37 protein-coding genes, 6 pseudogenes and 1 riboswitch are annotated in these 47,204 nt (G+C 59.7%); of the genes and pseudogenes, 12 read left to right on the top strand and 31 right to left on the bottom strand.

Features of this window, described 5'->3' with window-relative positions:
* Positions 1-239: 239 nt before the first annotated feature.
* The 8 genes from NKJ77_RS30525 to NKJ77_RS30490 form a co-directional block, all read right to left on the bottom strand.
* Positions 240-1,118 carry a DUF4231 domain-containing protein gene (locus NKJ77_RS30525; RefSeq protein ID WP_023747663.1) on the bottom strand — a complete coding sequence of 293 codons (879 nt, stop codon included), beginning with the start codon at positions 1,116-1,118 and terminating at the stop codon, positions 240-242.
* Entirely contained in the window at positions 1,115-1,525 is a 411-nt protein-coding gene (locus NKJ77_RS30520) for a TIR domain-containing protein (protein WP_023747662.1), read from the bottom strand. Before NKJ77_RS30520 ends, NKJ77_RS30525 begins: the two co-directional genes overlap by 4 nt.
* Before the next feature lie 450 nt (positions 1,526-1,975).
* Positions 1,976-2,830 (bottom strand): pentapeptide repeat-containing protein, encoded by an 855-nt coding sequence (locus NKJ77_RS30515; RefSeq protein WP_352536260.1) that lies wholly within the window; start codon positions 2,828-2,830, stop codon positions 1,976-1,978.
* Positions 2,831-3,783: 953 nt separating this feature from the next.
* A complete protein-coding gene (locus tag NKJ77_RS30510; protein WP_023747659.1) occupies positions 3,784-4,776 on the bottom strand; it encodes an adenosine kinase in 993 nt (330 codons plus the stop codon).
* Positions 4,777-4,882: 106 nt separating this feature from the next.
* Positions 4,883-6,058, bottom strand: a complete 1,176-nt coding sequence (metK, locus tag NKJ77_RS30505; RefSeq protein WP_023747658.1) for a methionine adenosyltransferase — start codon at positions 6,056-6,058, stop codon at positions 4,883-4,885.
* Between the two features lie 53 nt (positions 6,059-6,111).
* Entirely contained in the window at positions 6,112-7,449 is a 1,338-nt protein-coding gene (gene glyA, locus NKJ77_RS30500) for a serine hydroxymethyltransferase (RefSeq protein ID WP_023747657.1), read from the bottom strand.
* A gap of 27 nt (positions 7,450-7,476) precedes the next feature.
* Positions 7,477-7,806 (bottom strand): ArsR/SmtB family transcription factor, encoded by a 330-nt coding sequence (locus NKJ77_RS30495; RefSeq protein WP_352536263.1) that lies wholly within the window; start codon positions 7,804-7,806, stop codon positions 7,477-7,479.
* A 263-nt stretch (positions 7,807-8,069) separates the two neighbouring features.
* Positions 8,070-8,414 (bottom strand): recombinase family protein, encoded by a 345-nt coding sequence (locus NKJ77_RS30490; protein ID WP_023747655.1) that lies wholly within the window; start codon positions 8,412-8,414, stop codon positions 8,070-8,072.
* 397 nt (positions 8,415-8,811) lie between these two features.
* Between NKJ77_RS30490 and NKJ77_RS30485 the strand changes: the two genes are divergently transcribed.
* Positions 8,812-9,114, top strand: a complete 303-nt coding sequence (locus tag NKJ77_RS30485; RefSeq protein ID WP_023747653.1) for a hypothetical protein — start codon at positions 8,812-8,814, stop codon at positions 9,112-9,114.
* Positions 9,111-9,587: a type II toxin-antitoxin system VapC family toxin gene (locus tag NKJ77_RS30480; protein WP_023747652.1), complete on the top strand. Its 477-nt coding sequence runs from the start codon at positions 9,111-9,113 to the stop codon at positions 9,585-9,587. The genes NKJ77_RS30485 and NKJ77_RS30480 overlap by 4 nt, the downstream gene beginning before the upstream one ends.
* A gap of 795 nt (positions 9,588-10,382) precedes the next feature.
* Here NKJ77_RS30480 and NKJ77_RS30475 read toward each other — a convergent pair.
* The 5 genes and pseudogenes from NKJ77_RS30475 to NKJ77_RS30455 form a co-directional block, all read right to left on the bottom strand.
* Positions 10,383-10,877 carry a MaoC family dehydratase gene (locus tag NKJ77_RS30475; RefSeq protein ID WP_031194149.1) on the bottom strand — a complete coding sequence of 165 codons (495 nt, stop codon included), beginning with the start codon at positions 10,875-10,877 and terminating at the stop codon, positions 10,383-10,385.
* A gap of 508 nt (positions 10,878-11,385) precedes the next feature.
* Positions 11,386-11,694: a bifunctional hydroxymethylpyrimidine kinase/phosphomethylpyrimidine kinase gene (locus NKJ77_RS30470; protein ID WP_435053460.1), complete on the bottom strand. Its 309-nt coding sequence runs from the start codon at positions 11,692-11,694 to the stop codon at positions 11,386-11,388.
* 48 nt (positions 11,695-11,742) lie between these two features.
* Positions 11,743-12,339 (bottom strand): annotated as a pseudogene (locus NKJ77_RS30465) (thiamine phosphate synthase); the annotation flags it as partial.
* A pseudogene (locus NKJ77_RS30460) lies at positions 12,336-12,599 on the bottom strand (thiazole synthase); the annotation flags it as partial. The pseudogenes NKJ77_RS30460 and NKJ77_RS30465, both read right to left, overlap by 4 nt.
* 18 nt (positions 12,600-12,617) lie before the next feature.
* Positions 12,618-13,775, bottom strand: coding sequence for a porin (locus NKJ77_RS30455; RefSeq protein WP_023747649.1), 1,158 nt, complete (start codon positions 13,773-13,775; stop codon positions 12,618-12,620).
* Between the two features lie 1,007 nt (positions 13,776-14,782).
* On the opposite strand from NKJ77_RS30455, the gene hemN reads away from it, so the two are divergent.
* Positions 14,783-16,144 (top strand): oxygen-independent coproporphyrinogen III oxidase, encoded by a 1,362-nt coding sequence (hemN, locus tag NKJ77_RS30450; protein WP_352536259.1) that lies wholly within the window; start codon positions 14,783-14,785, stop codon positions 16,142-16,144.
* Positions 16,145-16,319: 175 nt separating this feature from the next.
* Here the strand turns inward: hemN and NKJ77_RS30445 are convergent, their stop codons facing one another.
* From NKJ77_RS30445 to NKJ77_RS30430, 4 genes and pseudogenes are all read right to left on the bottom strand, one after another.
* On the bottom strand, positions 16,320-16,511 hold the full coding sequence (locus NKJ77_RS30445) for a hypothetical protein (protein ID WP_023727257.1): 192 nt from the start codon (positions 16,509-16,511) through the stop codon (positions 16,320-16,322).
* 499 nt (positions 16,512-17,010) lie between these two features.
* Positions 17,011-17,793, bottom strand: a complete 783-nt coding sequence (locus NKJ77_RS30440; RefSeq protein WP_031242936.1) for an NAD(P)/FAD-dependent oxidoreductase — start codon at positions 17,791-17,793, stop codon at positions 17,011-17,013.
* Positions 17,794-18,049: 256 nt separating this feature from the next.
* Positions 18,050-19,704: pseudogene (locus NKJ77_RS30435) on the bottom strand (MFS transporter).
* 212 nt (positions 19,705-19,916) lie between these two features.
* A complete protein-coding gene (locus tag NKJ77_RS30430; protein ID WP_352536258.1) occupies positions 19,917-20,132 on the bottom strand; it encodes a hypothetical protein in 216 nt (71 codons plus the stop codon).
* Positions 20,133-20,912: 780 nt separating this feature from the next.
* Here NKJ77_RS30430 and NKJ77_RS30425 point away from each other — a divergent pair.
* Together NKJ77_RS30425 and NKJ77_RS30420 are read left to right on the top strand one after the other, a co-directional pair.
* The gene (locus tag NKJ77_RS30425) at positions 20,913-21,200 is read left to right on the top strand and encodes a hypothetical protein (RefSeq protein ID WP_081726247.1); all 288 of its coding nucleotides are present in this window, start codon (positions 20,913-20,915) and stop codon (positions 21,198-21,200) included.
* A 243-nt stretch (positions 21,201-21,443) separates the two neighbouring features.
* On the top strand, positions 21,444-22,136 hold the full coding sequence (locus NKJ77_RS30420; protein WP_023747646.1) for a hypothetical protein: 693 nt from the start codon (positions 21,444-21,446) through the stop codon (positions 22,134-22,136).
* A 627-nt stretch (positions 22,137-22,763) separates the two neighbouring features.
* Here NKJ77_RS30420 and NKJ77_RS30415 read toward each other — a convergent pair.
* The 7 genes from NKJ77_RS30415 to pmtA all read right to left on the bottom strand — a co-directional run bounded on the left by NKJ77_RS30415 (position 22,764) and on the right by pmtA (position 28,891).
* Positions 22,764-23,525, bottom strand: a complete 762-nt coding sequence (locus NKJ77_RS30415; protein ID WP_352536262.1) for a hydroxymethylpyrimidine/phosphomethylpyrimidine kinase — start codon at positions 23,523-23,525, stop codon at positions 22,764-22,766.
* Positions 23,516-24,121 (bottom strand): thiamine phosphate synthase, encoded by a 606-nt coding sequence (locus NKJ77_RS30410; protein ID WP_352536257.1) that lies wholly within the window; start codon positions 24,119-24,121, stop codon positions 23,516-23,518. The genes NKJ77_RS30415 and NKJ77_RS30410 overlap by 10 nt, the downstream gene beginning before the upstream one ends.
* Positions 24,118-24,891, bottom strand: coding sequence for a thiazole synthase (locus NKJ77_RS30405; protein ID WP_352536256.1), 774 nt, complete (start codon positions 24,889-24,891; stop codon positions 24,118-24,120). The genes NKJ77_RS30410 and NKJ77_RS30405 overlap by 4 nt, the downstream gene beginning before the upstream one ends.
* A gap of 1 nt (position 24,892) precedes the next feature.
* Complete coding sequence (thiS, locus tag NKJ77_RS30400; RefSeq protein ID WP_023760328.1) at positions 24,893-25,090, bottom strand: sulfur carrier protein ThiS; 198 nt, start codon at positions 25,088-25,090, stop codon at positions 24,893-24,895.
* On the bottom strand, positions 25,059-26,060 hold the full coding sequence (thiO, locus tag NKJ77_RS30395) for a glycine oxidase ThiO (RefSeq protein ID WP_352536255.1): 1,002 nt from the start codon (positions 26,058-26,060) through the stop codon (positions 25,059-25,061). The genes thiS and thiO overlap by 32 nt, the downstream gene beginning before the upstream one ends.
* Positions 26,057-27,892: a phosphomethylpyrimidine synthase ThiC gene (gene thiC, locus NKJ77_RS30390; RefSeq protein ID WP_352536254.1), complete on the bottom strand. Its 1,836-nt coding sequence runs from the start codon at positions 27,890-27,892 to the stop codon at positions 26,057-26,059. Before thiC ends, thiO begins: the two co-directional genes overlap by 4 nt.
* Before the next feature lie 103 nt (positions 27,893-27,995).
* A riboswitch (TPP riboswitch) is annotated at positions 27,996-28,112 on the bottom strand.
* Positions 28,113-28,294: 182 nt separating this feature from the next.
* Entirely contained in the window at positions 28,295-28,891 is a 597-nt protein-coding gene (pmtA, locus tag NKJ77_RS30385; RefSeq protein ID WP_352536261.1) for a phospholipid N-methyltransferase PmtA, read from the bottom strand.
* Between the two features lie 159 nt (positions 28,892-29,050).
* On the opposite strand from pmtA, the gene NKJ77_RS30380 reads away from it, so the two are divergent.
* From NKJ77_RS30380 to NKJ77_RS30370, 3 genes and pseudogenes are all read left to right on the top strand, one after another.
* Positions 29,051-29,590, top strand: coding sequence for a DUF309 domain-containing protein (locus NKJ77_RS30380; protein WP_352536253.1), 540 nt, complete (start codon positions 29,051-29,053; stop codon positions 29,588-29,590).
* 429 nt (positions 29,591-30,019) lie between these two features.
* Positions 30,020-31,071: pseudogene (locus NKJ77_RS30375) on the top strand (IS256 family transposase).
* Positions 31,072-31,414: 343 nt separating this feature from the next.
* Positions 31,415-31,600 (top strand): hypothetical protein, encoded by a 186-nt coding sequence (locus NKJ77_RS30370; protein WP_352536252.1) that lies wholly within the window; start codon positions 31,415-31,417, stop codon positions 31,598-31,600.
* Here NKJ77_RS30370 and NKJ77_RS30365 read toward each other — a convergent pair.
* The 5 genes and pseudogenes from NKJ77_RS30365 to NKJ77_RS30345 form a co-directional block, all read right to left on the bottom strand.
* Positions 31,591-31,791 carry a hypothetical protein gene (locus tag NKJ77_RS30365; RefSeq protein WP_023693535.1) on the bottom strand — a complete coding sequence of 67 codons (201 nt, stop codon included), beginning with the start codon at positions 31,789-31,791 and terminating at the stop codon, positions 31,591-31,593. The two genes, NKJ77_RS30370 and NKJ77_RS30365, sit on opposite strands and share 10 nt — an antisense overlap.
* Positions 31,792-31,839: 48 nt before the next feature.
* Positions 31,840-32,721: a carboxylating nicotinate-nucleotide diphosphorylase gene (gene nadC, locus NKJ77_RS30360; RefSeq protein WP_352536251.1), complete on the bottom strand. Its 882-nt coding sequence runs from the start codon at positions 32,719-32,721 to the stop codon at positions 31,840-31,842.
* Positions 32,721-34,262, bottom strand: a complete 1,542-nt coding sequence (locus NKJ77_RS30355; RefSeq protein ID WP_352536250.1) for an L-aspartate oxidase — start codon at positions 34,260-34,262, stop codon at positions 32,721-32,723. The genes nadC and NKJ77_RS30355 overlap by 1 nt, the downstream gene beginning before the upstream one ends.
* A pseudogene (gene nadA / locus NKJ77_RS30350) lies at positions 34,259-35,232 on the bottom strand (quinolinate synthase NadA). Before nadA ends, NKJ77_RS30355 begins: the two are co-directional and overlap by 4 nt.
* A gap of 65 nt (positions 35,233-35,297) precedes the next feature.
* A complete protein-coding gene (locus NKJ77_RS30345; protein WP_023693539.1) occupies positions 35,298-36,263 on the bottom strand; it encodes an NUDIX hydrolase in 966 nt (321 codons plus the stop codon).
* A 443-nt stretch (positions 36,264-36,706) separates the two neighbouring features.
* Between NKJ77_RS30345 and NKJ77_RS30340 the strand changes: the two genes are divergently transcribed.
* The 3 genes from NKJ77_RS30340 (at position 36,707) to NKJ77_RS30330 (ending at position 39,526) form a co-directional block, all read left to right on the top strand.
* Entirely contained in the window at positions 36,707-37,735 is a 1,029-nt protein-coding gene (locus NKJ77_RS30340; RefSeq protein WP_352536249.1) for an IS110 family RNA-guided transposase, read from the top strand.
* A 496-nt stretch (positions 37,736-38,231) separates the two neighbouring features.
* Complete coding sequence (locus tag NKJ77_RS30335) at positions 38,232-39,293, top strand: type IV toxin-antitoxin system AbiEi family antitoxin (RefSeq protein WP_245263163.1); 1,062 nt, start codon at positions 38,232-38,234, stop codon at positions 39,291-39,293.
* Positions 39,281-39,526 carry a hypothetical protein gene (locus NKJ77_RS30330; protein WP_352536248.1) on the top strand — a complete coding sequence of 82 codons (246 nt, stop codon included), beginning with the start codon at positions 39,281-39,283 and terminating at the stop codon, positions 39,524-39,526. Before NKJ77_RS30335 ends, NKJ77_RS30330 begins: the two co-directional genes overlap by 13 nt.
* A gap of 316 nt (positions 39,527-39,842) precedes the next feature.
* Here NKJ77_RS30330 and NKJ77_RS30325 read toward each other — a convergent pair whose 3' ends face one another.
* On the bottom strand, positions 39,843-42,377 hold the full coding sequence (locus NKJ77_RS30325) for a two-component system VirA-like sensor kinase (protein WP_352536247.1): 2,535 nt from the start codon (positions 42,375-42,377) through the stop codon (positions 39,843-39,845).
* A 641-nt stretch (positions 42,378-43,018) separates the two neighbouring features.
* Positions 43,019-43,395: pseudogene (locus NKJ77_RS30320) on the bottom strand (type IV secretory system conjugative DNA transfer family protein); the annotation flags it as partial.
* Positions 43,396-44,465: 1,070 nt separating this feature from the next.
* Here NKJ77_RS30320 and NKJ77_RS30315 point away from each other — a divergent pair.
* A partial coding sequence (locus NKJ77_RS30315; RefSeq protein ID WP_352536246.1) for a Ulp1 family isopeptidase occupies positions 44,466-47,204 on the top strand: 2,739 nt, incomplete at its 3' end.

The following is a 47,204-nucleotide window of genomic DNA, read 5'->3' as shown; positions in this document are numbered from 1 at the left end:
GCGGGAATCAGGTGACGTGAACAATCACCAGCCTGCCATGACCGCCCCCTCTCAGCGAATTTGCAGAACTCTCAGCACACTACCGAGCCAACACCGAGGCTGCGGAAGGTGTGCGGGATGAGCCCAACCGATTTCGCGGTGCGGTAGGCGTCACGAGTCATTGGCGTCTCTTGCCTAAGCCGGTTCGTTGGATTCTGCCCTCTCGACGAATCCACAATTCGAAGGCAGCAGGCAAGGAATCACTGTGTCTGTTGACGGGCTACCCAATGCGTATGTTCTCTCGAAAAGGCTTGTTCGGCTTCGTTCACAAAGTCCGAGAAAGCAGCCTCTGATGCGACTTCCATAACGCGTCCCTGTATGATCCCAATCTCGTGGGCCGTTAAAGTGTATGAAGACGAAAGCTCGTTGAATTTTTTTACTTGGGTCCAACCCACCATACTCGAAGCTAAGACGATTAACGGCTCTATAGGCCAAATCGCCAGGACAGGGTTGGCTATCCGTAGCAAAACAAGTCCGATGGCAATGACGTATGCAGTTATACCAGCGAACATCCAAGCTCGACTCGCTTTTTTGTTTTTGCTCGCCTTAACTGCATACCAAGAGCGTTGCTCACGAATCCGATGGGTATCGTAGTACGATTTTCGATCATCCAGCGACAGAGCACGCGTCGCCTCCATCGAGACCGTAATCTGGTCGTTGGCGGCTTCGTCTGGCGGGATTCGACTTCCAATATGGTGGTTGGCATCAAGGATCGCGAGCAAATAATTTCGGAACTCCGCCCTTCGAACCGCAACTTTGTCGGCATCGCCGAACGGTTCCGCCCGCATGCAGTAGCGCCAGCATGAGGTCTTAATGGACTCTGCAAGTGCTCGGCCTTTGTACCAGTCTTGCTCAGGCTTCTTTAAACTGCGAGTGATTAAAACTCCCAGCGAAATCAAGAAAACAAAGGCGTATCCAGCAAAGTAAAGGGGCGTTTGACTCAAGTCGAGAGAAAGGATTGCCGCGACCAGGAGCAACATGTACTCAGCTCGAATGAGCCATAGGAACTCACTTTGCGAGCCAGCGGAGAGCTGGCTCGCAGCACGATATAGCGCAGGGTAATCGAACTTTATTGTCAAGGTACAAGACGACGAATTGCTGCGACAATGGAGGCCGAATTCCAAGCGACCATCTCATCAGCATAGTCAATTACGGACTGCGGCGTTCTCTGCTCCCCCCACCGTTTGATTCCTAAAATCGGCTTGCCGAGGGACCTTGCAAACTCCATCTCGAACTGAATCCAGTCACTGTGGTTAACATACATCCCGGAGACAATCACCACGCACTGCACGGGTCGGATTTGGCGCCTCATCGCTTCGGCGAGTTCGGCTTTGCTCATACGTGGGAACGCGTCGTCCACGGGAACGGAGTAATTTGTCCACTCGAAGTTCGACGCATCGTTCAAAAACCTTACCGCACGTTCGTACCGCTCACTGTAGCTCCACGCGTGGCTGATAAAGAGCCGATGGTTGTGTAGATATGGCACGACAGCATCCTTTGAAAAGCGCAAGAAATATTAGGTATCGGTCAAATAGCCGCATAAGTCCCGTTTAGCACGTGCCGCGCAGCGGTCAATGCTCCTGGCCTTTTCTTGCCCCCTGAAGTATCTTTTGCGGTGGAAATCGATCCCTAGCAGCCGCACCTGACGCCGAGGCGGTTTTGAAAATGGTTCGAGCGCTCCTAAAGACGTTCTACGAAAAAACCGGAACCATGAAGGACGTGGTCAACACTGGGGACTTTTTGTTGACAGCCTACGGTGCCGCATCTCTGTTATTACGGCGCGGGAATTGCCGGGCTGTTGACGTATGCCGGAATCACTCGATAGCGATCAGGGGTATCATTGCGCGTGCGGAGTGACGGTGTCGCCCTTAACTGCGGTTTACAAAATCAACTTAGTTCCCGCCACTCGACCCTCTGCAGCGACTTGAAGAACGGGTTAGCCCTTGGATTCTTTCGGGACGGCCGTAACAACTACCGGCGGGGTACTATCAACCACGACATGCACTAGCGTGTTCAGTTTCTCACGCACACCTTCATCGAAAAAACAGGTCTCAAGCCCTTTGGTCCCGCTAAAATTCACAAATTCGAGACCCTTGGCATATCTGAAATCGGCATTTAGTAAATTGGCGTTGCGGAAGCTTGCACCTGCTAGCTCGGCATCTTCGAATGGCGGAGCGTACACCTGGGCCCGGTTCTGCGGATCGTCATCTATCACCTCAAACCAATCATCCTCATTCGGCTTGAAGTCCGTCCATTCAAGCGTAGCGCCGTCGAAAGTCGCGTTAACGAGATTTGTTTGAAGAAATCGCAAGTTGGTACCCTTTATCCCGAATAAGGTGCCACCCAGCATGCCTTTTGAGAAAACCACTCCAACGCAATCAGTTGCAGAGAAGTCTACATTGTCGAGTACGGTTCCGAAGTTTGCTAGTCCGCTGATCGAATTCGTATTGAACACCGTGCCGCGCAACTTCGTGATTCTGTTCTGGAAAAACGAGAAGTCACGAAGGGTTATCCCGCGCAGATCAAAGGCGGTCACTCCCAGCTTGGAGAGCCGCCGCAGATTTCCAGCAATTCGCACACGTGCCTCTTCAGTGTCCCAGCGTTTGTAGTCGTCTATCTCCTCGCTGTAGCGCTCTATGTGCTGCTTTCGTTCGCGCCGAAGCTCAAACCAGCCGATCAGCAGGACGACAAAGATGATGTCGAATAGCGTTCCCCAAGCTTCGACGTAGACCCCTTGTTCGATGTCACCGACGGAGCCCCCGATAGGACGCAGGTACAGAAGCAGTGCCACCGATGCGACCGCGATACCGATAGGAGGCGCATATGGCCCAATTGCATTTCGGAACGAAATCCATCTGCGCCTCCACTTGTTGCGGCGCAGTCGCCAACGGAACTTCTGTCGGTCCCACCAACTCACAGCTTAACCCCGTCGTCGTGCCCCAGACACCATATCGATCAACAATACGCCAGGATAGTCACAGGGTCGGTATCTTGGCACCCATATAATCGGGGGACACTAAAAGGAACCTTGACGGGCCGCACTCCACCGGGTCTCCGCCATCGGCGACAACCATCTGGTCGAGTTATAATCCGCAGATGATGCCGTTGCTTCATTTCGTACCTTTTGGTACCTTCGACAACAAGACCGGCGCAATAACATCAATAGCTTAGAACACGGCGGTGCGTTTCCGAGAGGGCGGGGTAGTCCCTTTCCGCCCGTCAGGGATCGTTTTTGTCGCAATCCCTTCCTCGTTGCCCTCGACGATCCCAAAATCGTGGAAGCCAGACCGCGATGCGGATGTGTGAAATACCAGCTAGGCGAGCACTTCCTAATATCCGCGGAATGCCGGGCTTCACATCCGGCGCCTCGTCGAGATTGACGAAGATGAAGCCTTGCTGCCAATTCCGCTGGTCCCATACCAATGGCTAACCAGTCTGCCCGCATTCGACATCGTGGGACGTGATCGCAAGTCAAGTGCTCCGACGGACGCCGCGAGTTCTCCGTTACCTCAGGAACCTTACTGGCCTTCCCCAAGCTGAGCTTCTGGAAAATGCCGGTGGCAATCTCGAAGACGGTGAATGCCGTCAAGGCAAGCCCGCCTTGCACCGCCTTCCAGCGAGCTTCACGGCAGCAGCATCGGTCAGTTCTCCGAAGCGAATGGCTGTCGCTATCAGCGAGCTTTGACACAGTTCCGCCACTGCGATGATCGCGTCGGTAGGGCAGCTGGTTAGTTGCCCGCGCATCTACAGCAACCCAGCCCGTTCCGCCTCGCGGCGCAAATTCTGCCGCGGCCTGGGGCCGATCTGCTGGATCACCAATCCGGCCGCTAGTGAGCCAAGGTCGCCGCAGGTCTGCAGGTCGCGGCCTTGCGTGTAGCCATGCAGGAAGCCTGCGGCATAGAGATCGCCGGCGCCCGTCGTGTCGACCAGTTCCTTGATCGCGGTCGCCTTGATGACCACGGTCTCGTCGCCGCGCACGATCACTGAGCCCTTTTCCGAACGCGTCACAGCGGCGATCCGGCAATCCTTGCGGATCTGTGCCAGCGCCTCGTCGAACGACGATGTCTGGTAGAGCGACTTGATCTCGTGGCTGTTGGCAAAGACGATGTCGACCGTGCCAGAGCGCATCAGGTCGAGGAACTCGTCGCGATAGCGGTCGACGCAGAACGAATCCGACAGTGTCATCGACACTTCGCGGCCCGCCGCATGCGCCAGCTTGGCCGTCTGCCGGATTGCTTCCTTGGCCCGCGGCGGGTCCCACAGATAGCCTTCGAAATAGGTGACCTTGGCGCCAGACGCCTTGTCGGCCTCGACATCCTCAGGGCCAAGCTCGACGCAGGCGCCGAGATAGGTGTTCATCGAGCGTTCGCCGTCGGGGGTGACGAAGATCATCGAGCGCGCCGTCGGCGGCTCGCCCATGAGCGGCCTGGTGTCGAAGGCGACGCCCTGCGCATGGATGTCGTGAGCGTAGATTTCGCCCAGCGCGTCATTGGAGACCTTGCCGAAGAAGGCGGCGCGGCCACCGAAGCTGGCGACGCCGGCCGCTGTGTTGCCGGCACTGCCGCCGGACGCCTCGATCGCCGGACCCATGCGGCTGTAGAGCAATTCGGCGCGCTTTGTGTCGATGAGATTCATCGCGCCCTTGATAATGCCGTTGGTCTCGAGGAATTCCTCGTCGCACTGGGCAATGATGTCGACAATGGCATTGCCGATGCAAAGCACGTCATAATCCGGCATCAATGTCTCCGCTTGGGAACCCGCCAGCTCTGTTGCCACGCGGGCCGGGCGCGGGTCTGCCGGTGGAAATGGGCTTTCCGCTTGCCAATCCGATCGCCGGCGGCTCTCACGGGGCGGCGAGTCCTGCCTCGCGACGCAATTCGTCCGCCCTGTCTGTCTTCTCCCAGGTGAAATCAGGCTCTTCACGGCCGAAATGGCCATAGGTCGCTGTATTGCGGTATATAGGGCGTAAGAGATCAAGCATCTTGATAATGCCTTTCGGTCTGAGATCGAACAACTCAAGAATGAGGCGCTCGATCCTGCTTTCCTCAACCCTGGCTGTCCCGAACGTGTTGATCATGACGGAAACCGGACTGGCCACGCCGATTGCGTAAGCAAGCTGCACCTCGCACACGTCCGCAAGTCCGCTGGCGACGATGTTCTTTGCGACATAGCGGGCCGCATAGGCAGCTGAGCGGTCAACCTTGGACGGGTCCTTGCCCGAGAAGGCGCCGCCGCCATGACGACCCATCCCGCCATAGGAATCGACGATGATCTTGCGTCCAGTGAGACCGCAGTCGCCGCGCGGCCCGCCGACTACGAACCGCCCCGTCGGGTTGACCAGAATTCTGATGCCTTCCGTCTCCAGGTGGGTCGGCAGGACAGGCTTTATGATTTCCTCAATGACGCCCTCGCGGACAGTCTCTTGCGAGACCTGCTCGTCATGTTGCGTCGACACGACGATGGTATCCAGGGCGACCGGGCGCAACCCCTCATAGCGCACTGAGACTTGGGATTTCATGTCAGGACGCAACCAGCCAAGCTGTTGTGCCTTCCGGACATACGCCTGCCGTTTCGTCAAGCGATGAGCGAGCTGGATCGGCAAAGGCATCAGGGTATCGGTTTCGCGGCATGCGTAGCCGAACATGAGGCCCTGATCTCCCGCTCCCTGCTGGAGGTCTTGCCCTCTTCCCTCGTCAACGCCTTGGCTGATGTCGGGCGACTGCTCTGTGAGGGCATGAACGACGGAGCAACGCCGGCCGTCAAAGCCGACGGCCTCGTCGTCGTACCCAATGTCGAGAATCGTATCGCGCGCAACTTGGCTGTAATCCACCTGCGCATCGCTGGTAATCTCGCCAGCCAGGACGACTATCCCTGATTTTACCAACGCTTCACAGGCGACGCGCGCCTTGGGATCTGTGCGAAGGATGGCATCGAGGATGGCATCCGAGATGTTGTCGGCCAACTTATCCGGGTGCCCCGCGCCAACCGATTCGGAAGAGAACACGAACTGCCTAGCCATGAATACCTCGCTTCGGGTGTTGGATGTAGTATGGGCATTTTGCTTGGCCCACCTTACTTGTCGGAGATGCCCGGGACCTCGAACGCAGCGCACAAGTCGGCAACGTCTCTTCGCACGTGCGCATGGAGGTCTTCGTCATCGGGCCGGCGGAGGACGGAGTCAATGAAGCCAGCAATTTGCACCATTTCCACATCGCGCATGCCCATTGACGTCACTGCTGGCGCCCCCAGGCGAATTCCGCTTGTGACCGCCGGATGCCGCGGGTCGCCTGGCACCATATTAAAGTTTGTGATGATTCCTGCCTTTGCTAGTCGCTCGGCATAGGCCTTGCCCGATAGGGGCCGATCGCGAAGATCAAGGATCAGCATGTGATTGTCCGTCCCCCCGGTCACCAAGTCATAACCTCGCTCAAGCAGTGCATGTGCCAGAGCCTTGGCATTCTTGACCGTCTGTTGGCCGTAGCTTCGGAAGGACGGGTTCGCGGCTTCGTGCAAGGCAACCGCTAGCGCAGCGATGGCATTCATGTGGGGCCCGCCTTGCAGGTGAGGGAAGACCGCCCGGTCTATTCGTCTGGCGAGATTGTATTTGCTCTTTGTATGATACAGGGCCTGATAGCGATCTTCGTTCCTTGACAAAATGAAGCCACCGCGGGGACCGCGGAGCGACTTGTGAGACGTGCTGCTGACCACGTCGCAATGGCCCACGGGATTCGGGTGCGCTCCCGCGGCAATCAGGCCGCTGATGTGCGCAATGTCGGCTACGAGATAGGAGTTCGCTTCCAGGGCGATTTCTGCCATTGCCGCGTAGTCAAAGACACGCGGGTAGGCAGTTCCGCCGACCCAAATGAGCCGCGGCCGTTCCCGCTTGGCTGTCTCGCGCAAGCGGTCATAGTCAATCTGCTGTGTCTTTTCATCTAGACCATAGGGCACGCGTTGATAGTCAGTTCCGGAAAAGTTGATGGCCCAACCATGAGTCAGATGGCCCCCTTCCGGAAGGGGCAAGCCCATGACTTTGTCACCGGGACTCAAAAGCGCACGATAGACAGCCTGGTTGGCCGGCGAGCCGGAATAAGGCTGGACGTTGGCATGCTCGCTGCCAAATAATGTTTTCAGGCGCTCAATGGCCAGATTCTCAAGCTCATCAACGATCTCGTTTCCAGCGTAGTAGCGCGCACCGGGGTACCCCTCGGCGTACTTGTTCGTGAAAATCGAGCCGTTCGCTTCCAGCACGGCCGAGGACGCAAAGTTCTCTGAGGCGATGAGCTTAAGCGTCGTTCGCTCCTGCCGCTCCTGTCTCAGAAGCAGCTCGTGAACGCGCCAATCAACTGCGGCCAAGGAAGACCGCCCGTAGGTGTCGGGCTGATCGATCGTGCCGTCGGCGGAGTTGTCCATGGTAGCTTCGCGCTCCAATTGAATTGACTATTTCACGATCAAGCACGCGGTCCCCTTCGGCCGCGTGTCTCGTACCGCTTCGAGCCGCTGCAGGTCCTGTTTATGATAGCCGTCGCGATGGGGCAGGAGATCAACCAATAATTGAACCAGCCCGCCGTCGTTGGATCCTGCGGTGAGATGGTACGAGCGCCACGGAGGCTGTTCGTTGCAGCAAAGAAAGTCGGCTCTGGCGAGCAGCCGGACGTGTCGCGCAACCCGCTCTCGACACACGCCCAGAATCTCCGCTAGGTCGCAGACAGTTAGGTCCGCATGCGCACAAAGGCCCAGGATTCGAAGACGGTCAGGATGCGCTGCCATGCGTAGGCGACTAATCAGTGTCATCATGGCTCAGGACCACGTCCTACCGAATTTCTCATTTCGCGTTCTCCACAGAAGTTGCAGATTTCGAAGGTTGTCCAACGACCGGACAAATCTCGGTGGCCGTGACGACCGTCGATATCTGTGTCGAACAAACAAATGGGCGCTCTTCTTGCCGTTAGCCGAAATTGCAAGCAGTTCGGCCGGTCGAAGACAAGCGGGGCCAGGGTTTGGAACCACTGACCTCAGACGTTGCAATAAGCCTACCATTCACAGCGAGCCGGAGTTGCTAAGAGTCTATGAATTTCCTTGAAGGATCTGTTGCAACGTTTGCCCAGCCTGGCCTGCTCCCGGTTTGCAGCGGTCATCGTCAGGCGATCCATCGCCTCTGCGAGCACTATCAGGAATTTGCCCTGCATCGCATCGCTGATCAGCTCCTGAAGGCCGGGACGCAACAGCGACGCGCCGCAGATCGCGCGGTGGGTATTGCTGTCGACGACTGTCCAGCCTTGCTTTTCAGCACCCAAGCAGCAGAGCCGCAACTGATCCTCGATCGAGGCGTCTCGGTGATTGTCAGTTGAGTAGCGAGCGCCAAGCGCGACCTTCATGAGGCGGCCCCTTACTCCGGGACGCGGTCTCGCGTCTGGCTATCCGTTTCGGCTTGAACGAAATCCCGTGCGGCCTGTCGCGCCAGCAGCCGGACCAGATTGACGAAGCGTCGATCGGGCTTCGGCGACGCAGGCACAGCCGATTCGCGGGCCGCGCCGGCGACCACACGAAGCTTTTCGGCTGTTGCCGTTTCGGCGCGCTATGATCGCCTTCCTGTCCTGACGCGAAATACTCCGTTTCGCGACAATGATGCCAAGTCACAGTGCTTCGACAAGCTGGAAATTCTTTGTGATCAATAACGCGCGTCGCGCAGGAGCCAGTGCTGGCCGATGACGGGCGACCTTGTGCTCCGAAGAAGCCATGGCTATATATCCGGATAGAGAAGGGAGGCACGCGATGGGCAACACTGCACAGAAGAGAGCCATCGAGAATTATCGGTCTCGCCTGGCTGAGCGCGGCATCGCGCGGTTCGAGATCCTGGCGTTCGACGCAGACCGCGATCTACTGCGAACTCTTGCCCGAAAATTAACGGAGAGCGGGCCGGATGCCCGACAGCTTCGTCGGACCATACAGCAAGCCGTGGCGGGTGAGCCACCGAAAGCGGGCAGCATTCTCGCCGCGTTGCGTCGCTCGCCTCTGGTTGGCTCCAATCTCGACCTCAGCCGGCCGCGCGAAGAGGGGCGCAAGATCGAGCTGTGACGCGCTACCTTCTTCATACCAATATCATCAGCAACGTCATAAAGCCGGCGCCTTCGGGCTCGTTGCTGGCCTGGATGGGCGCGCAGAAGGACGAAGACCTCTTCATTGCTTCGCTTACTGTCGCCGAAATTCGCCGAGGCATCCTAAAGAAGCCGAAGGGGAAAAAGCGCAGCAGCCTTGAAACTTGGTTCGAGGGCTCCGAAGGCCCGCAAGCGCTGTTCGCTGGCCGCGTGCTATCGTTCGACGAGAAAGCTGGCCTCGTGTGGGCGCGGCTGATGGCCAACGGCAAAGCCAGAGGCTGTTCGCGGAGCGCCCTAGACACAATCATTGCCGCTGTAGCCGAAGCCAACGAGTGTGTCGTAGTGACCGACAATGAAAAGGACTTCGAGGACGTTCAGATAATCAACCCGCTCCGTAGCTCTGGAAGCCTAGCGGGTGATGATAGCTCCAACGGTCCGGCCGATTCAACTTGAGGATTTCAGCGGCACGGCGTCCGAACGTCTCGTGTTCGCCTACCTTTTAGCGATGGCTGGATTGATCTTGCTTAGTTCGGCCAGGGCGTCTCTTCCAGTTCCGCTTTAATGCCATCCCGGTTCATCTAGTCAGCTCGATCTACCAACAGTTCGCACGCACGAGCGCCGCGGACAAGGCGCCATCGCAGGGACTGCGCGATATGCGTGTCGAGCTCGTCCATCTTACACTCGATCTCGTCTTCGAAGGCCTCTCGCCAAACGTAGTCGATGCCGCGCGCGGCTCGGGGCCTTCTCATCGAGGCTTTCTCGCGACTGGTCTGGCGCGCTACCAATGGCAAATTCGCCCGCCGGGAACTCGTCGGTCTGTACTCCCAGCTCTGGGCGTCCACATCAACTGCGGAGCTCTTGGCATCGCCGTGTTCTGCCTTTAGCTGGCAGCTCTCGAGCTGGACGAGCAGCCGATCAGCGACACCCGCGACCTCAAGTTCGACCCGGTTAACTCGATAACACCCTATTGGCAGATTCAGTCGGGGAGGATCTGCCCACTCCGATCACAAGCCGATCTTTCGACCCCGTGGTCGGGAATTCTCCATGGACTTCGTGAAGAAGGAATGCAGCGCCGAAAGCCGAAGCGCTTCCGATACATCGACGCCCCTTCCGAGACGGAGCCCCGATTAGGCATTCCTGCCACTCTATCTAGCCGACCCCCGTGGCCGCGTTGCCGATCGGTGCGCACTGGTCGCCTACATCGCCCCGGCACGTGAAGATCGTCTCTGCTGACGCTCGTTGAGCAATTCAGGCCGCCTCCGGCTGGCGTTTGATCAGCGTCAGCGTCAACCAGCGCGCGGTCAGCGCCGGCTTTTTCGAGCCCTCGATCTCAATCGTCACGCCCAGCGCCGTCTGCACCCAGCCCGACGGCCTGACCTTGACGTCGGCCAGTACGAAACGGGTGCGGATGCGCGATCCGGTTTTCACCGGCGCCAGGAAGCGCAGCGATTCGAAGCCATAGTTGACACCCATCTTGCAGTTTTCGAGCGGCCGCATGGTCTCGAAAGTCATCGCCGACAAAAGCGAAAGCGACAGGAAGCCATGTGCGATGGTGCCGCCGAACGGCGTCTCGCGCTTGGCGCGCTCCGGATCGCAGTGGATGAACTGGTGGTCATCGGTGGACTCGGCGAACTGGTCGATCATCCGCTGCGAGACCACCCGCCACGGCGATACGCCGACTTCCTTGCCGACGCTGGCCAGAAGCTCGTCGAGACTGATCGGTTCCAAGCTAATGTCCTCCATTTCAACCGTCCGAAGCGCGAGCGGCTTCATTCCGTGAACAGTGTCAGCCCATGCTGCACCGACTGCCGGCCATCCATCGGCAGGATGGCTCCGGTGAGATGACTGCCGTCACAGCTGCACGAATAGAGCGTTCCGCCGGCAATCTCATTCGGCGCCCCGATGCGGCCGATCCGAACATGGCTGCAGACGAGCCGGCTTGTACTCGGTCGCGGTGCGCGTCGTGCAGGCCGCCGAAAGCAGCTCGTCTTGCTACGGATGATCATTCCGCCGGCGCCGCTATGCGGTATTGTCGCAGATTGATAAAATCAATTGTCTGGATAGGAACCATCCGTGTCTCGAATGGTGGAGGAGTAGTCCAGCAGACGGGGTGGCTTGTGGTCCTTCTTGAAGCGCGCCGACCTCATTGGCCGCTAGCTGTGAGCCGGCAAACAGCGCCAGTTCAATGACATTGGGTGTCGACACGGCAAGCGGCATCAGATGCTACTTTATGATGCGGGTGGCGCTTGCTTCAAGAAGCGCTCGCCTGACGTGGAAGCAGCACCGGATCTGGATTGTCGGTATGCGCGGATATTCGCGCAGCACAGCGGCAACCGCAGCGACGATCGATCTCAGCCGTTGCGAGCATGCCGATGTTGGTGGCGGCCACTCTGTTAGGCTGAAGCGCAGCGCGCATTTGGTCCGTCACCAGACCGGGTTGCGTAACTTGGATTTCCAAGGCGTCTTCCTGGGTTTGCACCGTCAGCGCGCTGACAGCAAAGGCAGGTGCGCACGTCAAGGCAAGCGATCGTCTCGATCTCGCGGGCAATTCCAGCCCCACCGCGGGAATCTGACCCGACAACAACGAGCAGATGCGGTTCTCGCCCCAGCGCCATTGTTCTGTCTTTCGATCCATTCTCGCGTGCGCGCTTCTGGGGCGTCGTTCAGCGCAAAGTCGGTGACCACGGCTGCGCTTTCCGCGCCAGCCTCGAAAAGCGCCTTCGAGCCGGTCAGGTTGAGGCCGCCGATGGAGACCAATGGGATCGGCGCGACCTGGTGCTTCCACTCGCTGATCCGCTCGAGCCCTTTCGACGCCCATTCATCTGCTTCAGGCTAGTTGGATAGATGGGCCGAGCGCCACATACTCCGGCTCAGCCACTGGCGCCGTTTCCAGTTCGGTGTGATCGTGGATCGAAAGGCCGAGCTTCAATCCGGCGTATTTAATCGTCAGCATCGGCGGCAGCCAAATCCTTTTGACCAAGATGGACGAAGTCGCAGCCTTCCTCGATTGCCGTGCGCCAATTGTCGTTGACGCTCACTTGGCAACCATGGACCGCGCAGGCGTCGTTCGCGCGGCGGATTTCCGTCTGCAGTCCTTTCTCGTCCATATCCTTTATCCGGAGCTGCAGCAGACTCACGCCGAGCGGCGCCAGCCGGTCAACCCAGCCGGCACGTCGAAATTCAGATAGAAGGGATCGAGCTTCATGAGAAGACAGCCCTGCCGACCGTCGGTGAGTAGCGCGGTTCGAGCATTCCCGAGTTGAAAGCTTCACGACCGGCATCGACCGCTTTGCCGAATGCACGCGCCATGCCGACCGGATCGGCCGCCCTCGGGACCGCCGTGTTCAGGAGCACGGCGTCAAACCTGAGCTCCATGACGGTCGCCGCGTACGACGGCCGTCCGAGCCGTGCATCCACAATCAACGGAATGTAGGGGAAATGTCCGCGCATCAACTGGACCTCGGAGCTCAACGCTTCATCGCATTAGAATGAGCGTTCGAAACGCAGGATACCGCCGACACTGCCCTTCTTGTTGGCATTGGCCCAGTTCACTTCGGAAGCTTTCACCTTTCCGACGGCGGAGCCTCCGTAGCGGTCGTAGTCGAGTTCAGCCGTAACTGTGAAATCTGGAAGAAGCGCATAGGCGACGTTCGCAGCGACACCATAGTTCTTGAGCTGATCACCCGAGAGCTGAAGGTTGAACGAAGTTGTCTCGTTGACCTCGTAAGCGGCGCCAGCCCAGAAAGCCCAGTTCCCGCCCCAAATCTTATAGAAGCCGCGACCATGAGCGTCGATCGCGTTCATGGAGTCGTCGTTGAGCTTGCCATTGGAACCGTAGCCGAACATTCCGAACAGCAACAGTTCGTTGGTGACATTGATGTCGACACGGACCTTGGCGGCTACCGATTCGTAGTTGCTATCATAACCAGCAACGCCGGTGATCGCTCCCCAGCCATGTGTGTATTTCAAGCCGCCGACTATGTGCGGAGCGTAGTTGTCGATTGTGCCCACCACGCCTGAGCCTTCTTCGAGCGAAACCACGGCGGAAAAGCCGTTCGCGGCGTCGAAGTAGTACTGGACCACATTGGTATCCAAAGCGCCGTACGGAACCGGCGTCTGGTTGAGTACGTCACCCGCGCCGCCAATAAACATGTCGAAGGCCGACCAGTCCTTACCAACTCGGAGGCCACCAAGCTGAATCCAGGCGAAAGTCAAGATGCTGTCTCCGTTGAAGGCATAGGACCGAGAACTGTCCGAAACCGAAGTGTGGCGGTTACCGAAATTCACGCGGGTTTCGGTGTAGGTCTTCAACGTGCCGAGTTCGGTCTCCTGGCCGGTCCAAGCTTTCAGTGTGAAGCGCGTGTTGTTTTGCCATGTACCCTGATCCTCACCAGTCCTCACATCTGAGGTTCTTGCGTGGTCAAACAATCCGACATCGCCCAAGCCCACGTAGTAGCTAAGATAGCCGCCGATGCGCAGGCAGGTCTCGGTGCCTGAAATGTAGACGTAGCTGGAGCCGTAGACGTCGCAGATCTTGACGTACTCAGTCGGATCAGGCTCGGGGACGATGATCACGGCGCGAGCGTCGGAAACGGCGGCCAGTGCCGCAGTTGAGCCGAGGAGGAGGCTCCCAATGGTCATTGTTGATCTCCGTCTAAATAGTAAAAGGAATCGAGACCGATAAATGATTTTTGCCAAGCAAACGATTGATAGCGCATCAAGCTGAATTCTAGGAGTGTTGCTGCACCTGTCGTGCTAATGCTCAGGAGAATTTAGAATGTGATTGAGACTTGTTGTCACATATATTAAGTAGTTATCACTCCCAGACGGTCATACAACATTTTTGTACAATCACCCTTTTCACCTCCGCGGCGGGCCTCACAAAGGGTACTACTGCAAATGACGTGCCACCCTGACGACCCAGCTGCGGCTTGAAGCTCAAATGTGCGGGCGGACCTTGGTTCGCGCTTCCGTTCTTTTTGCCTTGCGGATCCACCCAAGCACGAACGGCAAACGTTTCGGCTACGGTTCGTCTGTTCGCTTCGCGACAGTTTGGCTTAATGGCGACGGCATTGTTTCCTGTGAGCCCCGCCGTTGAGGCATCATGCGGCGGCCACCGCTCGGTACGACGCCGTCACTTTGGCGAGCTGATGGTCGATAACCACGCGCCGCAGCCTTGCGCCACTGAGTCGGTAGGCGCCAGCCTTGGCATTGCGGCGGACCTGACGGTCGCGTCGAGCAGGTTTTCGTGTTGAAAGCGGCGCGGCACAGCTAATGCTTCTTGCCAGCAATTCACACAACGAGCTCATCGAGACGGCAGAGATCATTATGGGCGGCGCTAGCTGGCGTGCAAAGTCTGGACCCAACACCGTATTGTCTCATCGGATGCGGCATCTGCGTTCAGAAGAGTCTCCCACGCGCAGATGAAGGGAAGGGACGTCGAACAAAACGGTGCGCGTGAGGGTTTCGGCGGGAACACCATCGTCAGTCGCTGACCGAGTGCGCTCAGACCATCGCTGTCCAGCCAAGACTGAACGGCGCCCATTGCTAAAAAATTTCGAGCCCAAAGCGGAACGGACTGACATAGCGCAAAGACGCAGGCGAGCGCAGCGGTAAGGTTGGATGTTATCAGCATGGGACGGTGACCGTTGCAGACCACGAAATTTCGAGAGGCCCGGCTGCCTTGGTACACTATCTATCCGGCTGTGTCGGAGTTCTCTGGGGCGGTCGGCGCCGAGGCTTATGAGGAATGGCTCAGGAACCTGCCGGCTGATGATCCGGTGTCACTCTACCTGCACGTTCCGTTCTGCCGATCAGCCTGCTGGTATTGCGGCTTCCCAACCACCATCACCCGCCGTGATGCGCCCATCCTCAACTATCTGGCGGCGCTGCGTGACGAGATCCGTCTGGTTTCGGAGCGAGTGCCGAAGACGTTGCCCGTGAGCGACATACATTTCGGCGGCGGAACGCCGTCTCTCATCGGACCAGCCGAGTTCCTCGCTCTGATGGAGTTCCTGCGATGCCGCTTCGCCATCTCGACAACAGCTACGGTCGCCATCGAGATCGATCCACGCACGCTCGCGCCCGAGATGGCGGAAGGCTTGGGAGCGGCCGGCGTGAACCGCGCGAGCCTGGGCGTACAGAGCTTCGATCCCATTGTTCAAAAAGCGATCAACCGAATCCAGAGCGAGGCCCAGACGTCGGCTGCCGTGGAAGTGCTGCGCCGGCATAGAGTAAGCCGCATCAACTTCGACCTCATCTACGGCCTGCCGCGTCAAACGGTGGAGTCGTGCGTCGAGACGGCGAGGGCAGCGGTCGCCATGCGCCCCGACCGGCTTGCCTTGTTCGGCTACTCGCACATCCCATCCCAAGTAAAGAATCAGCGCCTCATCGAGGCGGAATTTCTTCCCGACAGCGCTGCCCGCGCTGAACAGTATGCGGCTGTCGCCGTGACGCTGATTGCCGCCGGCTACCGACAGATCGGGCTCGACCATTTCGCCTTGCCGGACGACGAGCTCGCGCTGGCACAGGAAACAGGTCGCCTGCGACGTAACTCATTGGGCTACTCGGCCGATACCTGCAGAACCCTGATCGGTTTCGGCGCGTCGGCTATCGGCCGCATCGGCCAGGGATACGTTCAAAACGAAGTTACACGGGATTCCTACATCCAGCACATCGCAGCTGGCCGACTGGCGACATCGAAGGGCCATCGCCTCACAGACGACGACCGCGTGCGAGCCGCAATTATCGAGCGATTAATGTGCGATTTCGAGGCTGACGTGCCGGCAATCTGTGTCGCCCACGGATCTGATCCGATCCGTCTTCGCGATTCGGCTGAGCGCTTGGCCATGCTGGCCAAGGACGGGATAGTGGACTTCGAAAACGGCTTTGTCCGCGTACGGCGGGAGCATCGCTTTGGGATTCGCGCTGTCGCTGCCGCATTCGATGTTTTTAGGGATGGCGTTACGTATATCCCGCAGCAGCTTAATGCGATGCAAAGCACGACATAGTCCGGCATCAATGTCTCCGCTTGGAACCGCCGGCCTACTTGCCACGCCGGCCGGGCGCTGGTCTGGCAAGTGGGCTTTCCGATTGCCAATGCGTTCGTTCCCGGCCCTCCGGGGCGGCGAGTCCCTGCCGTGAGCGCCTCACCCGCGAGGCTACATGGCGGCCGTGGAGATGACCTCAGCAGCGGCGCCCGATCGGAAACCTTAGCACCTCAGCGCTTTGGCGTGGCTGCTTGAACTCTTCGACGGCAACCGCCTCAATTAGCAGGTCCAAGGCTTCGCGGCCCCTTTGACTCATCGGGTCATCCCCACAAAGGTAGTCATACGCTCGATCTAAATGCACTCGGGCGGCGGAAAAATCGCTTGTCATATCATAGAACCCTCTCTACCCGCCCGCATTGCCGTCTACGAGGTGAAGGTAGTGCAATCGTCAATATATACAGACAAATTTGAATTAAATCGGAGATGATCATGGAGGCCGAGTTCCCTGACCTGATGCCGCCATCGAGCCCGCCGACGACCACTCGCTGGCGCTCGGTCGGTTCATAAATGCCGAGCACCCCGTCCCGAGACCACCTCTGACCTCCCTCCTTCGATGCTAGACGCGTGGAAGATATGGCTGCGCCGCCGCTGCGAGAAAGGCGTGTCCCATCGCGCGGCGGCTGCATAGTGGGCAGCCAGCGCCGGGAGCTAATCGGCAAAGCCGCGTGTGGCGATTTTGCATAGCGGGCGCAGGCGAATCGCCACGCCCGTCCAGCATGTCCGATGCCGCGTAGGCCGCCAGGATCCCTGAGCGGAGTGCATGCACGATCCCGCGTGATGACAGTGGATCGGCACAGAACAGGCAGTCGCCCGCCGCGACCCAGCGGTCACCGGCGGCGGGATCGATTGTTGCGGTTCCCGCCGCCTTGATCATGCTGGCGGTCTCGATTGCGTTGGGCGGCACGAGCGGCGCGATGGACTGCGTTGCGGCTAAAGCGCGGTACCAATGTCCGGCTTTGCGCAGTTCGCTGCCCAGATCCGGATCGGTGAGGCACGCGCAAGTCGGCGCTGTACCACCAGCCTTCGGGACGCGCCTCGACGACCATGCTGCAATCGCCCGGTGCGCGGTCGAAAAAGCGTGTGTAGGCGGCAAGATGTCCGTGCATGGTGAGCTTGGCGCCGAAACATCGCGCCAGCCTCCAACTGCGACCGGTCGCCCAAACCACGGCGCGGGCAACGATAGCTTCATCGGCCAGCTTGAGCAGCCAGCCTTGATCGTCGCGCACTGCCGAACCCACGGCCGAGCCAAACCGCGTGTCCACACCTGCCGCCTTGGCCGCCTGCACCATCAGCCGGTCGAATCGCGTCCGGTCGAGCTGCCAGCCGGCACCTTGAGCGGAAAACATGCCGTGCCGCTCGCTGGGAACTTCATTGGCCCACACCGAAACAAGCGCACGATTTTCAACGAAGCCGGCCTCGGCGAACGGCGTCCAGACACCAAGCTGACGCAGCAGCCCATTCGCTACTGCCGGCAGCACCTCTCCCGGCTTTGGCCGATCATGCCTTCCTGCTTCCAGCAACAGCACGCTCCGCGCGGGTGCATCGTTGCCAACGCCAGTCCGGATGTGGTCGCCGCCGAACGTGATCGTCTCAGCGAGCTGGCGGGACAAAATGCCAACCTCAAGATAGCGTTGGCCCGGATCAGCGAGGCGGACTGAGGAAGACTTTAAATTCAAAAGGTGACACGCGGCAATAGTCGCGTGCCGCTGTAGCCCCAGGCTCCGCTTCACCGTGGGGACCGATCGGTCGCACTCTCAGCCTGGGGTTCTTCTCTGCCACCCATCATCGAATTTTGGTGGATTGTCCGTCTCCCGCACCGGTTTGAGCGCGATAGACAAGAATCGCGTTTTCTGTGCCGGCCGGGCTTCAATGACGGGGATGGCGAAAAGCTGAGTGCTCGGGCTTGCGGGCCGAGCTTGTCGGTCGCTCGATGGAAAGTGTCATCTGAGGCGCTTCCACTCCCGCGTGCAACTGGAAGACACGCTCGTCCAGTTCCTTGTCCACTTCCGTCAGACGATGATTGAGGCGAAGGTAGTCCGTCCAGGTCGGCGTGCGGAACGTTTCCGTCCAATGCATAGGCTTCTGCAGGTTCCGCTGGAGCGTCCAATTCCGAGCACCGACCCGGCTGTGTACATGACGCCGCTGCCGCATGAGGTCGAGGAAAGCCTCGAGATTTCTCTCGGCTATCAGATATTCGACCTTGACCACGATCGGGCCGCTTCTCGGCTTCAGATTGAGAGCGACAGCCGGGGCATCGAATTCCTCCAGAGGATCGGGCTCTGAGTCGCGGCGCTCGCGAAGAGGAAACAGAACGCCGGCTGCAGCGACGAACATCAGGGAGGCAGCGGAACCCTCCAGCGCCAGGGCCAGCGAATGGTTTTCGGCCACCGTGCCCCACACCCAGCTGCCGAGCGCGATGCCACCATCTATCAAAGCTAGTAGATCGAGATGGTGCGCCCCACGACCCAGCGCGGGCTTGCCAGCTGCACGCTCACACCGACCCCTGACCAGGCGGTGACCCAACCCGCGCCGCCCAAAGCGAGTGCAATTGCCGCCACCCCGATCGAAGTTGTCAGTGCCAGGGAAAGTGAGCACGCCGCGCAGGCGACGCAGGAGAGCCTCATCAGCCGCTCCTGCGACAAGCTCCGTCTGAACAGGCTGTTGGAGAGGCCAGCGAAGACGGCTCCGGTCCCGAAGCCGGCCATGAGCGCGCCATAGGCGAGCGGGCCTCCTCCCAGCTGATCGCGGACAACCACCGGCAGCAGCGCGAGTATGGCGATGCTCGCCAAGCCAAAGAGGGTTCCGCGCGCGATCGCGGCCTTGATTTCCGATGACATCCCCGTGAAGCGCAGCCCGTCATAGATCGCCGTCCTCATCGACTCGCGTGGAAGAGGGGAAGAACGAACCTTCCACTTGCAGCGCCAAATAGTGGCCAAGGGTACGAAATAGGTGAGCGTGGTCACCGCGAATGCCGCCATAAGGCCAAACGAGGCAACTACAATGCCGCCGAGCGCCGGGCCCACAGTCCGGACGGTATTGAATCCAACAGAAAGCAGGGTGACGGCAGCGGGAACATCGCGTCGATCCACAATATCGCCAACCGACGCTTGCCAGGCCGGATCATTGAGAGCACCGCCGCTTGCGATCAAGAAGCTGAAGCCGAGGATCATCCACGGACTGACAAAGCCCAGCGCCACGGACGCGGTCAGCATCGCGGACGCAATCACCATAAGGCACCGACCGGCGAACATGACCCGGCGCCGGCTGAAATTGTCGGCGAGAGCCCCGGCAAAGACGGACAAGACGAAAGCGGGCAGGTTCGATGAAGCCTGCACCAACGCAACCATCAGATCGGAAGTCGAGATCGTTGCCATCAGCCAGCTGATGGCAACAGTCTGCATCAACCAGCAGAGGCTTGAAACCTGCGTCGCGAGCCAGATTGAACGAAAGGTGGGCTGCAGAAGTGGCCCAAAGGTCGTTGGTGCAGCCAAATCTTCGTTTGATCCAGCCACCCTACTCATTTTGCGAACCTTTGCTTTCCGTTATTGTCGCTTCCCATGTAATCTAGGCTGAACCGTGGCGGCTTGAAGAATAGATGGAACCCATTTGTCTCCGACGATGTGGCCACAGTTCCTCCTGACCAGTGGTCTGGCGGCCGAGACGCAGAAATGGGCCGGCTCACTCGCCTTCGACGACATGTTGGCGAGCCGGAATTCACATGGCATTGGAGGCATCATGCTTGATCGACGCGCTGCCGAGCGATTTTCCGCGAAACGCGACGTTGTTCTTTTGTTGGAAACTCACTCATCAGCGCCGTTCGATGCTGAGTGTGGCTTTCGAAAAGTGAGGACGTTTGCAGATCTTTGACAGGATCAATTCCCTGATTGACGCAGACGATTGCCACGCCGCGATTAAAGACGCGCGCGCCCTGCTCCTTCAGTTCGAACAAAAGTCTGATGCCTCACACATGCGATCGACGAGTTTCTGCTCGACCTGATGACATTGGCTTTCATCGTCGAATGTTACGGACGCGGCTTTGAACTTTTGGCGCGAACGCTTGCCCGTAGAAGGCTGGCGAAGGTCAGACTGTTGTCGGGAGGGGTCGGCCGGGCAGAACGGGTTCCAAAGCCTGATGGCTGAACCGGCGATCGAGCCGCGTTCCAATTAACGACGTGGCGACCGCCAAACAAAGGGCCATCGGAAAACCGAGGTATGTAAAGTCAAAACCTTCAGAGGGGAACAGCTGATACGATGGAATGGGAGGAAACCATCGCGTGCGTCAGCTGTAAGCTTAATGGCTAAAAGTTGTGCAATGCGCAAACACACTTTGTGCAATGCAGCTATGCAGTAACGCAAAGCCTCAAGTTGCAAGATCGAGTTTGGAAATGTTTGCTGCTCGTACGGTGATGGGCGAGATCCTTAAGCGTATGTACGGGGGCATGATGGACGCTTGCAAGCATCCAGACAAAATTATCGCGAAGCTAAAATAAGAGGTTCGATCCAATCGGCGATGCTCAATAGCCGCGCCATTCTGGTTCAGCCGGGCGTTACATCGCCTCGCCAAGTTGAGGATGTATGGTCGCGAGCAGCCGCGCGCCAATTTGGAACCCACGACCATATGCAACGATTGGGAACTGTCCGAAGAAGGCCGAGAACGGTTGAAAGTGCGCTAGATGGAGATATTCTGAATTGGAACGGGGGCCTGGTTCATCGCCAAAGCGAGACATGGATGAAAAGCAGATCGCGCCCAACGCCTGATCCAACCATTGCAACGGAAGTCCCCTGGTCGGAAAGCCTAACCGCATATGATGACAAGCATTTCGAGCTCTATTTGAAGCTCATGGACGCTTGCGCCGACAGTGCCAGCGAAGAGGAGATGGCGCTGGATGTACTGGGTATCGATCCGGTCAAAGAGCCCATCCGCGCCCGTAAGGCCCTTCGCAGTCATCTCAAACGGGTGCTCTGGTTTATGCATGAGGGCCATAAGGAACTGCTTCCAAGCCGGCCGCCTCAATAACTGCGGCGCCGAACAAGGTTGCCCGAGAGATCAGGTGGCGCCCTCGGGGGATGCGAGGACACTTGAAAGCCGCAATCGGGTTATCATCTCCGTACTGCGTGTGTTCGGCTCCGCACGGCAAGTGCCCTTGAGTCGAGGAGGAATGCACATGAAGAAGAAAGTTCATCTGGAAGCCTGCTGACCGATCCCTTGGGGCCCATAATCGGGTCCCAAGTTGTTCCCGACGAGCGTTGCGAGGGGCGGATGCAGGACCAGCCGGAAATCGAGCCCGGGCGTGAAACGAAGTCAACAGGTGCGAGGTTCGGCCTGCTGGGTGTGGCTGTGTTGGCCGTAGGCGCCTTCATCTGGACCGGCTTCGGCGAAGGCATCCAGCAGGGCACGTCCAACGTCGTTCGGACTGTCATCGACAAGAGCATGCAGCGCCTTGGGCTCGGGCAAGCCCCCAACGCTCTTACAGAGGGCGAGTGGTATCTCTCGGTGTACTACGGTCCCGACTTTACGGATGTCACCCCCGTCGGCCTTGGGCACCCCTTCAAGGTGACATTCACGTCGGCCCCGGATTTGTCTGGCACCTACGAGAACGTTGCAGGGAGCGGCTCGGTAAGCGGCTTTGAACGACCCGGTCAACTCGTAATGACCTACTCCGGAGCAGATGGGATGTCCCATGGAGTTGCCATTCTCCAAGACATTCAGACCCACCTTTCTTCCAACAACGTCGAGCATGATTACGTGGGAGCCGTTTTGGTCCACGCTTGCTATAAGGCGGACACCCAGCAGTGCGATGCCGCCAAATCGCAATATAAATTCTGCAGGGCGATTTTGTCGAAAAACAGGGAACCCGACAAGGATCCTTCCCTCAAGGGTTACCTCGACGAACCATGTTCGGCTTTTCAGAACGATCTTAAGCTGAAGCTTAGCCCGACGGCACAGCTTTAGGCACGAAGGCGCTCACCAGGGTCGCAGCTCAAAGAGAACGGCGCCCTTCGCCGGGGGCCGTCCGTTCCGCATCCCGCCTGACGGCGGCGCGTTGCTGATGCTCCTACGGCCGCCCTGTTGAGCCGGTCTCAGGGCCACGGTCTTTCTCCTGCACCGATCTGACTTGGTCCCGCTGGCGGGCATTTCGGTGCTTCCGTTTTGTACGCTCTTCTTTCTTGGGCCGCTTCGCGGCACGGCTGCGCCGACATGGATGTGCCTAGCGGCACCTTTCCTATGTAGCGGGAAGAGAGGCGCGCGGCCCTCTCTCCCCACCCACTCAAACCGGCCTTTGCTTTGCTCCAGCACTGCGGGGCCAGATCCGGCGGCCCCCGCCGCGCTGAAATGCCTCGCTCCTGCGGCCTCACACTCGCCAGGAGGCACAAGTGCATCCCCACGCCTGACTGGCAGTGCGCTTCGCCGCAGGAAGAGTCCCGTTACTTTCCCGGCCTGGCAGGGCAGCTTGTCTCGGCGCCGCTGAATTCCGATCTGCAAAGCGGCCTCATCCCGTCACGCCCTGTGAAAAAAGGGCAGGAGGGCTACGGCTTCCATTTCAGCGTCGGCCGCTGAACGCTTGAGCCGGCTCTACGGCTATTCGGCTGGGGTTTTCCGAAGCTTTTCTAACACAAAGAGCTTGCCCTGGCGCACGGCGTACTCGATTGATTGCGCCTTCGCCAGATGTGCCGCAATCGCGCTGGCCAGCATGCAGCCCGTCCCGCGCATCGATCCGGCAAGACGCGGCGTGTCAAAGCGGACTGGTTCGTGATCGGGGCGCAACAGAATATCGGTTGATTGCGATCCCGATGCATGGCCGCCCTTGATCAGCAGAGCCCGCGCGCCGGCTGCCAGCAATTCTTGGCCTTGCCACACTACGCCGTCCTCATCCACTGCCCGCTCCGAGCCAACAAGGAGTGCCAGCTCGAAGAGATTGGGGGTGACCAGACGGCAAAATGGCATCAGATCGCATTTCAGGGCGGCGATGGCGCCGGCTTCCAGGAGCGCCGGGCCTGACGTCGAGGCCAGCACCGGGTCGAGCACTGCCGGCACCTGCGGATTTTCGCGCAGCACTCCGGCAACCGCAATGACGATCTCGACCGTGGCGAGCATGCCGATCTTGATGGCCGCCACTTTGTTGGCCTGCAACCCCGCACGCATCTGACCGGCCACCAGACCGGGTTGCATAGAGTGGATTTCCATGACCGCATGGTGCGTCTGCACCGTTAGCGCGGTGACAGCAAGGCAGGTTCGCACGCCAATGGAAGAGATCGTCTCGATATCGCGTGCTATTCCGGCTCCGCCGCTGGAGTCCGAACCGCCGACCACGAGCACATGCGGTTCCCGCCTTAGCGCCATCGCTCTGTCTTTTCGATCCATTGCCGCGTGCGCGCTTCGGGATCGGCATTCAACGTGATGTCGGTCACCACTGCCGCGCTGTCTGCGCCAACCTCGAAGACACCGTCGAGCCGGTCGGGGTTGAGGCCGCCGATGGAGACCAATGGGATCGGTGCGACCCGGCGCTTCCACTCGCTGATCCGTTCGAGCCCTTGCGGCGCCCATTTCATCTGCTTCAGGATGGTGGGATAGATGGGGCCGAGCGCGATATAGTCGGGCTCGGCAGCGATAGCCGTTTTCAGTTCGAGATGATCGTGCGTGCTGAGCCCGAGCTTCAATCCGGCGTACTTAATCGCCAGCAGGTCGGCCGCGGCCAAATCCTCTTGGCCGAGATGGACGAAGTCGCAGCCTTCCTCGATTGCCGTGCGCCAATAGTCGTTGACGATCAGTTGGCAACCAAGGACCGCGCAGACGCCGTTCGCGCGGCGGATTTCCATCCGCAGCGTGGCCTCGTCCCTATCCTTGACGCGCAACTGAACCAGCTTGACGCCAAGCGGCACCAGCCGCTCGATCCAGGCAGCGCTATCAACGATCAGGTAGAAGGGATCGAGCTTCATGAAAAAACCGCCCTTCCGATCGTTGGCGTCGACGGCACGGCGACGTCGCGGGGTTCGAGCATTCCCGAGCTGAAAGCTTCACGACCGGCCTCGACCGCCTTGCCGAACGCACGCGCCATGCCGACCGGATCGGCCGCCTTGGCGACCGCCGTGTTCAGGAGTACGGCGTCAAAGCCGAGCTCCATGACGGTTGCCGCGTGCGACGGCCGTCCGAGCCCCGCATCCACGATCAGCGGAACATCAGGGAAATGGCCGCGCATCGAGCGCAGCGCAGTGATGTTGATCGGTCCGAGGGCGGAACCGATCGGCGCGCACCACGGCATCAAGACGTTACAGCCCGCCCCCAGCAGCCGCTCGGCGACAACAAGGTCGTCGGTGGTATAGGGGAATACCGTAAAACCGTCTTCACACAGGATGCGGGCGGCTTCGACCAGGCCGAACACATCCGGCTGCAGCGTATCGTGGTTGCCGATCACTTCGAGCTTGATCCAGCTCGTACCGAAGACCTCGCGCGCCATTTTTGCGGTCATGACCGCTTCCTTGACGGAGTGGCAGCCGGCAGTGTTGGGAAGGATCCTTGTGCCCAGCGAGCGGATCAGCGACCAGAATTTTTCGCCGCCCCTGCCGCCTGCCATCTCACGGCGCAGAGAGACGGTCACCACCGACGTGCCCGATGCCCTGACCGCATCGGCAAGGATGGCCGGCGAAGGATATTGAGCTGTGCCGAGAAGCAGGCGGGAGGGAAGCGTCGTCCCGAGAAGGTCGAACAAGCTAGCCTCCCTGCATGGGCGAGAGGATTTCAATCCGGTCGCCGTCGTTCAACTGGAATTCCGCCCGGTTGGCTTTGTGCACGAGGTCATTGTTGACGGCCGTCGCCAGCCAATCGCCCTCATAGTCGAGCGCGGCAAGCAGCGCCTCCAGCGTTGTGGCGGCAACCTCATGCGCTTCGCCGTTGACGGTCAGTTTCATGGGCAAGCTCCTTGGTTCTGTCTTGACTGAAAACCAGGTCGGCAGCCTGGCGCGCCATGGCGGGAGCCAGGAGAAAACCGTGACGATAGAGCCCGTTGATCGCGATGATTTCACCGTTCGTTTCGACGCGCGGCAAATTGTCGGGAAAGGCTGGGCGGACGCCGACACCGGTTTCAACGATCTCGGCCTCGCCAAAGGCCGGGTGGAGGGCATAGGCGGTACCCAGCAGTTCCATCATCGAACGCGCCGTAACCGGTCCGACGGACTGGCTTTCAATCATCGTCGCACCAATCATGAAACGGTGATCGGTGCGCGGCACTGCATAGAGTGGAAAGCGCGGATGCAGCAGCCTGACGGGGCGCGACAGTGAGATATCAGGGGTACGCAGGGTGAGCATTTCGCCGCGAACGCCGCGCAGCCAGTCATTTTGCGCCGCCATTCCCGTACAGTCGATCTGACGATCGCAACCAAAAACATGCTGGGCGTCGGCGCCGAAGTGGAATTCAACACCCGTGGCCGCGAGCTTGTCATGAAGTGCTGCCATCGCCTGGCGCGGATCAAGATGGCCCTCAGCGGCGAAGAGCAATCCGCGGCGGAAGCGGCCGGCTAAGTCGGGCTCCAGCAAGGCAATTTCATCTTCCTCGACGCGCCGATAGCCCGTCGTGCGGCTGGCGAACCGGTCGAGCTCGCCCGCATCGCGCGGCGCGGCCAAGACCAGCGTTCCCCGTCGTGCTACCAAGCCGGGCGTTGCGGCGTCCCACCAGTCGGCGGCGTCACGTCCGAGATCCAGCACCGGCTGCTCGGCGCTTTCACGCTCGCACCACGGCGCCAACATGCCACCGGCGAACCACGACGCATTGCCCCCAAGGGCAGGCCTTGTCTCGGCAACGGTAACCGCCGCGCCGCGTGCGGCGAATTCGAAGGCGGCGGTGAGGCCGGCAACGCCGGCCCCTTTGACCAAGACCTTCATGATGGCTCACGTGGCTGAGGTATGAGCGGTGCGCCGGTCTCGTCCGCCGGCAGGTAGAGATCGCCGCCCTCGCGGTACTTCGCCGCCATCGCCGCCATGCCCTCTTTCTGTGCCTCGGCGCGGATGTCGTGAGAGATACGCATGGAGCAGAATTTCGGTCCGCACATCGAGCAGAAATGCGCCATCTTGTGCGCTTCCTTGGGCAAGGTCTGGTCGTGGAAGGACCGCGCGGTTTCCGGGTCGAGCGACAGGTTGAACTGGTCCTCCCAGCGGAACTCGAAGCGCGCCCGGGAAAGGGCATCATCCCTAACCTTTGCAGCCGGATGACCCTTCGCCAGATCGGCGGCATGGGCGGCGATCTTGTAGGTGATTACGCCGGTCTTGACGTCGTCGCGATCGGGAAGGCCAAGATGCTCCTTGGGCGTGACGTAGCAGAGCATGGCTGTGCCGAACCAGCCGATCATGGCGGCGCCGATACCTGAGGTGATGTGGTCGTAGCCCGGCGCGATGTCGGTCGTCAGCGGTCCAAGCGTATAGAACGGCGCCTCGCCGCAGACGGCGAGTTGCTTGTCCATGTTCGCCTTGATTTTGTGCATCGGCACGTGGCCGGGCCCTTCGATCATCACCTGGCAATCCTTCGCCCAGGCGATCTGCGTCAGCTCGCCGAGCGTTTCCAGCTCGGCGAACTGCGCCGCGTCGTTGGCATCGGCGATCGAGCCGGGACGAAGGCCGTCGCCGAGCGAGAAGGAGACGTCGTAGGCTCTGGCGATGTCGCAGATCTCCGCGAAGTGCTCGTAGAGGAAGCTTTCCCGGTGATGGTGCAGGCACCATTTGGCCATGATCGAGCCGCCGCGCGAGACGATACCCGTCACCCGGTCGACCGTCAGCGGGATGTAATGCAGCCGCACGCCGGCGTGGATGGTGAAATAGTCGACGCCTTGCTCGGCCTGTTCGATCAGCGTGTCGCGGTAGACCTCCCAGGTTAGATCCTCGGCAATGCCGCCGACCTTTTCGAGCGCCTGGTAAAGCGGCACCGTGCCGATCGGCACCGGCGCGTTGCGCACCATCCAGTCGCGGATGTTGTGGATGTTGCGGCCGGTCGACAGGTCCATCACCGTATCGGCGCCCCAGCGGATCGCCCACACCATCTTTTCGACCTCTTCAGCCATCGACGATGTGACGGCGGAGTTACCGATATTGGCATTGATCTTGACCAGGAAATTGCGGCCGATGATCATTGGCTCGCTCTCGGGATGGTTGATGTTGGCGGGAATGATCGCCCGTCCGCGCCCCACCTCGTCACGCACGAATTCGGGCGTGACGAAATCGGGCAGCGTCGCGCCGAAAGCTTCGCCGTCGCGCTCAAGCTTGCCGCGCAGGATCTCGCGACCAAGGTTCTCGCGGATGGCAACGAACTCCATTTCGGGTGTGATGATGCCGGCGCGCGCATAGGCAAGCTGCGTCACCGCCTTGCCTGCCTTGGCCCTGAGCGGTCGGTGGCGGATGGGAAATTCCGGCGTCAGGCGTTCGCCCGTCGCGAATCCGTTGTCCTCCGGCCGGACATGGCGGCCGTCACAGCCCTCGACATCGCCGCGCGCCAAAATCCATTCGTGGCGAAGTCGGGCCAGGCCTTTTTCGATGCTGGTGTCGACAGCCGGGTCGGTGTAGGGGCCGGACGGATCGTAGACGGTGACGGGCGGCTCGCCGGCCGTCGGATGGACGGAGATTTCGCGCATCGGCACTTTGATCTGCGGGTGGATGGTGCCGGGCTTGTGGATCTTCCGTGAGGCGGGCAGCGGTCCCGTTGAAACGGCTGGGGTGAGGGCATTCATCTTGAGGCTCCTTTGCTCATGCATTGGAGACCCAGTTCTGTGCCGGAAGGATGAAAAGACGCTTCTGTCGACCTGCCGAAACAGGACCTCGGGCGTGAACTCACGCAAAGCGCTTGCACCGTCCCTACGCCAGTATGAACTGGATCAGGTTCAACGGGTCACTGCGCCGCGAAAGCCAGCAGTATCTCAGCCCCTTGCCGGGACTCCCCTGGTGAATGCCTCAGGTTGAACGGGCCGGCGCGGCTTTGTCAAGCGCATTTGGCCCGCCCACTGTCAAATCAAACCAGGACCGCGTCGTCTTCTTGGCAATCTGGCATCTGCCCCTGCTCTGTTCCACATCCTGTTTGGGTGCAAGGCCACCACTCAGCGGAACCCTCAGAGAAGGAAACCGTCCACATTTGGCTAGACTGCTCGACGATAAGTCCAGAGCTGTGCCGGCGGTATGTTGCGGACGACGAAGTCATAGTGGGAAACCACGTAACGGTCTGGCATCTTGATCACCGGCGACAGAGGTCCGTATGTGATCTGAATCACGGGCCGGCCGGCAGGAATACGGGCAAGCAGATCCTCAACCAGCGCGACACGCTGTTGCATTGGAAAGCTCAACAGCGGGACTGCACTTATAACACAATCGAACTGTTCACCTTTGCGCTCACCCAGAGCTTCGTCCAGCGCAAATGCGTCGCCCAATCTGAAGTCCACATTCGGGAAGCGTTGCACCAAGCCGTCGTAGAAAATCCTGGAATATTCGACTGAAACCAGCTGGCGCGGCTTGATTCCCCTAGCCAGGATCGCCTTTGTGATGACACCGGTTCCCGCGCCAAGCTCCAGAATCGGTAATCCTGACCGTGGGTTCACCACGCTTGCCATCCGGCGTGCCGCATAAACCGAAGTGGGAATAAGGGCTCCCACGCCCTTCTTGTCCTTTTGCCAGCCTTTGAAGAATTGGACTTCTTCCTCAAACCTTTTGCCGAGCCGCTCCTTCAGTCGCAAAATCATATCTTCTCCCTGCGTCAGCCGCTTACCCAACGTCATGAATTTGGCAAAGCGCGTTTTGGCCAATCTCGCCACCCTTTACAAGCCCGTTAAGACTGCTTGCCTGTCACGACGCGGTCAGCATGAATTGCCCCTTAACGCACTTTCATGTTTGTTGGGCCTATGTTTCGCCCTCGCCTGCTGCCCGAAAAAAGTTTCCCGAGCTATGCGTATCTGCCCGGCAAATATCCACATCCGGTGCGTGATCCCTTGGGCCACAGTTACCGATCAGATCCGGTGACCGTCGCCGTTGGCGAAGCGCTTGGCTCAGATGTGTTTCTATGGGGAATCGACCTTTTCAATCACGGCTACTACTGGGAAGCCCATGAAGCCTGGGAGCCTCTCTGGCAGGCTGCGAAACAAAGCGCTCAGCACCGCCTGTTCTTCAAGGGACTGATCCTGTTGGCGGCGGCCGGCGTGAAGATCCGCGAGGGCAAGCGGGTCGCAGCGGCGCGCCATGCGACAAGAGCTGCAGGGCTTTTTCGTCAGATGGTGAGAGTGCCGGGCGGCCTGTTTGAGGAAGCGCTCGGGATGACACCTGCCGCGCTCGCTGCACATGCCCAAGCGGTCGTAGCTTACCCGGTTGTTCTGCGGGAGCCAAAGCCTGCCCAGCCTGAGCCCGTGTTTGATTTCATACTCGCACCAGTACCCGAGAGCGTTTGATCGGCAATTCAGTGGTCCAAGCTAACTTGGTCAGCAGGAAACGGGGCCTTTGAAAACCGCTCACCACCCGCATGCGTCACAAACAAAGAGTGCAGTAATCTTTTATAGGCAACTCGCGGCCGCTTCGATGTCGATGGTCTCGAGGGGCGGGGGCTGACCGGTCGCGCTCGTAGCCAATCGACGATAGTGTGCTGAAGGTTCTGCAAAAAGTTTTGGAGAGAGAACGGTCGTTGCGCTGAGGCGAAAGCGGCCATGGCACGGTGGTGACGTTACGATCACCGATTCCCGTGGAAAGGGGAAGTGCCATGACCAATCGAGAAGTTAGACTGAGCAGAGGCGAGTTGAAAGCGTTGCTGTTGTCGGATGAGGACGGCTTTCGCCAGGCATTGCAGACTGTCGTGCAGGAGGTTCTTGAAGCCGAGATGAGCGATCGGGGCCGAGAAAGGGGAGCGGGCGGCGGAGCGGACGAGTTACCGGTCCGGCTATTACGAGCGCAAGCTGGTGACGCGGGTCGGGGTGCTGGAGCTTCGCGTTCCGCAGGATCGGGCTGGCCGGTTCTCGACGGAGTTGTTTGAGCGCTACCAGCGCTCGGAGAAGGCATTGGTGTCGGCGCTGGTCGAGATGTACGTGCAGGGCGTCTCGACCCGCAAGGTGAAGGCGGTGACGGAGGAATTGTGCGGCCACTCTTTCTCGGCCTCGACGGTGAGCGAGGCGACGATGCGGCTGGATGAGGCGCTCAAGGCGTTCTTCACGCAGCGGCTCGAGGAAAGCTATCCGTATCTCATTTTGGACGCGCGCTACGAGCGGGCTCGCGAGGCGGGCGTGATCGCCAGCCAGGCGGTGCTGGTGGCGATCGGCGTGGATTGGGAGGGCCGGCGCCAGGTTCTGGGCGTGGAGCTGGCCAACCGGGAGAGCCATTCGAGCTGGCGCGAGTTCCTGACGGGACTCAAGAATCGCGGGCTCGCCGGCGTCGAGTTCGTCGTCTCCGACGACCATCCGGGGCTCAGGGCGGCAATCCGCGAAGTGCTGCCCGAGGCGGTCTGGCAGCGCTGCTACGTGCACTTCCTCAGAAACGCGCTCGACTATGTGCCGCGCAAGGTCGACGACGACTGCCTGATGGAACTCAGATGGTTCTACGACCGTGCGACCTTGCCGAGGTCAAGCGCGACCTGGCGCAGTGGATTGCCAAATGGCAGGCCAAATATCCGAAGCTGGTCAACTGGGTGGAGGACAACATCGAGGAGACGCTGAGCTTCTATCGGCTGCCGCTTGCCCATCATAAGCACATGAAATCGACCAACATGCTGGAGCGGCTGAACCAGGAGATCAAACGGCGCACCCTGGTCGTGCGCATCTTCCCCAACCCGCAGAGTTATCTGCGGCTGGTTCGGGCGCTGACGGTCGAGATCCACGAGAACTGGCTCGCGGCGACCCGCTATCTCAACATGGATCATCTGCGTGAGCACAAGAGGAGAGCCTGAGGGCCTTGGCCGCCTGAGCACCGTCATGTCCGCCGCCCAGCTAAACACGGGGGCTGCGCGACGGACACGTCGACGTCACCGCGATGCCACGCCATTTTGCAGAACTTGACGCACACAACTTCGCGCGATTTCAGGTGGCGAAGCATTGGCTCGTACAAGGGCAACGCGAATCCTCCTCGATGCAATTGGCGTGTCACACGACTTTTTGGTTTATCCGCTGGCCTTGGATTTCGCATAGGGCCTCAGTGAGGGGCCACTAGACCCACTCGAATCCACTCAACCGAAACTGATGTCAGTTGTGCGAAACAGTCCGACCATTTCTCGAAACAAGGAGATCGAATCCATGTCGTTGCTCGCGCACTGGAGAGCAAATCGTGATCCTTCCGCGCTGTCAAATATTCCAACTGGTTTTTGCAGTCCAACCGCCCGTGAACGCGCTGGAGCACTGCGCGTCTTTTTTGCGGAAATAGAAGTGCCGGGGTCAGATTTGAAGCTGCCGCAGCGCTCAGTTCAGCAGGGCTATCCCTGATCTATGGCCTTGCTTTGATGGTGGGAGCGCTCTTTGCGGACCATGTCGTACGACTCGATATACGCCATCTCCAGAAGGTATCCTAGGAACTGCAGCCTGTGAGACCCCGCGATCTGATTCAGTTCGCTGAGCATTGCGCTGATGAAGGCAAGCGCCTTGGCCCGGTCGGATCTCAATCCCTTGTCGATCATCGTACGTTCCCACTTCCGCAGATTGCTCCTATATGGAGCGCGCTCTATTCAGTTCAGATGCTTCTGGATGCATGCTTCGATAGGCACGTCCATGCCGATGTCGAGGATTGGCGCGCTGTGCGTAAGCCACCCAATAGAAATGAGGTCGACCCCGGTTGCCGCTACGGCTGGTGCCGTTGCCGGCGTTATGCGACCCGAGGCCTCGGTGGTCGCGCGGCCGTCGACCATTGCCACCGCTCGGGTCAGTTGCTTGACGGACATATTGTCCAGCAGGATGGCGTCGACCCCGGCGCCTAGCGCGATCTCGAGCTGGTCGAGCGTGTCGACCTCAACCTCGATCTTGACCATATGGCCGACCGCGGCGCGCGCCCGCTCAATGGCCGTGCGGATGTCGCCGGCAATGGCGATGTGATTGTCCTTAATGAGCACGGCATCATCCAGCCCGAAGCGGTGGTTGGCGCCGCCGCCGGCGCGCACAGCGTATTTTTCCAGCGCGCGTAGGCCGGGCGTCGTCTTTCGCGTGCAGACGATCCGTGCTTTCTGACCGCGCACCGCCTCGACGATCTCGGCCGTAGCCGTCGCAATGCCGCTGAGATGGCTGAGAAAATTGAGCGCTGTACGCTCGGCCGCAAGCATTCCCCGCGCCGGTCCACTCACCCTTGCAATGGTTTCACCCGCCGCGATCCTGCTGCCGTCCAGACGTCCAAAACGTATGTCGATCGACGGATCAACAAGCATGAAAGCGTAGGCTACCAGATCAAGACCGGCAACAACGCCAGACTGCCTGGCTCTGAACGCAAAGGCGGCCTTGCAGTCAAAGGGTATAATCGCATCGCTGGTAAGGTCACCGGCTTTGCCCAGATCCTCAAGTAGAGCGCTACGCACGATCGGCTCGATCACGATCCCGGGAAGGGGTGGAGGTGACGTCATCAGGCACTCCGTTCCGCGGGCCGCAGAATAAGTTCGGCCGCAACCGTCATTGCTGAGGCGAAGGTCAAGCGCGAAGACCGGGCCTGCGCGCTGCGTGTGGGGAAGTCCGACCTGTAATGCGAGCCGCGGCTTTCCTGGCGCCGAAGCGCCGCAACCGCGATCATCAGCGCGATCAAGGCGGGATCGGAAGCGGCAGTGTTGCGAACCGCGATCGGCAGCAGCGTTTCCACGGTGTCGGATAGTGCTTGCTCGTCCCGTATAACACCGAGCCCATTGGAGACCGCGTGGCGGACGGAGGAGGGGTCGGGCCGCGGGGGTGACGTTGCGACAAGCCTTGGCCACTGCCAGCCTGCAGGAGCGGCAGCTACGCTTTGCGCGACCCACAACGAGGTCGTCACGGCCTCGGTCAGCGAGTTGCTGGCAAGCCGGTTCGCCCCGTGCAGACCGGTGCAGGCAACCTCACCGCAAGCCCACAAGCCCGGCACCGTGCTGCGGCCCGCGGCATCCACGGCCACGCCGCCCATGTGATAATGTGCCGCCGGGCGCACCGGGATGGGCTCGACTGCCGGATCGATTCCGGCGTCCCGGCAATGCCGGGCAACAGCTGGGAAGCGCTTGGCGAATCTGGGGCCAAGGGACTGCCGGGCGTCAAGGTAAACACGGTGTCCGGTGGCAAGCTGCTGCCACACGGCCCGAGCCACGACATCGCGCGATGCCAGTTCGCCGCCAGGCGTGTCGCACAGAAAGCGGTGCCCGCACTCGTCGATCAGCACTGCGCCTTCGCCGCGAACCGCTTCGCTCACCAACGGCATCGGCCGCTGCGAAACGTCGAGCGCCGTCGGGTGGAACTGGATGAATTCCAGATCGGCGAGTTCCGCACCGGCGCATGCGGCGAGCGCCAGGCCGTGCCCGAATGAGCCGGCCGGATTGGTCGTGTCTCTGAACAGGGCGCCGATACCGCCGCTCGCAAGAACCACGCGGCGCGTCGGAAATATAATCGCCTGTCCACCTTTTGCCGCCACAACGCCGCTGACCGCCCCATTTTCCACAATGAGCCGGCGGGCTTCCATGCCTTCCAGAATTGTGATCGAAGGCGTTCGCCTCACAGCGATGATGAGCGCGCGTACAAGCTCGCGGCCCGTAGAGTCACCCCCGGCATGGACGATCCGGCGACGGGAATGCGCTGCCTCGAGCCCGAGCCGCAGTGTCCCGTCCCACGAGCAGTCGAAGGCGACGCCCAAGTCCATCAAATTCTCGATGGCTCGGTCCGCCGCATTCGCAACGCGTCTGACCACACTCTCGTCGCAGAGGCCATCACCTGCAGCAAGCGTGTCTGCAAGATGGAGGTCTGGACTGTCGTCAGCGCCGAGGCTTGCCGCCAGCCCGCCTTGCGCGAGTGTGCTGGAGGTTTCGGTCCCGAGCCGCGTCGGGGACAGAAGGTAAACGGGATGCGGCGCCAGATGAAGCGCGGTCATCAGCCCGGCAACGCCAGCGCCGATGATCACGGGCGCTCCCCTGATGTCGCCGACGTCTGGCGTCATACGGCAAGCATCCGCTCGACCGCACGCCGAGCACCATCAACCACTCGAGCATCGATGGTCACGATGTGGCGGGTTTCTTGCAGCGCCGTGCGAATGTTGGCGAGCGTGATACGCTTCATATGCGGACAGAGATTGCAGGGGCGCACGAACTCGACGTCGGGATGCTCGATGGCCACGTTGTCGCTCATTGAGCATTCGGTCATCAACACGACGCGCGCAGGCTTGTGCCGTCCGACATAGTCCGACATCGCCGCCGTCGAGCCGGCGAAATCGGCAACGGCAACAACTTCCGGCGGGCATTCGGGATGGGCAAGCACGGTAACGCCAGGATAGGCATCGCGCAGCTCGCGAATGTCGGCTGGCGTGAAGCGCTCATGCACTTCGCAATGGCCCGTCCAGGCGATGATCTCGACCGAAGTCTGTGCCGCGATATTCCTGGCCAGGTATTCGTCGGGCAGCATGATCACCCGCTGCACGCCAAGCGACTCCACCACAGCCAACGCGTTGCCGGAGGTGCAGCAGATGTCCGACTCGGCCTTCACGGCAGCGGACGTGTTGACGTAGGTCACGACCGGCACACCAGGGTAGCGTTGCCGCATCAGCCGCACGTCGTCCGCCGTGATCGAGTCAGCCAGCGAGCAGCCGGCGCCAAGATCCGGAATGAGCACCGTCTTGTCCGGATTGAGGAGCTTCGCCGTCTCAGCCATGAAATGCACGCCGGCGAGCACGATGATGTCCGCATCTACGGTCATTGCCTTGCGGGCCAGCGCCAGGCTGTCGCCGACGATATCGGCGACGCAGTGGAAAATCTCGGGTGTTTGATAGTTGTGGGCCAGGATGACGGCGTTGCGCTCGTGCTTGAGCTCGAGAATAGCCTCGATGTCATCGCTGAAAGCCGCCCATTCCACTGGGGGATGATGCGCTGGACGCGCTGATACAGGGACGCGGCCGAAGGTATCGTCCCGCTCACCGGCGCCTCCCGTTTATAATCCATTCGACTATAAGGGGTATATATCTAGGTTGACTATAAGAGTGTCAACCCCGGGCCAGAGGCAATTTTGTCCCCGCAACGGCAGTTTCATCCAGCACGACATGGCGAAACTGATAGAGCTTGGCCGGGCGCCCGCCCGTATCCAGTGACGTCTCGCCAGTCTCCTCGACCAGTTCTTGCTGCTCTATGAGCCGGCGAAAGTTGGGCTTGTTGATCAGCCGGCCTGCCAGGGCTTCCACGGTCCGTTGCAGCTGCAGCAGCGTAAACACCGGCGGCATCAGCTCGAAGACGACTGGCCGGTATTTGATCTTCGAGCGCAAGCGCGCAAGGCCCGTGGCCAGGATGCGGCGATGGTCGGCAACCATCGTTGTCCCGGCTGTTGAGTCGGATGCGATCGACCGTTCGTCGCGGGTGGCCTCTGCCACCAGACCCGCCTCGTAAAGCAGCTCATAGCGCTGAAGCGCCAGCTCTTCATTCCAGGGGCGCTCGTCGAGCCCGAAAGCAATGGCAGCCCGCCGCCGCCGCTCACTGCGCGTCGCAGTTTGCTTGGCATCGGCCGCCCAGGCAAGCAGACGCGGCTTCAGAACATCCGCAATCAGTTTCGGTGTTCCGAGGCGGTGGTCCTCCCACGGAAAATAATCGTACCAGCTCCGCCAGGCACAGGTGGATGCGCCGGTGGCATGTTCCTTCCGGGTCAAAGCGAGATAGCTGATGGAAATGACGCGCTGCTGGCGCCCGTCGGCGCGGTCGGCATCAGCGAACGTATAGAGCTGCTCAATATAGCCGAGGGGATGACCAGTCTGCTTCTCGACCCACGCCCTTAGACCTGACTGCAGCGATCGATGCTCCAGCGCGAACGGCCCCGAGGGCAGGCAATCCCCCTGCCCGATGGTGAGGACCGCTGGTTCACCGTCATTGACGGACACGACAACGGCAATCAGCTCCGCTTCGACTTGCTTGGCCTTGGCGGCGGCCCTACCGTTGCGTGTTGCTTTGGGGCGATCTTCCATGGTTGCCTGGGTTGGGCAGAGTTTTCCCTGCGAAACATCCTAATCGATTTAACCAGCGTGTAACAGGCCATTTCGCCTGTCAACTCGGCTGCTCTATGAAAGGCTTAGACCCTCGGTCTACACCCGGCATGTTTCAGAAGCGACGTTCGCGGTACCTGACCCTGGGGCAGCGCAAGTAAGCCGCGCTCGGCGGTCCGAGAGGCTCTGCCATTGTGGAGTGACCGGGCCTCAAGTAACCCTGCACGGGGGCGGGAATCCTCGAAGATAGCGGGCGCCGGCTACGTGGCTCGACCCCACGTATTATTGGCAGAGATAGAGCTTAAAATTGGACGCCGATCGATGGTCAGTTTTGGAAACGATGACGTAATTGCTGCCGTCGCTCCTTTGAACGAAGATTCGGCTGACGGCAAAAGCCGCCGACCATTGAGATCAAGGAGGCCGCAGTGAAGCAATATGTCGGACTGGATGTGTCGCAGAGGGAGACGAGCGTCTGCGTGGTCGACGATACTGGAAAGACGGTGTTCCAGGGAAAGGCGAAGTCCGATCCGGGAGCCTTGACGGAGTTGCTGCGTAAACGTGCGCCTCACGCCGTGCGCATCGGATTTGAGACGGGTGCCATGTCCAGCTGGCTCTGGCACGAGCTGAAAAGGGTAGGGTTGCCGGTCGTCTGCCTTGATGCTCGGCATGCAAAGGCAGCGCTTTCAGTCCGAATGAACAAGAGCGATGAGAACGATGCCCGCGGCCTGGCCGAACTGGTTCGCGTCGGCTGGTATCGGGAAGTGAAGGTCAAGAGCGCAGAGAGTCAGGCCACCCGGTCCATGCTCGTCGCCCGGTCGAGACTTGTCGAGATCCGTCGCGATCTCGAAAATCAGACACGGTCCATGCTGAAGGAATATGGGCTGCAGTTCAGTCGATCGATTGGGTCACAGTTCCGGCGAAAGGTTTGGGAACTGGTTGCCGACGGTCATCCGCTTCGCCCTTTGGTTCAGGCGCTTCTGTCTGTCCACGAGCAGGCCTGCTGTGAACAAGAGAAGCTTGATCGGCAGGTCCGGCATCTCGCTCGTGAAGACGAAACCACACGCCGGCTAATGACAGTCCCCGGCATCGGCGTGGTGACCGCGCTCACCTTCCGCCACACGATCGACGATCCCTCGCGCTTTCGCTCGGCCGCCAACGTGGGAGCCTATCTCGGCCTGACTCCGCGACGAAAGCAGTCCGGTGAAACGGATATTAATGGCCGCGTCTCACGTTGGGGCGATCGACTGCTGCGAACCTACCTGTACGAGGCGGCCAGCGTGCTCCTGCACCGGACTAAGAAATGGTCCACACTGAAAGCCTGGGGGATGCGTCTGTCGAGGCGGATCGGCTTGAAGAAGGCAAAGGTGGCGGTCGCACGGAAGATCGCGGTTCTGCTTCATTGCATTTGGGTTGACGGCACCAGCTTCGAGTGGGGCTGCGAAAAGATGGCATAACAGATCAGCACTCGATCCCAATCGCGGGCCCGTTTCCGGAGCTCGTGATGTCCCCGCCGGGACGGTGGTTGCGGCGACCTCGGTCAAACGGCTGACAGCAGTTCATCTGCATCTCGTTGGAAACGTTGAGGCGCCCGACCCGAACATCATCATGAGGCACTCGACCTCGGAAAGGACCACGACCCCGGCGATGGCAGTGCGAGATCCGGATTGACAACTACCCGCAATTAAAGGGCCGTTTGACACCCGAGGTTCGCAGGCGTCTGGCGCGCTATCGATGATTTTGGTGAAGGCGCCTTTAGTTGACGCCTTTCGATACTCAGGTCGCGGCCATCGACATAAGATGGATTGATTGGGGCACGGGCGAAGCTAACTCAAGATTTTCACTCTTGGTCGAATTTCAACATCCGCTGAAACCGTCACATTTTGTGAAATTGCGATTGACATATTTCAGTAGGTCAGCCATTTTCAGCGGATGCTGAAATCGGGCGACTCATTGAAAAGCATTGAGCATCAAGCTGCGGACGCTCTGCGGGCCGTCTTAAACGATATTCCGCCCGTTTCCATCGAGAATGTCGAGGTTGAAGCCGACGCTTTCGATCGCGAAATCGATATTCTTGCGTATATCAGCGCCTTCGGGCGCACACATATTCTCGTCTGTGAGGTCAAGTCGAGCGGACAGCCGCGCCACGTTCACTCGGGCCTACTCCAGGTGCGAAGGGCGGTAAACCACATAGGAAAAGGCGCAATTCCTGTGTTCATTGCGCCCTTTCTTTCTCCAGAAGCACAGGCTCTTTGCCAGGAAGAAAATGTGGGCTTCCTCGATTTCGAGGGAAATTGCCGGCTCGCTTTCGACGGCATATTTATTGAGCGTAAGGTTCCGACCCGACCCGCAATCGAACGCCGCGAGTTGAAGTCGATCTTCAAACCGAAGTCCGCGCAGGTTCTGAGAGTGATGTTGCGCGATCCACACCATCCCTGGCGCGTCACCGAGCTTGCGGAAGCAGCCGGTGTCAGTCTCGGCCACGTCAGCAATGTCCGCGCTGCGCTTGTGGATCGGGAGTGGGCGAAAATCGGCGACGATGGCATGTCGCTTTTTCGGCCGGCAGCGGTTCTGGACGCTTGGCGGAACTCTTATGAGCCGCCAGCGGGTGATCGCCAAACCTTCTACACTACCTTGCACGGCAAAGCGTTCGACCAGGTCGTTCGCGATGTGCTTGGTGCGTCGAATCGAATTGACCGAGCGATCCTCGCATCGTTCTCGGCAGCGCAATGGATTGCGCCATATGCTCGGGTAGGCAGCCAGTTCTTCTACGCAGATAGCGGAGGTCTCGACCGTCTGCGGCATGCCCTCAAGCTGTCGTCGGCGGCGAAGGGTGAAAACGTTGTGATCACGATCCTGAAGGATGAAGGGCCACTGCTTGATACAATCGAGCCGGCGCCCGGCGTCGTTTGCACAAGTCCTGTTCAAACTTACCTTGATTTGGTGATATCCGGGGAGAGGGGACAGGAGGCCGCTGACCATTTGCGGCAGGAGAAATTGCAATGGCTCCAGTAGTACCGCCCGATCCGCAATCGGCCGCCGACTACGACGACCGCACCACCGCGGCCGTGAAATCGGTTCTACTGGAAATTGGTCAGATACTCGGCAGTTTCAAAGGGGCGGCGATAGCCTTGTCGGGGCAGCGAGGAGCCGTAGCCGATGATGAACGCACAGGAGAAGTCTGGCGTGAATGGGGCGATGATTGTCAAGCTTTGCTCTCGAGTCATTTCGTCAACCATCTTGCGTGACCGATTGGCGACCATCTCCTCGTCCCGACCTTATATTACCCGTCGCCTGTCGCCGCCAGCGCGCAGTGACTTGTCAAGGATGGAGGCCCGCAGACCCCATCGCGCGGCGACTTGTCCTTGACGGTCACGAGCACGGCGGCAGGTTTGCCGTGGTCGGGGAGCCCTTCCTTGGGCGGAAGCCCACGACAGTGTTCGAGAGGAACTCGCCATGAGCCGGGTGCGCAGAGATCGTCCGACGCTCTTGTATTTGCTGGATCCGAGCCGGCTCCGCCTCCGACTGCCTCGGTAGCTCGGTATCCTGAGCGCGTCGGCGGCATCATGCCATTATCATCCTACGAATTGCATGCTCCATCGTCCTGGACGAGACCGGTTTGGCTAGCCAAAGGACGAAGGTCTGATTACCAGATGTGATCGGCATGGGGTCGCTTCCACCAACGACGATGATGGGCACCGTCATCAGGGTGGTACGTACGGCTTCGGGCTGTCCTGGCCCGAGGAAAGTCGCTTTATCGAAAATTAGGAGGTCGGCTGCCTTCCCGCTCTCGATCCAGTCGCAAAGACTCTCGAAGGTCGCGAAGCCGACCGGCCTATAACCCAGCGCGGCGATCTTATCCTTGTAGATCTCCAACGCTGCTGGATCGGGGTCAACGACTGCAATGATTTCTCCGTTGCCAAGTGATCCATCGCATGGGCCGAAAGCGCTATCAGCTCTGACCTGCTCCTCAGCGCAGGCCGGTAAGTAGAGATCGAAGCGTGTACCTCGGCCAACAGCCGAGGTGACGTCAAGGCATCCTGCGAGCGCGCTCACATGGCGGTCCACTGCAGCAAGACCCAGTCCGGTCCCGCCGACGCGAGAGCGCGTGGTAAAAAAGGGCTCAAAGATATGCGGAAGCACCGAACTTGCGATTCCTTGGCCATCGTCGCTGATGGAGAGGAGAACGTAATCTCCCGGTTTCAAGGTGCCCTTAGCCACGGGCTTCGTTTGACAGACGTGAGCGCGAGAAACGCTAATCTCGACACGGCCCTCATTCAAGAGAGCCTCCGACGCGTTCTTGCATAGATTCATAAGGATCTGCTGTATCTCGGTCGGGCTGCCCTCGATCACCGTTTGCCACTCGTTGATCTTGAAGTTCAACTGAACATCCGCACGGAGTGTAACCCGCAGCAATGGCGCGAGATCCATTACACTCTCCGAGACGTCGAAAGGCATCGTCACGCGCTTCCGATTTCGGCTTAGTGACAAAATTTGATCAATAATCAGTTTGGCTCGGTTGCTGGCCAAGATAATTTGGCCGATGTGGCCCCGAATTCTCGAGGGGCGGCGCACAAGACCTTTAGCCATCTCTGCGTAGCCGACTATTGCTCCTAGAACATTATTGAATTCATGTGTAACGCCGCTTGCGATTGTGCCGACAGCCGTCAGCCTTTCCGCATGCTCCCATCGACTCTCAAAAAGGTTACGTTCCGTGTGTACACGTTGCATTTCAAGATGGTTGCCTAAACGCACAGTAGCGCTCGCCAGAACCAGGAGGTCGTCTGTGGAGGGTGGTGAGCGATCTCCTTCAAAAACAAGGATACAAACCGCAGCCTGCTGATCGGAGGCCCTGCAACCAACAATTTGACAAACACCGGTAGTGCCTACGGCAGTCCGAACCACTTCCGACGCCGGAACGACGCGAAACACTGGCTGTTCCGGGTGTACAAGTGAGACGACTTCATGGATTAGCGTGGCGTTCCAGACGCGCATGCGCTTGTTCGCGACAAAGTACTCGGTATTCCTGCTGATACTCGGATCCACCAGAGCAAGCGCGCATTGATCCGCATCGAAAACGCATTGAATGAGTCTAAGCGCTGCTTCGGTGGAGAAGCGCCGCGAAGCCTTCGTTGCTTGACTGTCGATGAAACAAGCTTCGATCTCACTCATCGCCGCTTCAAGCTCTAACCGCCTTTCCAACCGGTTCGTCCGCACATGCAGCGTGGAGGCTCGAATGGTCGCAAACAAGCAGAGGCATATGGACACCAAGCCAAAGAAAAGTCGTGTACGCTGCGCTTGCGCGCTGGCGAAGCTGTAGGCTTTCAGATGTTCTCGCTCCAATTCGGCAGCCTTGGCGAACGTGTCGAAGGATGGGATCCGATTGACAGCGCGGTCCAACCTCAACATTGAGGACAGGATAGCGCGGCCCTCGCGGGCAACATCCTCCGTGACTTGGTCCTGGCTAGGAGGAAGTCGGCGGAGAGACTGATCGATTTGTAATGCGAGGCTGAATCCCGGTCTGGCCGAAAATTGAAGGATCAGATTGGAAAATTCAGGCCTGTTCGACACTCCCCCCCGAAGGCGATTAGCCGAGCGAGCAAAGCGTACGAGAGAGCTTTGCAGAAGCTCATTTTGCGCGGCCGAGGCCGAGATGGCAGCTTCTGTGTTTTCGAGGGACTTTTTGAGCTGTGCAACCAACCTGGAGTGCACCCCGGAGCTCTCATTGGGCGAAATCTCAACAAGGCGTTGGTAGTTTTGAAGGTTCCTTTTTAATGCTTGCCCGGTAGAAGCAACGGAACGGAAGTCCAATACGATGTCGGCGCGGGCGACGTCTCGCTGGAGCAATGCGTAGTTGATCTGAATCGTCCGCAGTTCGCTTAGGACCGCCTCGTTGATCTGGGGGTCTTGCCACTGTATCGCGACCAAGAGCGCAACCGAGGCCACTAGGGCCATTACAGAAGCTTTGTCGGTACTGAGCCATTTTTCCCAAACGAACGGCGTTTGATCCGCGGTGCGTGCCTTGCGAAGGTCCGATTTGAATTCTAGCTCCCCATCGCGTCGGTGTGCGGCCGGATGCTGCTGGAACAGGAAAGCCAAGTGTACCTCTCCCCTCAAATAGGCGGTGTAGACGCCGTTGCACTCTGCCCCCATGGCCCGCTGACCTTCCATTGATTCGCGGGCGTTTCGACCTCGACGGCGAGGCGGCAGCACAAGGCGGGCAACTGATCGCAGTTTTCGGAACTGGTCTTCCGAGAGATCATCGAAGGGGCATACAAGCGCACGCCTGCAGCAGCCGAGGATGATACCGGTCGGTCAAACGCAACTGGCGAGGGCCGGATCTGCTGTTGGCTGGCAGCTAACACTGGCGGGGCGGCGGCCTCAACTCCGGCGTGCCTAGAGCCGGCTGCTGCGAAAGCGTCCGACACGCTTCCCTTGGGGTCATCCCGTCCAGCGGGCATCCTTGGATCGCCGAAAAAAGACGAGGCGGCTTGATGATCCTGCCCTCGCTGAAGCACCTCGCGAAACCCCTTTTCCAGTCGCAGAAGCTCCTCTGGACCGGTAGGCGGCTCGTCAGCTCGACCATCGAACAGCGGCCGGAGCGCCTCGGACACGTGCTGCTCAAAGCCCACTCGCCGGGCCTGGACCGCTTGCCCGTCTTCCAAGCCGGCGTCCTGCACCTGCGACAAAGCTGTTACACGGGATGGATTACTATTTCGCGGGTTCATACTAGCCTCACATCAAACTGTATCGTCAAAGTCCTGCGCCAATTCACACAGCGGGTCATCGAGTTGAGATTCTGCGGAGAGCGCCTCCTCTGCTCCCGTCAAGGGCGCCGGCTCCGGGAGGGCGCCTGTCTGGCTTTCAAAGATGCGTTTCAGAATGCGATCCGAAAATATCGCACCTTCCTCAATTTTAATGGTGGCAGACCTTTGATGAGAACAATCTCGTAGTCGTCATCGAGCAGCCGAACCTGTTCGGGACGCAATAGCGGTGCACCTTGATGTGAATTCTGAATGTTCCAATCGAACGTTCGCGCCTGGCTGTAGGAAATCGATTGGGCTTGAAATGTGAATCCACCGATAGCTTTGGAAATGTAGTTCGAAGTCTCGTCATCTACCTCGATGTTCCTAGAAGCGCGCCGGCAGCCCGGGCGGGGGGCTTGGGGTTAGACTGCAAGCGCACGCCACTCATAAAGAGCGGCCTCTTTTCGCGGTTCGGACACCCATAGTCAACCCGGCAACGTCTGGATGCCCGCTGTGCTTTTTGCAGAGCGGCGATGCCGGGCATATCGGCCGATCCTGTCTAGGATGGTGTGGCCACTCTCGTCGGCCGAGTTGATGCTCCAGCCAGTATCGCCTTGCCGACCAGCATGAGTTCGCCGTTAGCAATCCATCGTTGCGAGCCGAGACCGAGGTAAAAAGCGCGTGTTATCGACTATGTAGCTGACGCTCCCGCTGACGCAGGGTTCCCGCCATTGCCTCGAGGACTACCTCGAAATGAAATACCTCTGCACGGGCGGCATCTGAAGCATGGGCTTGCAGGGCTCGCAGACCGGTAAACCAGCGAGCCATCTCCAAATATGTGAATTGTGGATTGCTCCTCGACGGGAGCTGAGGGGCGGCTCCGCAAGCCTTACGACGCTCTTTGCGAGCCGTAGCTGCCGAGCTGGCAAAAGGCCGGGCTACGTCGCGCCAGCGCAATCGGCGCGCAGAAAATTAGGCCTACCCGCTCCGGGACCGCGGACCTCGTCAGCTTCTCGTAAGTATGCCCGAGTAGGTTGCTCAGCTGATCTGTGGACGTGAGGCTAGCGTGAACCGGCACAAATTTGACCTATCCAATGTAACAGGTTGGCGGCAGGTGCAGCCCCCGGCATCTCAAGAGCAAGCGGCACAGGCCGGGCAAGAGGGCTTTGAGCAGCGCTCGGGCGAGGCGCGCCAAGCCGCTGCCCAAATTCCCGCCCCCGGCGTTCCGGCTCTGCCAGACCCGTTCCATCCTCATCCGTCTCAGGGAGACCTGAGCCTCATCGAAGGCGCGGCCCCATGGGAAGCGCAGCCCATGATGCAAGGGAGCGGACAAGAACACGCCGCGGCGCCGTACGCCGGAGGCAGTGGGTCGATGCTAGGTGCCTCGGTGCTGCAGCCGGGTCACTCAACGGCGCGCCATCATCATGCGCCGGATTCGTCAGTGGGTGATCTGAATCCTTCCGCACCGTTCGAGTTGCGTGACCATGCTCGTTCCCCCGTGCCGGCGGCGGTGCAGCCAAATCCTCCAGTAGTGGTCTCCGACGGTCGCGGCTGCAAGCGTCCTCTTTATTCCAACGATGCGACCGTTGTCGAACGGCTGAGGTCACTCTACGCGGGTAAGGCCAAGGAGGAAACGGTCAAGCGCCATGTAAATTCTCTTTACGGCTTTGGTCGTTGGCTCTTTAAAAATAACAAGCCGGGATTTGCTGCTCGGCTTCACGAGGAGTCGCTGGATGAAGATCTCAAGGAGTACGAGAGCAGTGGTGGCTCCTCGACTGTGGCTGTGGCACTGCGTCGTCTCAGAGAGTCGGCGGGCGGAGTGCCAATGGTGGGCCGCGCTGTCCTGAATCCCGACCCTGCCGACGCCGTGCTCATCAAAGAGTACAAAGCGGCTCTCATCAAAGAGTACAAGGGAGCGCCTGCGACCGGGCCGAATCGCCAAACCATTCACGACTATGGAGCTACTCTTAGACGTTTCAGTGAATACCTGGTTGAAAACAACAAGCCGGGGATTGCGGCTCGGCTTCACGAGGAGTCGCTGGATGAAGATGCCAAGCGCTATAAGGACTCCAGTGGTGACCGGAGGATCATTGCACTAGCTCAACTCCGGAAGTTCCTGCCGTCCGCCGCACTCGGGCGCGAAATTGCCCTTGCTGCTCGTCCGGAAGACGCAGTCGGCATGGAGGCTCGTGCCATTGGGGACGCCGCTGCGCAGCACAGCGGGCCGCAGAAGGCATTGGGTCGGCCAGAGAAGCTCCCTGGGGAAGCTAATGAAGACGCCGCTGTTCTGCCATCGTCTTTCGTACCAACTGGGCACCATCACCAAGCCTCGGATCCCGCAGAGTCCTTTCGTCCCCTGATCTGGCGCGACGGCGACCAGCGCGCGCCGGACGAGCGGATCGCTGCACAGGACAGGAGCAACCTGGTACCAAGCGAGGAGGTGCCACTGAGGCCACCGGAATTCGCTCCGCCCAGCTTGCGGGCGGGGAATTCCGCCTCGCCAGAGCTCTTTCCTGAGGGGATGTCCCCCGCGGTCGAAGGGTTTTTTGGTGTTTTCGGCGACCCCAGCGGGCGGGTGCTCGGCGCATTGCAATTGCTAGGCGACGAACATATCCACAGGGATTACCAGCTCCTGGAGCAGGAGTTGCAGGGGAACAATCCAGAACTCGCCGCCCGGACGCGGTTCGTGGATCCCCTCGTAGCCAATTATCATCTGCGCTTGGGCTCCGAGAGCGACAAGCTAAGCGCATTCCAGCGCATCGTCCATAATCAGAACGGTAACGACACAGCCGACTTCCTGTTCGTGCCAGTGAGCGATGGCGGTAAGACTCTTGCGGAGCGCGGCAAACATTGGTCGCTGCTGTTCGTTGATCGCAGCGACCGGGAACGGCCGGTTGCCTATCATTATGACTCCGTCAGCGGATGGCATGACAAGCTTGCAAAACACCTCGCAGAAAGGCTGGGCGCCAGCCTGGAGACCCGCGTGGACTTACCCCGCATCGCCCAGCAGAGCAACGAGTGGGATTGCGGAGTCTACGTGGTGGACGGCACGCGGGCGCTGGTTGGGCGATTGCAAAGATGGCAGCCAGACCTGCCAGACCTGCCAGACCTGAACCTCAACAACCTCGTCGTCAATCGGCAGGCACTACAAACCCGACTCATGGGTGACGATACATCTGGAACGGCAAATTATCTCACGAACTTTGAACTCATGGACCGACAGGCGCGAGACGCGGTTAAGGAAAGCCCCGTTGGGACGTTTCACCAGCGGATCAAGCGGCTCGGCCAGTCAGCGCGAGCGTTGCACGACAGAGCCCTGGCTCCAGTCGCGCCGGACCAAGGCAACCCAGACTCGGTGTTCGTACGGGACGTTGTTCCCGGGGAAACACGCCATCATCATGCGCCGGATTCGTCAGTGGTTGATCTGAATCCCCCCGCACCGTTCGAGTTGCGTGACCATGCTCGTTCTATGCCGGCGGCGGTGCAGCCAGATCCTCCAGTAGTGGTCTCCGGTCGCGACAAGCGTCCTCTTTATTCCAACGATGCGACCGTTGTCGAAGGGCTGCGGTCAGCACTCTATGCCGGTAAGGTCGGGGAGCGCACGGTCACGGACCATGTAAATTCTCTTCTCGGCTTTGGTCGTTGGCTCTTTGATAATAACAAGCCGGGATTTGCTGCTCGGCTTGACGATCCGTTGCTGGATCAGGATCTCAAGGAGTACCAGCGCGAGAGTGGCTCCTCGAACGTGGCTAGAGCACTGGGTCGTCTCAAAGAGTCGGCGGGCGGAGCGCCAATGGTGGGCCGCGCTGCCCTGAATCCCGACCCTGCCGACGCCGTGCTCATCAGAGATTACAAAGCGGCTCTCATCAAAAAGTACGAGGCAGAGCCTGCGACCGGGCCGAATCCCAAAACCACTCAGGACTATGCGGCTACTCTTAGACGTTTCAGTCAATACCTGCATGAAAACAACAGGCCGGGGATTGCGGCTCGGCTTTACGAGGGGTCGCTGGATGAAGATGCCAGGCGTTATTTGGACTCCAGTGGTAACCGGTGGATCAGTGCACTAGCTCATCTCCGGAAGTTCCCGCCGTACGCCGCACTCGGGCGCGAAATTGCCCTTGCTGCTCGTCCGGAAGACGCAGTCGGCATGGAGGCTCGTGCCATTGGGGACGCCGCTGCG

This window comes from Mesorhizobium sp. M0052, from assembly GCF_040323255.1.
Taxonomy (GTDB): domain Bacteria; phylum Pseudomonadota; class Alphaproteobacteria; order Rhizobiales; family Rhizobiaceae; genus Mesorhizobium.
This window is presented reverse-complemented; position numbering and strand designations above follow the sequence as displayed.

Coding starts and splice junctions, on each gene's coding strand:
- NKJ77_RS30510 (WP_023747659.1), bottom strand. CDS start 4,776: ATGCCGGATTATGACGTGCTTTGCATCGGCAATGCCATTGTCGACATC.
- NKJ77_RS30445 (WP_023727257.1), bottom strand. CDS start 16,511: ATGACAAGCGATTTTTCCGCCGCCCGAGTGCATTTAGATCGAGCGTAT.
- NKJ77_RS30425 (WP_081726247.1), top strand. CDS start 20,913: ATGAAAAGCAGATCGCGCCCAACGCCTGATCCAACCATTGCAACGGAA.
- metK (WP_023747658.1), bottom strand. CDS start 6,058: ATGGCTAGGCAGTTCGTGTTCTCTTCCGAATCGGTTGGCGCGGGGCAC.
- thiO (WP_352536255.1), bottom strand. CDS start 26,060: ATGAAGGTCTTGGTCAAAGGGGCCGGCGTTGCCGGCCTCACCGCCGCC.
- NKJ77_RS30365 (WP_023693535.1), bottom strand. CDS start 31,791: ATGATCGACAAGGGATTGAGATCCGACCGGGCCAAGGCGCTTGCCTTC.
- NKJ77_RS30345 (WP_023693539.1), bottom strand. CDS start 36,263: ATGGAAGATCGCCCCAAAGCAACACGCAACGGTAGGGCCGCCGCCAAG.
- NKJ77_RS30415 (WP_352536262.1), bottom strand. CDS start 23,525: ATGGCGCTAAGGCGGGAACCGCATGTGCTCGTGGTCGGCGGTTCGGAC.
- thiS (WP_023760328.1), bottom strand. CDS start 25,090: ATGAAACTGACCGTCAACGGCGAAGCGCATGAGGTTGCCGCCACAACG.
- NKJ77_RS30475 (WP_031194149.1), bottom strand. CDS start 10,877: ATGGAGGACATTAGCTTGGAACCGATCAGTCTCGACGAGCTTCTGGCC.
- NKJ77_RS30495 (WP_352536263.1), bottom strand. CDS start 7,806: ATGGCAGCGCATCCTGACCGTCTTCGAATCCTGGGCCTTTGTGCGCAT.
- NKJ77_RS30485 (WP_023747653.1), top strand. CDS start 8,812: ATGGGCAACACTGCACAGAAGAGAGCCATCGAGAATTATCGGTCTCGC.
- NKJ77_RS30490 (WP_023747655.1), bottom strand. CDS start 8,414: ATGAAGGTCGCGCTTGGCGCTCGCTACTCAACTGACAATCACCGAGAC.
- NKJ77_RS30355 (WP_352536250.1), bottom strand. CDS start 34,262: ATGACGCCAGACGTCGGCGACATCAGGGGAGCGCCCGTGATCATCGGC.
- NKJ77_RS30410 (WP_352536257.1), bottom strand. CDS start 24,121: ATGAAGCTCGATCCCTTCTACCTGATCGTTGATAGCGCTGCCTGGATC.
- NKJ77_RS30455 (WP_023747649.1), bottom strand. CDS start 13,775: ATGACCATTGGGAGCCTCCTCCTCGGCTCAACTGCGGCACTGGCCGCC.
- NKJ77_RS30380 (WP_352536253.1), top strand. CDS start 29,051: ATGTTTCGCCCTCGCCTGCTGCCCGAAAAAAGTTTCCCGAGCTATGCG.
- NKJ77_RS30420 (WP_023747646.1), top strand. CDS start 21,444: ATGCAGGACCAGCCGGAAATCGAGCCCGGGCGTGAAACGAAGTCAACA.
- thiC (WP_352536254.1), bottom strand. CDS start 27,892: ATGAATGCCCTCACCCCAGCCGTTTCAACGGGACCGCTGCCCGCCTCA.
- pmtA (WP_352536261.1), bottom strand. CDS start 28,891: ATGATTTTGCGACTGAAGGAGCGGCTCGGCAAAAGGTTTGAGGAAGAA.
- NKJ77_RS30330 (WP_352536248.1), top strand. CDS start 39,281: ATGGCTCCAGTAGTACCGCCCGATCCGCAATCGGCCGCCGACTACGAC.
- glyA (WP_023747657.1), bottom strand. CDS start 7,449: ATGGACAACTCCGCCGACGGCACGATCGATCAGCCCGACACCTACGGG.
- NKJ77_RS30370 (WP_352536252.1), top strand. CDS start 31,415: ATGTCGTTGCTCGCGCACTGGAGAGCAAATCGTGATCCTTCCGCGCTG.
- nadC (WP_352536251.1), bottom strand. CDS start 32,721: ATGACGTCACCTCCACCCCTTCCCGGGATCGTGATCGAGCCGATCGTG.